Origin of the sequence: Pelagerythrobacter marinus, assembly GCF_034375205.1 — a bacterium.
Taxonomy (GTDB): domain Bacteria; phylum Pseudomonadota; class Alphaproteobacteria; order Sphingomonadales; family Sphingomonadaceae; genus Pelagerythrobacter; species Pelagerythrobacter marinus.
The window spans coordinates 1,179,096-1,234,712 of the sequence record NZ_CP139719.1 but is presented as its reverse complement, the minus strand read 5'-3'; the positions used below and the strand labels follow the sequence as shown (position 1 = coordinate 1,234,712).

General features: G+C 69.6%; 53 protein-coding genes, 4 tRNA genes and 1 other RNA gene (2 of these 58 running past the window's edge). 26 read left to right on the top strand and 32 right to left on the bottom strand.

Annotated features, from left to right (window positions below; translation table 11 throughout):
* From T8T98_RS05935 to T8T98_RS05910, 6 genes are all read right to left on the bottom strand, one after another.
* On the bottom strand, positions 1–446 hold the beginning of the coding sequence (locus tag T8T98_RS05935; protein WP_251105779.1) for a DNA polymerase III subunit gamma/tau. 1,375 nt of this gene lie to the left of the window's left edge; the window shows 446 of its 1,821 coding nt (coding positions 1–446); its start codon is at positions 444–446; the stop codon falls past the left edge of the window.
* Between the two features lie 46 nt (positions 447–492).
* An RNA gene (gene ffs / locus T8T98_RS05930) (signal recognition particle sRNA small type) lies at positions 493–587 on the bottom strand.
* A gap of 68 nt (positions 588–655) precedes the next feature.
* A complete protein-coding gene (locus T8T98_RS05925) occupies positions 656–934 on the bottom strand; it encodes an NADH dehydrogenase ubiquinone Fe-S protein 4 (protein ID WP_160732724.1) in 279 nt (92 codons plus the stop codon).
* Between the two features lie 17 nt (positions 935–951).
* Positions 952–3,426: an ATP-dependent helicase HrpB gene (gene hrpB / locus T8T98_RS05920; RefSeq protein WP_251105780.1), complete on the bottom strand. Its 2,475-nt coding sequence runs from the start codon at positions 3,424–3,426 to the stop codon at positions 952–954.
* Between the two features lie 104 nt (positions 3,427–3,530).
* Complete coding sequence (locus T8T98_RS05915; protein WP_251105781.1) at positions 3,531–3,773, bottom strand: hypothetical protein; 243 nt, start codon at positions 3,771–3,773, stop codon at positions 3,531–3,533.
* A 143-nt stretch (positions 3,774–3,916) separates the two neighbouring features.
* On the bottom strand, positions 3,917–4,942 hold the full coding sequence (locus tag T8T98_RS05910) for a polyprenyl synthetase family protein (RefSeq protein ID WP_160732721.1): 1,026 nt from the start codon (positions 4,940–4,942) through the stop codon (positions 3,917–3,919).
* A gap of 78 nt (positions 4,943–5,020) precedes the next feature.
* On the opposite strand from T8T98_RS05910, the gene T8T98_RS05905 reads away from it, so the two are divergent.
* Together T8T98_RS05905 and T8T98_RS05900 are read left to right on the top strand one after the other, a co-directional pair.
* Entirely contained in the window at positions 5,021–5,353 is a 333-nt protein-coding gene (locus T8T98_RS05905) for a chorismate mutase (protein ID WP_251105782.1), read from the top strand.
* Positions 5,350–5,883, top strand: a complete 534-nt coding sequence (locus tag T8T98_RS05900; protein ID WP_251105783.1) for a hypothetical protein — start codon at positions 5,350–5,352, stop codon at positions 5,881–5,883. Before T8T98_RS05905 ends, T8T98_RS05900 begins: the two co-directional genes overlap by 4 nt.
* 4 nt (positions 5,884–5,887) lie before the next feature.
* Here the strand turns inward: T8T98_RS05900 and T8T98_RS05895 are convergent, their stop codons facing one another.
* The 4 genes from T8T98_RS05895 to T8T98_RS05880 all read right to left on the bottom strand — a co-directional run bounded on the left by T8T98_RS05895 (position 5,888) and on the right by T8T98_RS05880 (position 9,311).
* Positions 5,888–7,429 carry a sensor histidine kinase gene (locus T8T98_RS05895; RefSeq protein WP_407675100.1) on the bottom strand — a complete coding sequence of 514 codons (1,542 nt, stop codon included), beginning with the start codon at positions 7,427–7,429 and terminating at the stop codon, positions 5,888–5,890.
* Positions 7,380–8,057, bottom strand: coding sequence for a response regulator transcription factor (locus T8T98_RS05890; protein ID WP_160732717.1), 678 nt, complete (start codon positions 8,055–8,057; stop codon positions 7,380–7,382). The genes T8T98_RS05895 and T8T98_RS05890 overlap by 50 nt, the downstream gene beginning before the upstream one ends.
* Positions 8,058–8,177: 120 nt before the next feature.
* On the bottom strand, positions 8,178–8,483 hold the full coding sequence (locus T8T98_RS05885; protein ID WP_160732716.1) for a PepSY domain-containing protein: 306 nt from the start codon (positions 8,481–8,483) through the stop codon (positions 8,178–8,180).
* 102 nt (positions 8,484–8,585) lie between these two features.
* Positions 8,586–9,311, bottom strand: coding sequence for an SIMPL domain-containing protein (locus T8T98_RS05880; protein WP_160732715.1), 726 nt, complete (start codon positions 9,309–9,311; stop codon positions 8,586–8,588).
* Positions 9,312–9,464: 153 nt separating this feature from the next.
* Here T8T98_RS05880 and T8T98_RS05875 point away from each other — a divergent pair, with 153 nt between their 5' ends.
* Both T8T98_RS05875 and T8T98_RS05870 read left to right on the top strand, forming a co-directional pair.
* Positions 9,465–11,060 (top strand): amidohydrolase family protein, encoded by a 1,596-nt coding sequence (locus tag T8T98_RS05875; protein ID WP_251105784.1) that lies wholly within the window; start codon positions 9,465–9,467, stop codon positions 11,058–11,060.
* A 50-nt stretch (positions 11,061–11,110) separates the two neighbouring features.
* Positions 11,111–12,916, top strand: a complete 1,806-nt coding sequence (locus tag T8T98_RS05870; protein ID WP_251105785.1) for an ABC-F family ATP-binding cassette domain-containing protein — start codon at positions 11,111–11,113, stop codon at positions 12,914–12,916.
* Between the two features lie 4 nt (positions 12,917–12,920).
* Here the strand turns inward: T8T98_RS05870 and T8T98_RS05865 are convergent, their stop codons facing one another.
* A complete protein-coding gene (locus tag T8T98_RS05865) occupies positions 12,921–13,397 on the bottom strand; it encodes a DUF6456 domain-containing protein (RefSeq protein ID WP_160732712.1) in 477 nt (158 codons plus the stop codon).
* 103 nt (positions 13,398–13,500) lie between these two features.
* Here T8T98_RS05865 and T8T98_RS05860 point away from each other — a divergent pair, with 103 nt between their 5' ends.
* Both T8T98_RS05860 and T8T98_RS05855 read left to right on the top strand, forming a co-directional pair.
* Positions 13,501–14,073, top strand: coding sequence for a helix-turn-helix domain-containing protein (locus T8T98_RS05860; RefSeq protein WP_160732711.1), 573 nt, complete (start codon positions 13,501–13,503; stop codon positions 14,071–14,073).
* Complete coding sequence (locus T8T98_RS05855) at positions 14,034–15,248, top strand: glycosyltransferase (RefSeq protein WP_407675099.1); 1,215 nt, start codon at positions 14,034–14,036, stop codon at positions 15,246–15,248. Before T8T98_RS05860 ends, T8T98_RS05855 begins: the two co-directional genes overlap by 40 nt.
* Positions 15,249–15,376: 128 nt before the next feature.
* Here T8T98_RS05855 and secF read toward each other — a convergent pair whose 3' ends face one another.
* The 3 genes from secF to yajC are packed head-to-tail and all read right to left on the bottom strand — an operon-like array spanning position 15,377 to position 18,296.
* Positions 15,377–16,354, bottom strand: a complete 978-nt coding sequence (secF, locus tag T8T98_RS05850) for a protein translocase subunit SecF (protein ID WP_160732709.1) — start codon at positions 16,352–16,354, stop codon at positions 15,377–15,379.
* A 12-nt stretch (positions 16,355–16,366) separates the two neighbouring features.
* Positions 16,367–17,962 carry a protein translocase subunit SecD gene (gene secD, locus T8T98_RS05845; RefSeq protein WP_160732708.1) on the bottom strand — a complete coding sequence of 532 codons (1,596 nt, stop codon included), beginning with the start codon at positions 17,960–17,962 and terminating at the stop codon, positions 16,367–16,369.
* A 13-nt stretch (positions 17,963–17,975) separates the two neighbouring features.
* Positions 17,976–18,296 (bottom strand): preprotein translocase subunit YajC, encoded by a 321-nt coding sequence (gene yajC, locus T8T98_RS05840; protein WP_160732707.1) that lies wholly within the window; start codon positions 18,294–18,296, stop codon positions 17,976–17,978.
* Between the two features lie 209 nt (positions 18,297–18,505).
* Between yajC and T8T98_RS05835 the strand changes: the two genes are divergently transcribed.
* From T8T98_RS05835 to accC, 6 genes are all read left to right on the top strand, one after another.
* Positions 18,506–18,582, top strand: a tRNA-Pro gene (locus tag T8T98_RS05835).
* Positions 18,583–18,671: 89 nt separating this feature from the next.
* The gene (locus tag T8T98_RS05830) at positions 18,672–19,565 is read left to right on the top strand and encodes an HpcH/HpaI aldolase/citrate lyase family protein (protein WP_237486785.1); all 894 of its coding nucleotides are present in this window, start codon (positions 18,672–18,674) and stop codon (positions 19,563–19,565) included.
* A 129-nt stretch (positions 19,566–19,694) separates the two neighbouring features.
* The gene (locus T8T98_RS05825) at positions 19,695–20,108 is read left to right on the top strand and encodes a holin family protein (RefSeq protein WP_251105787.1); all 414 of its coding nucleotides are present in this window, start codon (positions 19,695–19,697) and stop codon (positions 20,106–20,108) included.
* Between the two features lie 38 nt (positions 20,109–20,146).
* Complete coding sequence (locus T8T98_RS05820; RefSeq protein WP_251105982.1) at positions 20,147–20,581, top strand: type II 3-dehydroquinate dehydratase; 435 nt, start codon at positions 20,147–20,149, stop codon at positions 20,579–20,581.
* 79 nt (positions 20,582–20,660) lie between these two features.
* The gene (gene accB / locus T8T98_RS05815; RefSeq protein ID WP_251105788.1) at positions 20,661–21,158 is read left to right on the top strand and encodes an acetyl-CoA carboxylase biotin carboxyl carrier protein; all 498 of its coding nucleotides are present in this window, start codon (positions 20,661–20,663) and stop codon (positions 21,156–21,158) included.
* Positions 21,159–21,166: 8 nt separating this feature from the next.
* Positions 21,167–22,528: an acetyl-CoA carboxylase biotin carboxylase subunit gene (accC, locus tag T8T98_RS05810; protein ID WP_160732704.1), complete on the top strand. Its 1,362-nt coding sequence runs from the start codon at positions 21,167–21,169 to the stop codon at positions 22,526–22,528.
* 72 nt (positions 22,529–22,600) lie between these two features.
* Here the strand turns inward: accC and T8T98_RS05805 are convergent, their stop codons facing one another.
* The 3 genes from T8T98_RS05805 to T8T98_RS05795 all read right to left on the bottom strand — a co-directional run bounded on the left by T8T98_RS05805 (position 22,601) and on the right by T8T98_RS05795 (position 24,294).
* Entirely contained in the window at positions 22,601–23,107 is a 507-nt protein-coding gene (locus T8T98_RS05805; RefSeq protein WP_251105789.1) for a hypothetical protein, read from the bottom strand.
* A 92-nt stretch (positions 23,108–23,199) separates the two neighbouring features.
* Complete coding sequence (locus T8T98_RS05800) at positions 23,200–23,700, bottom strand: tetratricopeptide repeat protein (RefSeq protein ID WP_322295867.1); 501 nt, start codon at positions 23,698–23,700, stop codon at positions 23,200–23,202.
* Positions 23,701–23,829: 129 nt separating this feature from the next.
* Positions 23,830–24,294 (bottom strand): Lrp/AsnC family transcriptional regulator, encoded by a 465-nt coding sequence (locus T8T98_RS05795; protein WP_160732701.1) that lies wholly within the window; start codon positions 24,292–24,294, stop codon positions 23,830–23,832.
* 210 nt (positions 24,295–24,504) lie between these two features.
* Here T8T98_RS05795 and T8T98_RS05790 point away from each other — a divergent pair, with 210 nt between their 5' ends.
* The 4 genes from T8T98_RS05790 to T8T98_RS05775 all read left to right on the top strand — a co-directional run bounded on the left by T8T98_RS05790 (position 24,505) and on the right by T8T98_RS05775 (position 27,558).
* Positions 24,505–26,298, top strand: coding sequence for a histidine kinase dimerization/phospho-acceptor domain-containing protein (locus T8T98_RS05790; protein WP_251105791.1), 1,794 nt, complete (start codon positions 24,505–24,507; stop codon positions 26,296–26,298).
* Between the two features lie 32 nt (positions 26,299–26,330).
* Complete coding sequence (locus T8T98_RS05785) at positions 26,331–27,329, top strand: polysaccharide deacetylase family protein (RefSeq protein ID WP_251105792.1); 999 nt, start codon at positions 26,331–26,333, stop codon at positions 27,327–27,329.
* 54 nt (positions 27,330–27,383) lie between these two features.
* Positions 27,384–27,460 (top strand) — tRNA-Ile (locus tag T8T98_RS05780).
* A 21-nt stretch (positions 27,461–27,481) separates the two neighbouring features.
* A tRNA-Pro gene (locus T8T98_RS05775) sits at positions 27,482–27,558 on the top strand.
* A gap of 147 nt (positions 27,559–27,705) precedes the next feature.
* On the opposite strand, the gene T8T98_RS05770 is transcribed toward T8T98_RS05775, so the two are convergent.
* The 4 genes from T8T98_RS05770 to dgcN form a co-directional block, all read right to left on the bottom strand.
* Entirely contained in the window at positions 27,706–30,549 is a 2,844-nt protein-coding gene (locus T8T98_RS05770; protein ID WP_251105793.1) for a TonB-dependent receptor plug domain-containing protein, read from the bottom strand.
* A gap of 144 nt (positions 30,550–30,693) precedes the next feature.
* Complete coding sequence (locus tag T8T98_RS05765) at positions 30,694–32,319, bottom strand: N-acyl-D-amino-acid deacylase family protein (RefSeq protein WP_251105794.1); 1,626 nt, start codon at positions 32,317–32,319, stop codon at positions 30,694–30,696.
* A 94-nt stretch (positions 32,320–32,413) separates the two neighbouring features.
* Positions 32,414–33,403, bottom strand: coding sequence for an N-acetyl-D-Glu racemase DgcA (gene dgcA / locus T8T98_RS05760; protein WP_251105795.1), 990 nt, complete (start codon positions 33,401–33,403; stop codon positions 32,414–32,416).
* Positions 33,361–34,398, bottom strand: coding sequence for an N-acetyltransferase DgcN (dgcN, locus tag T8T98_RS05755; protein WP_251105796.1), 1,038 nt, complete (start codon positions 34,396–34,398; stop codon positions 33,361–33,363). The genes dgcA and dgcN overlap by 43 nt, the downstream gene beginning before the upstream one ends.
* A 182-nt stretch (positions 34,399–34,580) precedes the next feature.
* On the opposite strand from dgcN, the gene T8T98_RS05750 reads away from it, so the two are divergent.
* The 4 genes from T8T98_RS05750 (at position 34,581) to T8T98_RS05735 (ending at position 39,286) form a co-directional block, all read left to right on the top strand.
* The gene (locus T8T98_RS05750) at positions 34,581–35,921 is read left to right on the top strand and encodes an MATE family efflux transporter (RefSeq protein ID WP_251105797.1); all 1,341 of its coding nucleotides are present in this window, start codon (positions 34,581–34,583) and stop codon (positions 35,919–35,921) included.
* 112 nt (positions 35,922–36,033) lie between these two features.
* Positions 36,034–37,713, top strand: coding sequence for an energy-dependent translational throttle protein EttA (gene ettA, locus T8T98_RS05745; protein WP_322295866.1), 1,680 nt, complete (start codon positions 36,034–36,036; stop codon positions 37,711–37,713).
* 77 nt (positions 37,714–37,790) lie between these two features.
* The gene (locus T8T98_RS05740; RefSeq protein WP_160732693.1) at positions 37,791–38,057 is read left to right on the top strand and encodes an acylphosphatase; all 267 of its coding nucleotides are present in this window, start codon (positions 37,791–37,793) and stop codon (positions 38,055–38,057) included.
* 392 nt (positions 38,058–38,449) lie between these two features.
* Positions 38,450–39,286, top strand: a complete 837-nt coding sequence (locus T8T98_RS05735) for an RcnB family protein (RefSeq protein WP_251105798.1) — start codon at positions 38,450–38,452, stop codon at positions 39,284–39,286.
* A gap of 103 nt (positions 39,287–39,389) precedes the next feature.
* Here the strand turns inward: T8T98_RS05735 and T8T98_RS05730 are convergent, their stop codons facing one another.
* The gene (locus T8T98_RS05730) at positions 39,390–39,947 is read right to left on the bottom strand and encodes a cytochrome b (protein ID WP_251105799.1); all 558 of its coding nucleotides are present in this window, start codon (positions 39,945–39,947) and stop codon (positions 39,390–39,392) included.
* A gap of 86 nt (positions 39,948–40,033) precedes the next feature.
* Here T8T98_RS05730 and T8T98_RS05725 point away from each other — a divergent pair, with 86 nt between their 5' ends.
* Positions 40,034–40,702 carry a prolyl hydroxylase family protein gene (locus T8T98_RS05725; protein ID WP_160732691.1) on the top strand — a complete coding sequence of 223 codons (669 nt, stop codon included), beginning with the start codon at positions 40,034–40,036 and terminating at the stop codon, positions 40,700–40,702.
* A 24-nt stretch (positions 40,703–40,726) separates the two neighbouring features.
* Here the strand turns inward: T8T98_RS05725 and T8T98_RS05720 are convergent, their stop codons facing one another.
* Positions 40,727–42,358, bottom strand: coding sequence for a lysine--tRNA ligase (locus T8T98_RS05720; protein ID WP_251105800.1), 1,632 nt, complete (start codon positions 42,356–42,358; stop codon positions 40,727–40,729).
* A 126-nt stretch (positions 42,359–42,484) separates the two neighbouring features.
* Positions 42,485–43,189 carry a hypothetical protein gene (locus T8T98_RS05715; protein ID WP_251105801.1) on the bottom strand — a complete coding sequence of 235 codons (705 nt, stop codon included), beginning with the start codon at positions 43,187–43,189 and terminating at the stop codon, positions 42,485–42,487.
* A gap of 198 nt (positions 43,190–43,387) precedes the next feature.
* On the opposite strand from T8T98_RS05715, the gene T8T98_RS05710 reads away from it, so the two are divergent.
* Positions 43,388–46,138 (top strand): ATP-dependent DNA helicase, encoded by a 2,751-nt coding sequence (locus tag T8T98_RS05710; RefSeq protein ID WP_251105802.1) that lies wholly within the window; start codon positions 43,388–43,390, stop codon positions 46,136–46,138.
* On the top strand, positions 46,135–46,662 hold the full coding sequence (locus T8T98_RS05705; RefSeq protein WP_251105803.1) for a SixA phosphatase family protein: 528 nt from the start codon (positions 46,135–46,137) through the stop codon (positions 46,660–46,662). Before T8T98_RS05710 ends, T8T98_RS05705 begins: the two co-directional genes overlap by 4 nt.
* A 9-nt stretch (positions 46,663–46,671) precedes the next feature.
* Here the strand turns inward: T8T98_RS05705 and T8T98_RS05700 are convergent, their stop codons facing one another.
* Positions 46,672–47,634, bottom strand: a complete 963-nt coding sequence (locus T8T98_RS05700; RefSeq protein ID WP_251105804.1) for an AraC family transcriptional regulator — start codon at positions 47,632–47,634, stop codon at positions 46,672–46,674.
* Between the two features lie 84 nt (positions 47,635–47,718).
* Between T8T98_RS05700 and T8T98_RS05695 the strand changes: the two genes are divergently transcribed.
* Positions 47,719–48,693 (top strand): SDR family NAD(P)-dependent oxidoreductase, encoded by a 975-nt coding sequence (locus tag T8T98_RS05695; RefSeq protein WP_251105805.1) that lies wholly within the window; start codon positions 47,719–47,721, stop codon positions 48,691–48,693.
* A gap of 15 nt (positions 48,694–48,708) precedes the next feature.
* On the opposite strand, the gene T8T98_RS05690 is transcribed toward T8T98_RS05695, so the two are convergent.
* The 4 genes from T8T98_RS05690 to grxC all read right to left on the bottom strand — a co-directional run bounded on the left by T8T98_RS05690 (position 48,709) and on the right by grxC (position 50,417).
* Positions 48,709–48,785, bottom strand: a tRNA-Arg gene (locus T8T98_RS05690).
* A gap of 40 nt (positions 48,786–48,825) precedes the next feature.
* Positions 48,826–49,287, bottom strand: a complete 462-nt coding sequence (locus tag T8T98_RS05685) for a DUF1178 family protein (RefSeq protein ID WP_251105806.1) — start codon at positions 49,285–49,287, stop codon at positions 48,826–48,828.
* A 9-nt stretch (positions 49,288–49,296) separates the two neighbouring features.
* A complete protein-coding gene (locus tag T8T98_RS05680) occupies positions 49,297–50,157 on the bottom strand; it encodes a carbon-nitrogen hydrolase family protein (protein WP_251105807.1) in 861 nt (286 codons plus the stop codon).
* Entirely contained in the window at positions 50,154–50,417 is a 264-nt protein-coding gene (grxC, locus tag T8T98_RS05675; protein WP_251105808.1) for a glutaredoxin 3, read from the bottom strand. Before grxC ends, T8T98_RS05680 begins: the two co-directional genes overlap by 4 nt.
* Before the next feature lie 168 nt (positions 50,418–50,585).
* On the opposite strand from grxC, the gene T8T98_RS05670 reads away from it, so the two are divergent.
* Entirely contained in the window at positions 50,586–51,083 is a 498-nt protein-coding gene (locus T8T98_RS05670; protein ID WP_160732681.1) for an Hsp20 family protein, read from the top strand.
* A 477-nt stretch (positions 51,084–51,560) separates the two neighbouring features.
* Here the strand turns inward: T8T98_RS05670 and T8T98_RS05665 are convergent, their stop codons facing one another.
* The gene (locus T8T98_RS05665) at positions 51,561–53,195 is read right to left on the bottom strand and encodes a CTP synthase (protein WP_251105809.1); all 1,635 of its coding nucleotides are present in this window, start codon (positions 53,193–53,195) and stop codon (positions 51,561–51,563) included.
* Between the two features lie 91 nt (positions 53,196–53,286).
* A complete protein-coding gene (gene secG, locus T8T98_RS05660; RefSeq protein WP_251105810.1) occupies positions 53,287–53,664 on the bottom strand; it encodes a preprotein translocase subunit SecG in 378 nt (125 codons plus the stop codon).
* 152 nt (positions 53,665–53,816) lie between these two features.
* Here secG and T8T98_RS05655 point away from each other — a divergent pair, with 152 nt between their 5' ends.
* Positions 53,817–55,241 carry a glutamate ligase domain-containing protein gene (locus tag T8T98_RS05655; protein ID WP_251105811.1) on the top strand — a complete coding sequence of 475 codons (1,425 nt, stop codon included), beginning with the start codon at positions 53,817–53,819 and terminating at the stop codon, positions 55,239–55,241.
* Here T8T98_RS05655 and T8T98_RS05650 read toward each other — a convergent pair.
* Positions 55,238–55,617 carry the end of a DUF808 domain-containing protein gene (locus T8T98_RS05650; protein ID WP_251105812.1) on the bottom strand. The gene runs 565 nt beyond the window's last position, so the window shows 380 of its 945 coding nt (coding positions 566–945); the start codon falls outside the window, past its right edge — the gene reads right to left on this strand; its stop codon occupies positions 55,238–55,240. The two genes, T8T98_RS05655 and T8T98_RS05650, sit on opposite strands and share 4 nt — an antisense overlap.

Genomic DNA, 55,617 nt, shown 5'->3' with positions numbered 1-55,617 from the left:
CACGGGTCGATCGTCGGCCCGCCCTGCCCGTCGGGGCCGATGCAGTTGAGCGCCTTGGCCACCAGCCGCGCGGTCGATGTCTTGCCCACCCCGCGCACGCCGGTCATCAGGAAGGCATGGGCGAGCCGGTCGCGCTCGATCGCGTTGGCGAGCGTGCGCACCATCGGTTCCTGCCCGATCAGCTGGGAAAAGGTCTGCGGGCGATACTTGCGCGCCAGCACGCGATAGGGCTGGTTCGCCGGGGGCGGCGTTTCTTTCGCGGCGGCAGGCTCCGCCGGCTGCGCTGGGGGAGAATCGACGGGCGGATCGGCCGGCGCATCGCCGAACATCGCGCCCTGCCCTTCGGCCTCCAGCTCGGCCGCGCTCGGCTTCGCCGCCGCGTCCTCCCCCGTATCCCAGGGCAGGTCGTGCGCGCCGTTTCCCGCGTCTGTCGGTGAATCACCCATGCTCGCCTAGGTAGGCGCTTGCCGGGGGATTGTCATGCTGGTGTGGAGAAAAGGAGCCGGGCGACCCGCCGCAATTCACCTGGGCTGCTTCCTTCCGGACCTGACCCGGTGAGCGAACGCAAACGTCCACCCGACTCCCGGGCCGCCATATGGCCGGGCCCGCGGCGGATTTCAACCTTGAAGACGGCCGCGCGGCGCGCCCGGCGCGATCAGCGGAAATTGTCGGCGTAAGCCTGGAGCTTGAGATGCCGCGGCGGCGTTTCGTGAACGCGCGCGGGAATGCCGTATTTCGCGGCATAGGCCTGCGCCGCCGCCTTGTCGGGGAACGTCAGCTGGACCTGCGCCTGGGTGTCGCCGCTGCCGATCCAGCCCATCAGCGGATCGGGCAGGCGCGCCTCGGTCTGCTCGAATTCGAGCACCCATTCGTCGATCCGGGCCTTGCCGGACTGCATCGCGTTCTTGGGTCGCTGATAGATACGGGCTGCCATGGGCTCGGTCCTCTAGATCACGAATCGCCGCGTGAAAAGGCGTTCCTCGTCTTCAGGCTCGGCTTTTCGGCCCAGGGTTCCTCGGGCCAGCGGTGCTTGGGATAGCGGCCCTTCATCTCCTTCTTCACCTCGGCCCACGATCCGCGCCAGAAACCGGCGAGGTCGCGGGTGGCCTGGATCGGCCGGCCCGCGGGGCTGGTCAGCTTGAGCAGCAGCGGCGTGTCGCCGATCACCGGGTGCCGTTCCAGCCCGAACAGCGCCTGGACCCGCACTTCCACGCTCGGCGCGTCGTCGCCGGTGTAATCGATCGCGTGGCGGGTGCCCGCGGGCGAGACGAACTCGCGCGGGGCGCCGCGATCGAGCGCCTGGCGGCTGTCCCAGTCGAGCAGCCCGAGCAGGGCCTCCACCACCCGCCCCCGCGGGACCGCGAGATCGCGCCGCCCGGCAAGCAGGGGGCGCAGCCAGAGATCGGCATTCGCCGCCAGTTCCCCGGGCTCGAGCGCGCGGATGCCGGCATGGCGCGCGCGGGCGAGGAGATCGGCGGGGAGCCATGTCCCCAGCCGTTCCACCGCCTTTTCCACAAGGATATCCACAGCGGCCTCGCCATCGGGCGCGGGGTCGGGGCCGCTCGCGAGGACGATGGCGTCAAGCCGCCGCTCCAGCCGCGCCTCGACCCGCTGCTCCCCCTCGTTCCAGCGGACCACCTGCCGCCGCGCGATCCGTTCGGGCAGCCAGCGCTCGATCGCGCTTTCCTCCAGCGGCAGGGCGGCGGTGATCCGCGCGCCTTTCGCCTGCCCCTGGGCATCGCCGATCGCGATCCACTCGCTGCGCGCCAGCGGGCTCGCCGGGTCGAGCACGAACCCGCGCCCCCCGGCCGAGAGCCAGTGTTCGCCCGAGCGATCGCGCCGCCGGGCGATGTTGTCGGGCATTCCGGCGGCGAGCAGGATGCCGGGCGGGACCGCGCCTGCCCCCCGATCCGCCGCCGCCGGCTTGTCCGCCCCCGCCAGCTTGCCCGCCTGCGCGGCCCAGCGCGCGGCCAGCTTGCGGCTCGCCCCGGCGCGGGCGGAGCGGTCGCCGGCCCAGCGCTGGAGGCGTGACGCCAGGTCCTCCCCCCGGCCGCCCAGCCCGCGCTCCTGCAGCAGCAGCGCGATCCGCGCCGCCTCTTCCGCCGCGCCGTGCTCCGCGCCGAACAGGACCATGGCGGCATGGGCCGGCCCCAGCGGCAGCGCGGCCAGCGTTTCGCCGCGCGGCGTGATCCGCCCCGCGCCATCGAGCGCGCCGAGCCGTTCGAGCCGTTCGCGCGCCGAGGCGACGGCGGCTGCCGGCGGCGGGTCGATCCACGGCAGCGAGGCGGGATCGGCCGTGCCCCACCGCGCGAGCGCGAGGACGAGCGGGGCGAGATCGGCGCTGGCGATTTCCGGCAGGTCGAACGCGGGCCGCCCGGGGTGGGCCGCCTCTTCCCACAGGCGATAGGCGACGCCCGGGCCCTGCCGCGCCGCGCGGCCGGCGCGCTGCCCGGCCGCGGCCTGGCTGGCACGGCGGGTGACGAGATGGGTCGTGCCCGCCGCCTTGTCGAACAGCGCGTGGCGGGCGAGGCCGCTGTCCACGACCACCGATACCCCGTCGAGCGTCAGCGAGGTTTCCGCGATCGCGGTCGCGAGCACGATCCGGCGGCGGCCCTGCGGATCGCGGCGGAGCGCGGCGCGCTGGGCCGCGGGATCGACCTGGCCGTGGAGCGGCAGGACCGGGGTGTCGGGCAGCCGTTCGGCGAGCCGTTCCTGCACCCGCGCGATTTCCCCGGCACCGGGCAGGAAGGCGAGCAGGTCGCCGCCCGCCCCCGCGCCATCGCCCGCCGTCTCGCGCCAGGCGGTCATGACGGCGGCGGCCATCGCATCCTCTATCCGCTTGTCAGGGAACGATCCCAGCCACCTGATTTCCAGGGGAAAAGCGCGCCCCTCGCTTTCCACGACCGGGGCATCGTCCCCCAGCAGGGCGGCGAAGCGCGCGCCGTCGATCGTTGCCGACATCACGCAGATGCGCAGGTCCTCGCGCAGGACCGCGCGGCTTTCGAGCGCGAGCGCCAGCCCGAGGTCGCTGTCGAGGTGCCGTTCGTGCGCCTCGTCGAATAGCACGGCGGAAACGCCGGGCAGTTCCGCGTCGGCCACGATCCGGTTTACGAAGATCGCCTCCGTCATCACCAGCACGCGCGTTCGCGCCGATGTGCGGCTGTCGAGACGTGTCATGTAACCGACTGTTTCACCCGGCTTTTCACCGACGAGCGCGGCCATGCGCTCGGCCGCGGCACGGGCCGCAACCCGCCGCGGGCTGAGCACGATCACCTGCCCGCTGCACCAATCCTCGCCCAGCAGGGCCGGGGCGACCACGGTGGTCTTGCCCGCCCCCGGCGGCGCGACCAGCACGGCCGCACCGGGCCCGCGCAAGGCGGCCAGCAGGTCCGGCAGCACGGCATGGACGGGAAGCTCGGCGGGCACGGGCCGTTCCCTATCCCGTCGGGCCGAGCGAAGTCGAGATGGCGTGGCGTCCCCCTGCCCGGCGAGGTTGCGCCGGCAGGCCAGCCGCGCCGCAAGGCCGGCGGTCAGCCCCGGGCCGTCGGGTCGCCCAGCGCGCGGTTGAGGGCCGCCGCCTCGCGCGCCAGCCGCGCGAGCGCCGCAGGATCGATCGCATCGCCTTCGCGCAGCACGAGGTTGCCCAGTTCATATTTTCCGCTCGGCCTGATTCGCGGCTCGATCCCGGTCAGCCGCTTGCCGCGCCAGAAACCGAGCAGGACGCGCTCCGGCTCGGCGCGGATGAGGATGCACGGACGACCAGGTTGCCCCACTTGATCGCCTGTTCGAACGGTGCGGCCGCGGCAATCGTCTCGCGCATGGGAGGCACGACGCGCGCCTGCCAGCCGGACAGGCTTTCGACGAAGACTTCGGGGCTGGCCGCTGCCTTCATCGCCGGTTTCATCGCTGCGGAGGCTCAATAACCGCGCGCGACCGCGAAATGCGCGGCTTCGGCCATGGCCGAGCGCGCCTTGCCGTCGGGGAAGATCGAGATCGCATCGACCGCGCGCGCGGCGAAATGGCGCGCCCGCTCGCGCGTCGCCTCGACCGCGTCGTACTTGTCGATCAGGTGGATCGCCTCGGCCAGGTCGGCGTCCGCCGTGCGATGGCCGGCAATCGCGGCCTGCCAGAACTTGCGTTCTTCCGCCGTGCCGCGGGCATAGGCGAAGATCACCGGCAGGGTCATCTTCCCTTCGCGGAAGTCGTCGCCGCGGTCCTTGCCCATTTCGGCGGCATCCGAATCGTAATCGATCGCGTCGTCCACCAGCTGGAAGGCGACGCCGAGGTTGCGGCCGTAATCGTCCAGCGCCTGTTCCTCGCGCTCGCCGCACTCGGCCACGACCGCGCTGATCCGGCTGGCGGCGGCGAACAGCGCGGCCGTCTTCGCGCCGATGATCTGGAGATAGCGCTCCTCGCTCGTCTCGATCTGGCGCTGCGCGGTCAGCTGCGAGACTTCGCCCTCGGCAATCACCGCGCTGGCGCCCGAAAGGATCTTCAGCACTTTCAGGCTGCCATCCTCGGTCATCAGTTCGAAGGCGCGGCTGAACAGGAAATCGCCGACCAGCACGGTGGCCGGGTTGCCGAAGATGATATTGGCCGCCGCCTTGCCGCGCCGCAGCTCGCTGCCGTCCACGACATCGTCGTGCAGCAGGGTGGCGGTGTGGATGAATTCCACCGCCGCGGCCAGGCGGTGATGGCGCGTGCCCTGGTATCCGACCAGCTCCGCCCCGGCGAGCGTGAGCATCGGGCGCAGGCGCTTGCCCCCGCCGGAGATCAGGTGCCCGGCGAGCCGCGGGATCAGCGGGATTTCGCTCTGCATCCGTTCGAGGATCACCGCGTTGACCGAGTTCATGCCGTTCGCCGTCAGCGCCAGCATGGGTTCGAGCGTGGGCGGCGCATCGGCCGGGTTCCGGCGCGGCAGGGGGACGATATCGGCAGTCATTGCGCGCCCGCATTGCGGCGCATGGCGGGGCTTGGCAAGCTTGGATTTGTTCGCGGGCGCGTGATAAGCCCGCCCGCGATGCCCGATTCCGCGACCCTGGATCCGAACGCCCCGCCCGCCGCCGGCGACGCGCAGCTCGCCGCCTTCCGCCGCAGCATCGACAATATCGATGCCGCGCTGATCCATATCCTGGCGGAGCGGTTTCGCATCACCCAGGCCGTGGGCGAATACAAGGCGGCCAACGCCCTGCCCCCGGCCGACCCTGCGCGCGAGACCGAGCAGATTGCCCGCCTGCGCGCGCTGGCGGAGGACGCGCAGCTCGATCCCGAGTTCTCGGAGAAGTTCCTGCGCTTCATCATCGACGAGGTCATCCGCCACCACGAGCGCGCGCGCGAAGGCGGCCGCGCTTGAGCGAAGGCGGCGCCTCCGCCCCCGGCGGCGAGGCCGACAGGTCGCGCGACGCCGCCGCCACGCTGGGCGGGCTCGAATATCTGCTGCCCTTCGCCGCCGCCGCCGCATCGGGGGTCGCGCGCGAGGAGTGGAAGCATTTCCGGCTGGCTCGGCGCGCGGATTTCGAGGTGCGCGTGATCGACGGCGACTGGGAGGACGAGGGCGCGCGCCGATACCGGTGGACGCTGGAGATCGCGAACAACACCCCCTCGGGCGCGAAGATCGTCGATTGGGATACGACCCACGCCTCGGGCGGCGCGCTCTATCGCGATGCCCCGGGTTCGGAGATGGAGCGCCGTTCGGACGGGCCGAGCCTCCAGCCGCTCGACCCGTTCCTCGCCCGCGAATCGGAGACTGAGCTCTATTTCCGCGCCGCGATCGACGATGCGCCGGGCCGGCCGGCCAAGAAGTTCGTCAAGCTGGTCCTGAGTGTCTTCCCTTTCGATCGCGACGGCCCGCGCGACGTGCCCTGCACGCTCGCCATTCTCTAGCCGGCTAGGCCGCGCGCGGGAGGATCAGCCGGACGAGCAGGCCGCCGAGGTCTTCGCTCTCGTCCAGTTCGACCGCGCCGCCATATATCTCCGCCACGTCGCGCACGATCGCGAGGCCCAGCCCGGTCCCCGGCTTGTCGGTATCGAGCCGCGCGCCGCGATCGAAGATGCGCGTTCGCTCCGCCGGGGGGATGCCGGCGCCGTCGTCCTCGATCCAGGTCACGCAGCGCTCCGCATCGGGCTCCGCATCGATCGTCACGAAGACGCTGCCGCCGCCGTATTTCGCGGCGTTCTCGATCAGGTTGCCGAGGATCTCGTCTAGATCCTGCCGCTCGATCGCGACGCGCGCCTGGCGGTTGCCGTCGATGTCGAACCGCACGTCGGGGTAAAGGCGCTCGACCGCGCGGCGCACGGCCTCCGCGCTTTCGCAGGCCGGGGTCCGCGCGTGGCCGACCGATCGGCGACCCACCGCGCGCGCGCGGGCCAGGTGGTGATCGACGTGGCGGCGCATGGTTCGCGCCTCGCGGATCACGGTCGCGGCAAGGTCTGGCGCCTGCGCGGTGGCGGCGTTGTTGACCACGGTCAGCGGGGTCTTGAGCGCATGGGCGAGGTTGCCGGCATGGGTCCGCGCCTCTTCCGCCTGTCGTTCCGAGTGGGCAAGGAGCATGTTCAGCTCCTCCACCAGTGGCTGCACCTCCAGCGGCAGGGGGTCGGAAACCCGGTTGCTGCCGGTCGTGCGGATTCGCTGGATCGCCGCGCGGATGCGCCGCAGCGGACGCAGCCCGTAATAGCTTTGCAGCACGGCCATCCCGAACAGGCCAAGGCCGAGCGCGACGAAGCTCCACGTCAGGATCGAGCGGATGCGGACGATCTGCGCGTCCAGTTCCTCGCGCGCGGCGGCGACCATGAAGGTCCAGCGCGTCTCGCTGTCGGGCAGGATCACGCTGCGTTCGACCACCCGCAGCGGCTCTTCCGGGAACTCGAGATTGTCGTAGTAGTGCGGCTGGTTGTCGAGGTGCCCGCCGCGCGGGGTCAGCGTGCGGTCCCACAGCGATTGCGAGGGTTCGAGCGAATAGGATTCGAACCCCTCGCGCCCTTCGGCGGTGATCTGCCAGTACATGCCGCTGTTGGGTTCGAGGAAGCGCGGTTCGCCGATCGGGCGGATGAAATAGACCTCGCCGTCGGGCGCGACCTCCGAAATGACGATCATCGTGTTGAGCAGGTAGCCGAGCCGCTCGTCGAAACTGCGTTCGACCTGGCCGGTCAGGGTCCGTTCCAGCGCGATCCCCCCGCCCAGAAGCAGGACGACGATCCAGCCCGCGGCGATGAGCAGCATCCGCCGGGCGAGGCTGCCGGTATGGGGGGAGGCAAGATCGTCCCCGCCCCCGCCCGGGCCGCCGGGGCCCGGATCGCCGGAACCATCGCCCCCACCATCGCCCGCGCCGCCGCCCGCGACCGGTGCCGGCCCGCGGGTGGCGGGCGCGCGCGCCGGGTCGTCAGGCGCGCGGTGCGTCGTCGGGGTCGTCGAGGCTATAGCCGAGGCCACGGATGGTCGTGATCACGTCCGCGCCCAGCTTCTTGCGGATGCGGGTAACGAAGACCTCGATCGTGTTCGAATCGCGGTCGAAATCCTGATCGTAGATGTGTTCGATCAGCTCGGTACGGCTGACCACCTTGCCCTTGTGGTGCATCAGGTAGCTCAGCAGCTTGTATTCCTGCGCGGTCAGCTTGACCGGCTCCCCCTTCAGCGTGACCCGGCCCGAGCGCGTATCCAGCCGCACGTCGCCGGCGATCAGCTCGCTCGAGGTATTGCCCGAAGCGCGGCGGATCAGCGCGCGCAGGCGGGCGATCAGTTCCTCCGTCTGGAAGGGCTTGGCGAGGTAGTCGTCGGCCCCGGCGTCGAGCCCGGCGACCTTGTCCGACCAGCTGTCGCGCGCGGTCAGGACGAGAACGGGGAACGTGCGCCCTTCGCGCCGCCACATGCCGAGCACGGTCAGGCCGTCGATCTCGGGCAGGCCGAGATCGAGGATGACCGCGTCGTAATCCTCGGTCGAGCCGAGGAAATGGCCGTCTTCGCCGTCGGTCGAAAGATCGACCGCGTAGCCGTTCTGTTCGAGCGTGGACTTGAGCTGCTGGCCGAGTGTCGGTTCATCCTCGACGATCAGTATGCGCATCGGTGGTCGTTCCCCCTGGATCAGGCCATCGCTAAGTGGGCGTTCGCGTCCGGGCCGTCAACAAGGCCGCGGCCCTTCCCGCCCCGCGGTGCGGCGCGCGCGGTCACCGGCGCCGGGCCATCAGCGGCTGCGCCGCACGACGCGCCCCGTGCGCGCATCGACGTCGACGAAGATCACCCGGCCATTGCGAATGAACTTCAGCCGATAGATCTTGGCCGTCGAATCGTAGGCCGGGCCGATATACTCTGCGCCCCGCATTGTCGGGACGACGCGGCGTTCGATATCGGCGAGGCGCAGCTGGTTGCCGGCCTGCATCTCGCGCCGCGCGTCGCTCTGGTCGTCGAGCGACTGGGCGTGCGCGGGCGGCACGGCAAAGCCGGCGATCGCGATCGTGGCGGCCAGGCAAGGGACGATGAGCTTTCGCATGACGCCAACTTGCCTAGACCGAAACGATTGAACAAGCTCTGAATATTGCCGGGCGATCCGGTTCAGACAGGTCCGTTCCGCGAAAGGCGCGCGGGCCGCCCCCTATCGCGTCATCTCGAACGTCAGCGTCACCGTGGCGGCCGTGCCGACTTCGCCGGGGGCGATCCGGGTCCCGGCATCGGCGCTTTCCGCGCTCTGGCGCATGGCCATCGGCCGGGGGCCGCCATGCGACTGGAAACTTTCGGAAATTTCCAGCAGTCGCACGTCCGAATATCCGGCCATGCGGGCATATTCGCGCGCCATGTCCTGCCCGCTGGCAAAGGCGCGCGAACGCGCCTCGCGCCGGGCGGCCTCGTCCGCCTCGAGCATGAAGTTGGGGCCGTAGATATTGTTGGCTCCTGCGGCGACGAGCGCGTCGAGCGCTTCGCCCGCGCGGTCGAGATCGCGCAGCTTGACCTGGACCTGGTTGGTGACGTCATAGCCGACGAAAGTGCGCGTGCCCCCTTCGCGGTCGTAATCGTATTGCGGGTTGAGGCTGAAGTTGGCCGTCTGGATGTCGCGCGCGGCAATGCCCAACTCGCGCAGTTGCGCCGTGACCCGGGCCATGGCGCGCGCGTTCTCGCGAACGGCCTCCTGCGCGCTGGCCGCGCGGGTCGTGACCCCCGCCCCGATCTGCGCCACGTCGGGTTCGCCATAGACGGTCTCGCTGACGGTCAGTTCGACGACCGGACCCTGCGCCTGGACCTGGATCTCGGCGGCCTGCGCGGGCACGAGGGCGACCGGGGTGCAGAGCGCGGCCAGGGCGAACAGGGGCATGGAACGGATCATCGGGCGATCTCCTTTGGTCGTGGATCGGGGTCTTGGACCGTGGTGTTTGTCGGGTCGGGGTGATGCGGCCCTTCCGCTTACGCGCCGATGAACCGCCTTGTTCCCCGGACCGATCGCGGCAATAGGGGGCGCAGCAAGAGGGGGGAGGAAGTCTTGACGTCGATCCTGCGGGCCATTGCCACGATCCTGCTGGGCTGGAGCGCGGCGACAGCCGCCCAACCGTCGATGGAGCGGGTGCCCGATCGCCTGCCCGGCGAAGGCGACGGGCCCTATTCGACGCTGGTGATCGAGGGGGCGACCCTGATCGACGGCACCGGCGCCCCGCCGATGGGCCCGGTGGACATCGTGGTCGAGGGGAACCGGATCGCCGCATTGCACCCTGGCGGCGCGCCGCAGGACGTGCTGCGCCGCGCGGCGCGCACGATCGCGGCGCAGGGGATGTATGTCCTGCCCGGCTTCGTCGATACCCACGGGCACAACGGCGACCCGGGCAAGGCGCCGCAGCCCGGCTACGGCTATCGCCTGTGGCTGGCCCACGGGGTGACGACGGTGCGCGGCGTCTCGTTCTATTTCGGCCCCGGCCAGCCGGACCTTTCGGATGCGGAGCGCAGCACGGCCAATACGATCGTGGCCCCGCGCCTCGTCCCCTACGCGGTGTTCGGCGACAAGTGGGACCGCGGCACGCCCGATACGCCGGAGCGGGCCCGCGAATGGGTCCGCTGGGCCCGCGCGGCCGGCTATCACGGGGTCAAGTTCTTCAACGGCCAGCCGCCGGCCGTGCTGGCCGCCGCGCTGGACGAGGCGAAAGCGCAGCAGATGGGCACCGTCGCGCACCTGGCCCAGGTCGGCGTCGCGCAGGTCAACGCGCGCAAGGCGGTGGAAATGGGCCTTGACGGGGTGACCCATTTCTACGGCCATTTCGAAAGTCTGCTGGCCGACGGCGTCGTTCCCGCCTACCCGGCCGGCTACAACTACCTCGACGAGCAGGACCGCTTCGCCTGGGTCGCGCGGCTGGCCGACCAGATCGTCGAGCCCGGCAGCGAGGAATGGGACGCCTATGTCGATTTCCTGGTCGAAAGCGGCGTGACGCTGAGCCCGACGTTCAACATCTATTCCGCCAGCCGCGACGTCATGCGGATGCGGACGGCCGAATGGCACGAGAAATACACGCTGCCCTCGCTGATGAATTTCTACGAGCCGAGCCTGACCAATCACGGCAGCTATTACCACGACTGGTCGAGCGAGGACGAAGTCGCCTGGCGGCGGTTCTATGCGCCGTGGATGCGGCTGACCAACGAGTTCAAGAACAGGGGCGGGCGGGTCACGGCCGGTTCCGATCCCGGCTATATCTACCAGACCTGGGGTTTTGCCTATGTCGGCGAGCTGGAGATGCTGCGCGAGGCGGGGCTGAGCCCGCTCGAGGTGATCCAGGCGGCGACGATCAACGGCGCGCGCGAGATCTACGAGCCGAAAGGCATCGAGCCGCCGATGGGCAGCATCGCGCCCGGCAAGCTGGCCGACCTGGTGATCGTGCCCGAAAACCCGCTCGACAATCTCAAGGTCCTCTACGGCACCGGCCACACGCGGCTCGACCGCGCGACCAACCGGCTGGAAACGGTCGGCGGCGTGCGCTGGACGATCAAGGACGGGATCGTTTACGACGCGCCCGCCCTGCTCCAAAGCGTGGCCGAAATGGTCGCCGCGCAGAAGGCGCGCGATGCGCGGCAGGGGCCCGCCGCCGGGTCGTGACCCCATCGCCGCTTGCGGCAATGCCCGCCCTCGCCTAACCCGCGCGCCCTATGGCGCAACCACCGATCCTTTCCTGGGAAGGCCTCGCCCTGCAGCAGGGCGGCCGCTGGCTGTTCGGCGGCCCGGGGGAAGACGGCATCGACCTGCATATCGGCCCGCGCGACCGGCTGGCGCTGATCGGCCGCAACGGCGCCGGCAAGACCACGCTGTTCCGCCTGATCGACGACCGGATCGAGGCCGACCATGGCCTTCGCAAGGTCAAGCCCGGCACGCGGATCGTCGTGCTGGAGCAGGAACCGGACTTTTCCGGCTGCGACACGCTGATGGATTTCGCGCTGCGCGGCCCCCACGCCCCGGCCGAGCACGAGGTGGAAGCGATCGCCGGCCAGCTGGGGATCGACATGGCCACGCGGGCCGCGGGCGCGAGCGGGGGCGAGAAACGCCGCGCCGCGATCGCCCGGGCCCTGGCGCAGGAGCCCGACCTGCTGCTGATGGACGAGCCGACCAACCACCTCGACCTGGCCGCGATCGACTGGCTGGAAGGCTGGCTCGACCGGTACAAGGGCGCCTTCGTCGTCATCAGCCACGACCGGACCTTCCTGAAGCGGCTGACCCGGGCGACGATCTGGCTCGACCGCGGCCAGCTGCGGCGCAAGGAAGTCGGCTTTGGCGGCTACGAGGCGTGGGAAGAACAGGTCTATGCCGAGGAAGCGCGCGCCGCGGAAAAGCTCGACGCCAAGCTGAAGATAGAGGCGCACTGGCTCGAGCGCGGGGTGACCGCGCGGCGCAAGCGCAACCAGGGCCGGCTGGAGAAGCTGTGGCAGATGCGCGCCCAGCGCGCGGCGATGATCGCGCCGAAAGGCACGGCCAAGCTCGGCCTTGCGACCGAGGAGGAGTTCAAGTCGAAATCGGTCATCGTGGCCGAGGGTGTCTCGAAGTCCTATGGCGAGCGCCGGATCATCCGCGACTTCACGTTGCGCATCCAGCGCGGCGACCGGATCGGCGTGGTCGGCGCGAACGGCGCGGGCAAGACGACCCTGCTGAAGCTGCTGACCGGCGAGATCGCGCCCGACGAAGGAACGGTCGAGATCTCGAAGAAGCTGACCGGCGTGATGATCGACCAGCAGCGCAGCCTGCTCGAAGGCGATCGCACGGTCCGCCAGGTCCTGGCCGAGGGCGGCGACTGGATCGACGTGCGCGGGGCGCGCAAGCACGTCCAGGGCTATCTCAAGGAATTCCTGTTCGATCCCAAGGTCGTCGATACCAAGGTCGGGATCATGTCGGGCGGCGAGCGCAGTCGGCTGCTGCTGGCGCGCGAGTTCGCCCGCAAGTCCAACCTGCTCGTGCTCGACGAGCCGACCAACGACCTCGATCTCGAGACGCTCGACCTGCTGCAGGAAGTGATCGCCGATTACGAGGGGACCGTCCTGATCGTCAGCCACGATCGCGACTTCCTCGACCGCACGGTCACGCTGACGCTGGGTCTCGACGGCAGCGGCTTCGTCGATATCGTCGCCGGCGGGTACGCGGACTGGGAGGCGAAGCGGCGCGAACGATCCGCCCCCGCGCGCGCCGCGCGCGGCAAGGCCCCGCCGCCCCCGCCTGCGCCCCCGCCGCCGCCGCGCGCGAACAAGCTGTCTTACAAGGACCAGCGCGATTACGAGATGCTGCCCGCCCGGATCGAGGAGCTGGAAGGCGCGATCGCCCGGGGCGAGGCGATCCTGGCCGATCCCGACCTCTTCACCCGCGACCCGCAGAAGTTCGCGAACATCACCAAGGGGATCGAGAACGCCCGCGCCGAGAAGGAAGCGGCGGAGGAGCGCTGGCTCGAACTGGCCGAAATGGTCGAGGGATAGCGCGTCAGGCGATGCGGTAGAATTCGGCCACCCGGTCGAGCGCGATCCGCAGCACGACCTTGCCGCTGCGCGCGGGCCAGGCCAGCGCGCGCTCGGCATCGGCCAGGCTTTCGCACCCGCAGACCACGCGCCACAGGATGTCGGACAGGCCCCGGCCGGCCAGCGCCAAGGCCCCGTCGAACCGCTGCTTCGCCGCGACCTGCCGCTCGCCCGGGGCCATGCGCGGCGCGCCGCCGGGCACCTTGATCCGCACCGGGTCCCACCGCATCGTGACGTCGGGCGACAGCTGGGCGCGCTCGAAATCGGCGCGCAGGCATTCGCCGGCGGCGAACAGGCGATCGTCGAGGTGGCCGCGCGCGTGGAGCCACGACAGCGGCGATTCGGCCAGGTTGACCGTGACCGTGCGCCGCCGGCCCCGCGCCGCCCCGGTGCGGCGGGGCCCCTCCCCCGTCAGTTCGCGTTCGACAAGCTTGCGCGGCATCGCGTGCTCCCTTTCCCGGTGTTGCGCCAGTGACGAATCGACCCTTGCCAAATGGCGAGCGCTGTAGGAAAGTGAAAACCGATTTGGTTAGATGGAGAGCGCCGTGATCAATCGCATCCGCGACATCCGCAAGGAAAAGGGCATGACCCTGGCGGACCTGGCAGAGGCCTGCGACCCGCCGACCACCGCGCAGACGATCGGCCGGCTCGAAACCGGGATGCGCAACCTCTCGACCAAGTGGATGGACCGGATCGGCAAGGCGCTGGGCGTATCGCCCGAGGCGCTCGTCCGGGCCGAGGAAAGCCAGCACCCGCAAGTCGTCGCCACCCTCTCGGCCGGGGGCGCGGAGCCGCTGGCCCGCCCGCGCGACGCGATCGCGCCGAGCGAGATCGGAGGCGAATCCCCGCTCGTCGTGCTTTCGGTGGAAGGCGCCACCGGCCCCTATCTCGCCGGCGACCAGGTCTGGCTGCGCCGGATCGCGCCCGAAGAGGCGCCGCGCGCGATCAATCGCGACGTGCTGGTCCCGCGCAAGGGCGGGCGATTCGCCTTCGGGCGGCTGATCGATCGCAAGGGCACGATGGTCGGCGTTCTCCCGCCCGGCGCGGGGGAGAAACAGCAGGTGATCGATGCGCCCGAATGGCTGGCAGTGGCCGAGATGCTGGTGCGGCGGCTGTGACCCGGCGCCTGCTGTCCCTCTCGACGCTCTACCCCAACGCCTCCACCCCGCAGTTCGGCACTTTCGTCGCGCGCTCGCTGGAAGCGCTCGCCGCGCGGGGGGACTGGGACGTAACGGCGATCAACCCGATCGGAATCCCCCCGCTCGCGCTCGGCCGCTATCGCGCGCTCGCCGCAGCGGCGGTCGACGGGGTGGAAAACGGGGTCGATGTCCGCCGGCCCAGCTACCTGCTGGTGCCGCGCATGGGCGGGCGGATCAATCCCAGCATGATCGCGCGCGCCGTCCTCCCCCTCGCGCGCGAACTGCATGAACGCCGGCCGTTCGACCTCGTCGATGCCCAGTTCTTCTATCCCGACGGCCCGGCCGCGGCCTGGATCGCGGGGCAGCTGGGCCTGCCATATGCGATCAAGGCGCGCGGATCGGACATCACGCTGTGGGGCACCAAGGGCTTCGCCCGCGAACAGATGCTGGAGGCCGCCGCCGGGGCGCGCGGCCTGCTGTCGGTTTCGCGCGCGCTGGCGGACGACATGGTCGAGATCGGGATGCCGCGCGGCAAGATCGCGATCCATTACACCGGGCTCGACCGCGATCGCTTTCGCCCGCTGGCCCATGCCGGTCTGCGCGCGCGCCTGGGCGAGAAGCTGGGCCTGCCGCTGAGCGAAGGCGAACGGCTGGTCGCGACCGTCGGCGCGCTGATCGACCGCAAGGGGCAGGACCTCGTGATCGGCGCGATCGCCAGCATTCCCGGCACCCGCCTGCTGCTGGTCGGCAAGGGGGAGGACGAGAAGCACCTGCGCGCCCTCGCCCGCGACCTGGGCGTGGCCGACCGCGTGCATTTCGTCGGCTCGGTCGATCACGACACCCTGCCGGTGATCCTTTCCGCGGCGGACGCGATGGTTCTGCCGTCGAAGAAGGAAGGGCTGGCCAATGCCTGGGTCGAGGCGCTGGCCTGCGGCACGCCGATCGTCATTTCCGAAGCCGGCGGCGCGCGCGAGCTGGTTACCGGGCCCGATGCCGGATACGTGGTCGCCCGCGATATCGACGCGATCGCCGGCGCGCTGCAGAGGCTGTTCGCCGACCCACCCCCGCGCGAACGCGTCGCGGCGACGGTGGAGCGGTTCGGCTGGCCCGCCCACGCCGCCCGCCTGGCGCAGCTCTACGAAAGCTTCGCCTAGCGAGGCGGCGCCCCGCAGCAGGACGTTCGCGGCCCGCACGCCGTTCGCACGGCGCGCGGTCAGGCCCGATTTCTCAGGCCCGATTTCTCAGGCCCGATCTGTCAGGCCCGATCTGTCAGGCCCGACTTTCAGGCCTCGCCCCGAGCGATCTTTTCCTGCTTGTCGGCCTCGGTCTCGGTCGGGACGAAGCTGTTCGAATCGACCCCCAGCCAGATCAGGATCGGCGCGGCCATGTAGACCGAGCTGTAAGTGCCGACGAAGATCCCCAGCGTGATCGCCGCGACCATGCCGAACAGGCTGGCCGGGCCGAACAGCAGCAGCGGGACCAGCGCGATCAGCAGCGTCAGCGAGGTCATCACGGTACGCGCCAGCGTCTCGTTCACCGACAGGTCGAGCAGCTCGGGCGTCTGCATCTTGCGGTATTTCTTCAGGTTCTCGCGGATGCGGTCGTAGACGACGATCGTGTCGTTCAGCGAATAGCCGATGATCGCCAGGATAGCGGCGATGATCTGCAGGCTGAATTCGAGCTGGAACAGCGCGAACATGCCCAGCGTCAGCGAGACGTCGTGGAACAGCGCGAACAGCGCGCCGACCCCGAACTGCCATTCGAACCGGATCCAGATGTAGAGCGCGACCGCCAGCATGGCCGCGATCAGCGCGAAGGCCGCGTCGCTGCGGAATTCGTCGGAGACCTTGCCCGAGACGTTCTCGTTCCCGTCGAGCCGGAAATCGGCGAACCCGCTTTCCAGCTCGGCGACGATGGCGTTGGCGATGTTCTGCGCCGCTTCGGGGTTGCCTTCCGCGCTGTCGGGCAGCGGGACGCGGATCGAGACCTGGTTGTCCTCGCCGAAGCGCTGGACGATCGGCTCGCCATATCCCAGCTCGGCGACCGTCTCGCGAAGCTCGCCCACGGGGGCCTGCTCGCTTTCGGTGAAGGTCGCGGTGATGTTCAGCCCGCCGGCGAAATCGACGCCGTAGTTCAGCCCCTTGGTCAGCACGAGGCCCCAGCTCGCCGCGATCAGCAGCATGCTGACGACGTAGAACGGGATGCGCCAGCGCAGGAAGCGGATGTTGGTATCGTCGGGGACGAGTTTGAGCAGTTTCATCGGTCGTCTCCCTTAAATGTGCAGGTCTTGCGGGCGCGCCTTGCGCAGCCATCCGGCCACCCACATGCGGGTGAGCGCGACCGCGGTGAAGACGCTGGTGAACAGGCCGATCACCAGGACGACCGCGAAGCCGCGGATCGGACCGGTGCCGAACATGAACAGCAGGACGCCGGCGATGAAGTTGGTGATATTGGCGTCGAAGATCGCGCGGCTCGCCTCGCGATAGCCGTTCTCCACCGCGGCGATCACGCGCCGCCCGCGCTTGCGTTCCTCGCGTATTCGCTCGTTGATCAGGACATTGGCGTCCACCGCCGCACCGATCGTCAGGACGAAGCCGGCAATGCCCGGCAGGGTCAGCGTCGTGTTCATCAGCGCCATGATCCCCAGGATCATCAGCACGTTGAAGACCAGCGCGATCGTCGCATAGACGCCGAAGCGGCCGTACGACGCGATCATCAGGGTCACGACCGCGATTGAGCCGACCAGCATGGCAAGGAGGCCGAGACGGATCGATTCGGCGCCGAGGTCGGGGCCGACCGTGCGTTCCTCCACCACCGTCAGGTCGACCGGCAGCGCGCCGGACTGGAGCGAGATCGCCAGCTGCTGCGCGCTCTCGGGCGTGAAGTTGCCCGAAATCTCCGACACGCCGGAAAGGATGCGGTCCTGGATCACCGGCGCCGAGATGACTTCGCCGTCGAGGATGATCGCGAACTGCTTGCCCACGTTCTCCGACGTCAGCTTGGCGAAGCGATTGCCGCCCTGCTGGTCGAACTGGATGACGACGACGTCCTGGTTATCCTGGTTGCGGCTGGCCTGGGCGCGGATCAGCGAACCGCCGTCGATCCCGCCGAGGCGGTAGACGGCCACGTTCTGCCCGGCGAAGCCGCTGTCGGCCGCATAGGGGAAGATCTGCTGCCCCGGCTCGGCAATGCCCTGGGCCAGGTCGGTCTGCAGCGCGTTCTCGTTGACCAGCTTGAATTCCAGCTTGGCCGTGCGCCCGACCAGTTCCTTGACCTGGTCCGGGTCCTGCAGGCCGGGGACCTGCACGACGATGCGGTTGTCGCCCTGGCGGATGATCGTCGGCTCGCGCGTGCCGAGTGCGTTGATGCGCCGGTCGATCACGTCCTGCGAGGAATCCATCGCCGCGTTCAGCGCGGCGTCGAGCCCCGCCTCGGTCGGGGTGAGGATGATGCGGGTTTCATCGACGACCGAGAGATCCCACTCGCGCACCAGCCCTTCGCCGTTGAGCAGCGGTTCGAGCAGGCCGCGCGCGCGATCGACGTCGGCCACGCTCTCGACCATGAAGCTCAGCCGCCCGCCGGCGGTGGAGACGTCGCCGAAGTTCACCCCGGGCTCGGCCCGGCGGAGGGTCGAGCGAACCGATTCCTCCATGTTGCGAAGGCGCTGGCTCGCGACTTCGGCGGGGTCGGCTTCGAGCAGGATGTGGCTGCCGCCGGCAAGGTCGAGCCCGAGGTTGACCTCCGGGTCGGGCAGGGCCGCGGGCCAGCGTGCCCCCGAAAGCGAGAAGATCGAGGGCAGCGCCAGCGCCGTCAGGGCCAGCGTCAGCCCCCAGAACCAGCCACGCTTCCAGAGCGGGAAATCGAGCATTCGCCGGCCTCGCTCAGTCGTTCGCCGCGGCGCCGCCCGGCGGCACGACGTCGCCGATCGTGTTCTTGACCGTCTTGACGCGGACGCCCTGCGCGATCTCGATATCGGCGTAGTGATCGTCCACCTTGACGACCTTGCCCACGATGCCGCCGGCGGTGACGACCTGGTCGCCCTTCTTGATGCCGGCGATCTTTTCGCGGTGCTGCTTCTGCTGGCGCATCTGCGGGCGGATGATCAGGAACCAGAAGATCGCGATCATGCCGACGATCGGAAGCCATTGGATCCACGCAGGCGGCGCCTCTGCGCTGGCCGCGGCGGCAAGGAAATCGAGCATGAAAATGTGCCTATCGAACTTGAGCCAAGAACTGTGCGGGGACGCACCCGGCCCGCGCGTTGCAGGACCTTCCGCCTCCCCGGCGATCAAGTGGGCGCGCCTAGCAGCATTGCAAGATGAGGGCAACGAATCGCGCATCGTGCACGCACCGAAGATCGGCGCTTGCCAGCGCCCGGCCCGCCCCCTATAGGGCCGCCCTCCACTGGATACGGGACGTAGCGCAGCCTGGTAGCGCATCACACTGGGGGTGTGGGGGTCGCTGGTTCGAATCCAGTCGTCCCGACCAGTGGAATTCCTCCGACATCGAAGGCTGTTCGCGGGGCTTGCGCCCCTGCCGCTTCGCCCCTAGCGCGCGCGGCATAGGAGGATCTGCCGATGAGCGCGCCCACACCCGCCCTGCCCCGCATGCGATCGTGGCTGTTCGCCCCGGGCGACAGCGAGCGCAAGATGGCCAAGGCCGCCGATGGCGCGGCCGATATCGTCCTGCTCGACCTGGAAGATTCGGTCGCCCCCGACAGCAAGCCGGCGGCGCGCGCGATGGTGCGCGATTTCCTGGCCGCGCGCGAGGATCGGCGGCGGCTGTGGGTCAGGGTCAATCCCCTGTCGGGGGGCGAGACGCTGGCCGACCTCGAAGCCGTCATGCCTGCCGCGCCGGGTGGGATCATGCTGCCCAAGGCCGAAGGGCGCACCGATGTCGAGGCGCTCGACGCCCATCTTTCCCGGCTGGAAAGCGCGCACGGGATCGCCGCCGGGCAGACCCGCGTGGCCGCGCTGGTGACCGAGACCCCGCGGGCGATGTTCCGCACCGGCGACTACGAGGGCGCGCCGCGGCTGGCCGCGATGAGCTGGGGCGCGGAGGACCTGTCCTCCGCGCTCGGCGCGCGCGTCCAGTTCGGGCCCGACGGACGTTACATGCCGACGTTCGAGCTGGCGCGCAGCCTCTGCCTGCTCGGCGCGGCGGCGGCCGGGGTCGCACCGATCGAGACGATCCAGGCCGATTTCCGCGACCTGGAGGGCTTGCGCGAACGCGCGCGGACCGTGCGCGGCCAGGGCTATCGCGGGATGCTCGCGATCCATCCGGCGCAAGTCGAGGTGATCAACGCGGCCTTCACCCCGGGCGAGGAGGAGATCGCCCATGCGCGCAAGGTGATCGCGGCCTTCGCCGCGAACCCCGGCGCCGGCACGGTCGGGCTGGACGGGGCCATGCTCGACCGGCCGCACCTCGCGCTCGCGCACAACCTGCTGGCGGACGCGGGCCTCGAGGCCTGAGGGAGAAAAAGCACCTGGGGGCGATAATGCACCTGAGGGCGAGAAAGCACCTGGGGGCGAAAAAGCATTTTCCTACACTAACCGATATGGTTATCTGATGGCGCGACTCGCACCCATGGAGATCGCGTCATGCCCCTGCTCGAATCGCTCATCGCCCCGCTTTCGACGATCATCGACAAGGTGATTCCCGACAAGGACGCGCGCGCCCGCGCCAAGCTGGAACTGCTCCGGCTGGAGGGGACGCAGGAACTGCGCCAGATCGAGGCCCGCCTCTCGGCCATCGTGGCCGAGGCGAACGCGCGCGATCCCTGGACCAGCCGCGCCCGGCCCAGCTTCCTCTACGTCATGTATGTCCTGCTGCTGTTCGCCCTGCCGATGGGCGTCCTCTCCGCCTTCGACCCGGCTGCCGCGCGCAATATCGGCAGCGGGATCACCGCCTACCTGCGCGGCCTGCCCGAAGAGCTCTACATGCTCTTCGGCACCGGCTACCTCGGCTATACCGCCGCGCGGCAATGGGGAAAGGCGAAGGGCGTCGACAGCTGAGGGCCCGCCACGCTAAGCGCAGCGGCATGAGCGTTCCGATCACCGATACCGTCTATGTCCTCAACGGGCCCAATCTCAATCTCCTGGGCCTGCGCGAACCGGAGATCTACGGTTCGGACACGCTCGACGACATTGCCGCCATGCTGGAAGACCGCGCCCGCGAACTGGGCCTGGCGATCGACATGCGCCAGACCAACCACGAGGGGATGCTGGTCGACTGGCTGCACGAGGCGCAGGCGGAAGGGGCGCGGGCGGTCCTCCTCAACCCGGCCGCCTATACCCATACCTCGATCGCGCTGCTCGACGCGGTCAGGGCGATCCGCACCCCGGTGATCGAGGTGCACTTGTCCGACCCCGCCACGCGCGAGCCGTTTCGCCACCAGTCCTACGTCGGCATGGCGGCGGCGCGCACGGTCAAGGGGCTGGGCGCGCGATCCTATCTCGTCGCGCTGGATGCCGTCGCACAATTGTAACCTTGCGCCCGCCGCCCCCCTTGCCAGCCGGGGCCGAGCCGCGCATAGGCGGGCGCTCGAAACGAACAAGGGTTGTTTGATGGCCGAGAACAAAGGCAGCGCCGGGCGCAAGTCCGGCATGGACGTCGATACCGCGCTGGTCCGCGAGCTGGCCGAAATGCTTGCGGACACCGGGCTTACCGAAATCGAGGTCGAGGATGGCGACCGCAAGGTCCGCGTGTCGCGCGGCGGCATGGCCGCTGCGCCCGCCGCCTTCGCACCGCCGGCACCGGCCCCCGCCCCGGCTGCACCGGCGGCGGCCCCTGCGGCAGAGGCCGCCCCCGCCCCGGCGGCGGACGATCACGCCGGCGCGCTGAAATCGCCGATGGTGGGCACCGTCTATCTCGCCGCGGAGCCGGGCGCCGATCCCTTCGTCAAGGTCGGCGACAGCGTGAAGCAGGGCGATACCCTGCTGATCGTCGAGGCGATGAAGGTGATGAACCCGATCACCGCCGACAAGGCCGGCACGGTCAAGGCGATCCTGGTGGACAACGCGCAGCCGGTCGAATTCGACCAGCCGCTGGTCGTCATCGGCTGAGGCGAACCGTGGGCATTTCCCGAATCCTGATTGCCAACCGCGGCGAAATCGCGCTTCGCATCCACCGCGCGGCGCACGAGATGGGCATCGAGACCGTTGCCGTCCATTCGACCGCCGATGCCGACGCCATGCACGTGCGCCTGGCCGACCACGCCGTGTGCATCGGCCCGCCGCCCGCCACCGACAGCTATCTCAACGTCGCCAACATCATCTCGGCGGCGGAGATCGCGCAGGCCGACGCGATCCACCCCGGTTACGGCTTCCTGTCGGAAAACGCCAAGTTCGCCGAGATCGTCGAGGCGCACGACATCAAGTGGATCGGGCCCAAGCCCGAACATATCCGCACGATGGGCGACAAGGTGGAGGCGAAGCGCACCGCCGGCGCGCTGGGCCTGCCGCTGGTGCCCGGCAGCGACGGCGCCGTGTCCGATTACGACGAGGCGCGCCGGATCGCGCGCGAGATCGGCTATCCGGTGATCATCAAGGCCGCCAGCGGCGGCGGCGGGCGCGGGATGAAGGTCTGCGAGGGCGAGGACCAGCTCGAAAGCCTGATGAAACAGGCCGGGAGCGAGGCCAAGGCCGCCTTCGGCGATGCGACCGTCTATATCGAGAAGTATCTCGGCAATCCGCGCCACATCGAATTCCAGGTGTTCGGCGACGGGCGCGGCGGCGCGATCCACCTGGGCGAGCGCGACTGCTCGCTCCAGCGGCGCCACCAGAAAGTGCTCGAGGAAGCGCCCTCCCCGGTCATCACGCCGGAGGAGCGCGATCGCATGGGCGGTGTCTGCGCGAAGGCGATGGCCGACATGGGCTATCGCGGCGCCGGGACGATCGAGTTCCTGTGGGAAGACGGCGAGTTCTACTTCATCGAGATGAACACCCGCCTGCAGGTCGAACACCCGGTGACCGAGATGATCACCGGGATCGACCTGGTGCGCGAACAGATCCGCATCGCCGACGGCAAGGACCTGTCGGTCACGCAGGACGAGATCACCTTCACCGGCCACGCGATCGAATGCCGCCTGAACGCGGAAGACCCGTGGACCTTCGCCCCCTCGCCGGGCACGGTGAACTACTATCACGCCGCGGGCGGCATGCACGTGCGCGTCGATAGCGGGCTCTACGCCGGCTATCGCATCCCGCCCTATTACGATTCGATGATCGCCAAGCTGATCGTCTACGGCCGCAATCGCGAACGGTGCATCATGCGCCTGCGGCGCGCGCTGGAGGAAATGGTGGTCGAGGGCGTGAAGACGTCGATCCCGCTCCACCAGGAACTGATCAAGCAGCCCGACGTGCTGAGCGGCGACTATTCGATCAAGTGGCTGGAACAATGGCTGAAGGAACGCAGCGCCGACAGCCAGGCGTAACGGACAAGAATCCGCCCCGTTTTCGCGGCAGGAGGCGCGAGCGGGGAAGATCGCCGCGATCGGTCGGGCTACTCATGGCCGGCTCCCGTGGCGCTGCTCCGCGGCCTTCCTGAGGTCGTCGAGCGTCTGCCCCGGGCCGGGCGTCAGGTATGCGGGGGCTGGCGCCTCGCCTGCCGGGCACAACCCCGGCCGGGCGCCGCCTTCGATCCGCAAGATGTTGTAGGTGCCCTGGGCGTTGCGCCGCAGCCACCACTTCCTTGTTCCAAGATCGTCGCGCCAATAACTGTGCTGGACAGAAAGAGCGGCGATCTCTCCATCGATGATCTGACCTGCAACGACGCGCTCGATCCGCAGGTCTATGAAGTACGGCCAAGACATTACATGGCCGTTGTATTCGGGATCGGGGAAATCGCCCGGAACCTGGCCGACAACTTCGGCGAGCACCAGGGCGTCGAAACAATCCCGCGCGGAACTGCCGGGCCCCGCCCCGGTCAAAGCGGCGCAGCCGGCTGCCGCGAATGCGGCAACTCCAGCAACGATCCTCGCCCGCTTCATCGGCATGTCATTGCCGGGCTTCATCAAGCGATCCGGCAATCGCCGTCATTCCAGCGCCGTCATTCCAGCGTCGTCATTCCAGCGGAACGCCCGGTTCGTGCCTGCCGGCCGGATCGTCAGGCTGCGAGCCGGCGCAGTTCGTCCGCGGCAGCGCCCGCGACATGCCTGTCCCCCGAATCGCGCGCCTTTGCCAGCCAGAAGGCGGCCAGCCCCTGATCGGGATCGACGCCCCATCCCCGGGAAAACGCCACGCCGACGAGCAGCATCGAACGACTGTCCCCGATGATTGCGGCTTCGTAGAACCACCCGAGAGCCCTGGCGGAATGGACCGGCACGCCGTTGCCTTCGGCATAAAGCCAGCCGAGCTCGCGCATTGCCCAACTCTCACCGGCATCGGCCAGTTTCAGCAGCAGGGGTACTGCCTCGGCAAATTCGCGTTGGCGCAGCTTGGCGATCACCACGCCGCGATCGGTATCGCCACCGGAATAACTGATCGTCGCATCGCCCGGACGACTCTCGTTGATAATTCCGGAGAGCGAAGGCTCGGCCTTCGCGGCCACCGGAAGGCTGGCTGCGAGGAGACAGGGAAGACAAGTCAACGAAAGGGAAATGCGCATGGCAGCCTCCATAAGTCGATTAGAGAGTGCCATGTACGATGATCGTGGTCAAATCGGCTATTCGGCGCCCGATTATTGCAAGTCGAGGCGATTCCAGTCGCTCAACTCTCCAACGACTTGGGTAAAGGACTACTCCAGCGGAACACCCGGTTCGTGCTTGCTGGTCCTGATCGTCAGGCTGGTCTTCACGCTGGCCACGTTGGGGGCCGGGGTCAGCTTGCTGGTCAGGAATTCCTGGAAACTCTGCAGGTCGCGGCTGACGATCTTGAGGATGAAGTCGATCTCGCCGTTGAGCATGTGGACTTCGCGCACTTCGGCCAGTTCCTGCATGTGCGTTTCGAACTCGCGCAGCGCATCTTCGGCCTGGCTCTTCAGGCTCACCATCGCGAAGACGGTGATCGCGAAGCCCAGTTTCGATGCATCCAGCTCCGCGTGGTAGCCGCGGATCACGCCTTCTTCTTCCAGCGCGCGGACCCGGCGCAGGCAGGGGGGCGCGGTCAGGCCGACGCGATGCGCCAGTTCCACGTTCGTCACGCGCCCTTCGTTCTGCAACTCGGCCAGCAGGCGCCGATCGATCTCGTCCAGATTCGCCATTGCGGGTGCCCCCACGTCTGCCGCGCAATGCGCGCGACCCCTTCTGCAACTAAACGGCGCGGCTATTGCTCGCTGCCTAATATTATTAGCCTTGCCAGCAATTGTCCCGCTTTGCAACGCAGTCTGCGGCGCCATGCCCGTAGCGGTGGAAACTGCTAGAACGATGCGTTCACGGGGCCCTGGCAAGGGCCTATGCCGTTTCGGAGATCCATGCAGTTCGACGACCGCCTCGCCACAGTGTTGCGCCACCGCGCGGGCAGCGGGCGCGCGGCGCGTACGCAGTTCCGGCAGTTGCTCGACCTGCTGGGTGCGCGGCGCGGCGGTTTCGAGCGCGGGCTGACGTCGGCCGCCTGGCTGCGCCTCGGCGCGCTGGGCGAGGCTATCCCCCCGGGCGAACGGGCGGCGATGATTCGCGATCGCGGCTGGCACTTCCGCAACCCCGAACTGGCGGCCCACCTGGCGGAAGACGAACCCGAAGTGGCCGCCGCCGCGCTGTCGCGGGCCGACCTGGTCGAGGAAGACTGGGAAGCGCTGATCCCGCGCCTGCCGGTGCGCGCGCGCGGGTTCCTGCGGCTGCGGCGCGACCTGCCGCCCGGCGCGGTCGACCTGCTCGAGCGGCTGGGCATCCACGATCGCGGCCTGCCCCTTCCCGGGCCCGCGGAGGCGGACGAGGCGGAGGCGGACGAGGCGGTGGCGGAGGCTCGCGCGCCGCAACCCGCGCCGCCTGCCACGACCGAAGACAATGCACCGGCCGCCGAGCGCGCTTTCGTCGCCGCGCCGGCCAACGACGAGGGCGCGCCCGACGCGGACGAGGAAACCGCGATCGGCGCGCTCGTCCGGCGGATCGAGGCGTTCCAGCGCGCCCGCTCGGAAAAACCCGCTTCCGATCCATCCCCACGCCTGCCTCTGGACGAAGAGGACGAAGGCGACCTGCCGCCGCTGCGCGGTTTCGCCTTCACGACCGATGCCGCCGGGCGGATCGACTGGGCCGAGCCGGGCGTCGCCCCGATGGTCGTCGGCACCCGCCTTTCCGGCGAGGCCGCGCGCCGCGCGCTGCGCACCTGGCAGCGACTGGACGGCGCGCGGATCGCGCTGCGCGGCGCGGCGCCGGTCGCGGGCGAATGGATCGTCGATGCCGCGCCGCGCTTCGCCGCCCCCGGCGGCCATTTCTACGGCCTCGCGGGGAAGTTCCGGCGCCCGGCCCTCCAATGCGCCCCCGGGGCCGCAAGGGGCGGCGGGTCGGGCAACACGGGGGGCAACACGGGGGGCAACATGGGGGGCGAGAGCGACCGCATCCGCCAGTTGCTCCACGAGTTGCGCACGCCGGTCAACGCGATCCAGGGCTTCGCCGAGGTCATCCAGCAGCAGGTCTTCGGCGAGGTGCCGCACGAATACCGGGCGCTGGCCGCGAATATCGCCGGCGATGCCGCGCGGATGCTGGCCGGGTTCGACGAGCTCGACCGCCTGGCGCGGATCGAGACCGGCGCGCTCGAACCGGCAGAGGGGGAATGCGACTTCGCCCGCCTCTGCCGCGGGCTGGCGAAGCAGCTGGAAAGCGTGCTGGCGCCGCGCCTTTCCGGGTTCGAGCTGGACATTCCCGCCGGCCCGGCGATCGTGCCGCTTGCCCTGCGCGAGGGGGAGGCGCTTGCCTGGCGCTTTCTCGCCACGCTCGCCACCGCGCTGGGTGCGGGGGAGACGGTCGCGCTGTCGCTGTCCGGCGAGAGCGGGGTCATGCGGCTCGACGCGGGGCTCCCGGCGAGCCTGGCGGCGGAAGAGGATGTCTTCGCCGCGGTGCCGCAGGCCAGCCAGGGCGCGCTGAGCGCGGGCATGTTCGGCGCCGGGTTCGCGCTCCGCCTGGTCCGTGCCGAGGCGGGTCTCGCCGGCGGGGACCTGCAACGTGTGGACGACACGCTGCGCCTGGTGCTGCCGCTCTTGACCGCGTCGGGCCGCGATTCTAGCGCCATGCCTGAGCGCGAGCAGAAGCGAACCCCCGAAGCGCGCTGATCGCTGCGGATTTCCGCTGGAGAAACAGCGCCTTGAACAAGCCCGTCTATTCCCTCCCCCCCGCCGGCCCCCGCGCCCGCTTCGCGCCCGAATTCGGCCGCAGGGTCCTGCTGACCGTCGATACGGAGGAGGAATTCGACTGGGGCGGCCCCTTCACCCGCGACCGGCACGGGCTGCGCCACGTCCCGCGCCTGCGCAATTTCCAGGAGTTCTGCGAGGCGCAGGGGATCGTGCCGAGTTACCTCGTGGACTGGCCGATCGCCAATTCGACCGTCGCCAAGGACATCCTGGGCGATGCCGTCGCCCGCGGCACGGCCGAAGTCGGGATACAGCTGCACCCCTGGGTCAATCCGCCGTTCGACGAGGACGTGGACGAGCGCAATTCCTATGCCGGCAACCTGCCGCCGGACCTGGAGCGGGCCAAGTTCCTGCAACTGCGCGACGCGATCGCGAAGAATTTCGGCACCAATCCCCAGCTCTACCGCGCCGGGCGCTACGGCTTCGGCTCCGCGACCACGCAGCTCCTGCGCGAGGCCGGGGTCGGGGTGGACACCTCGTTCCGCCCGCTGTTCGATTACCGCGCCGGGCACGGGCCGGACTACGCCGCCTATCCGCTCGAGCCCTTCTGGCTCGACGGGGAGATGTCGGTCCTCGAGCTGCCGCTGACGACGGTCTACTGGGGCATGTTGCGGCGGCAGGGGCGCCTGCTCTACCCCGCCCTCTCGCGAATGCCGCGCATGCGCGGGATCGCCGCGCGGCTGGGTCTGCTCGAACGCATCCCGCTGACCCCGGAAGGGACCACGGTGGACGACGCGATCCGCGGGCTCGACATGGCGATCGACGACGGGCTGCCGCTGATCGTGCTGTCGTTCCACAGCCCCTCGCTCGCGCTCGGCCACACGCCCTATGTCGAGACCGACGACGACCTCGACGCGCTCTACGACTGGTTCCGCGCGGTCTTCGCCTATCTCGCCCGGCACGACATCCGCCCGACCACGGTGGCGGAGATCATGCAGGCGGTCGTCGCCTGACGCTTGCGCGCGGGCGCGCCGCGGGCTAGTCCGCCGGCGCCGAACGGTACCCGGGGGCCTGTAGCTCAGTTGGTTAGAGCTGGCCGCTCATAACGGCTAGGTCGCGGGTTCGAGTCCTGCCGGGCCCACCAGGTACCGCGGCAATCGTCGGTCGGGGAGTGGCGCAGTCCGGTAGCGCGCTTGCTTTGGGAGCAAGATGTCGCAGGTTCGAATCCTGTCTCCCCGACCAGCATTTCCCCCGACCATCATTTTCCCCGGCCTTCCCCGCACCGCACCGGCTCCTGCCGGGAGCGTCCGCAGCGCTGCGCCCGGCGGCGCGCAAAAAGAAGGGGGCGGCCAAGCCGCCCCCCAGGCAGGGATAGTCTTTCCCGGCAGGCTAGAATTCGATCGTCGCGCCGATCCGGAACGCACGGCCCAGCAGGTCGAACAGCGATTGGTTGGTCGCCGGCGTGGCATAGGCGCTGCCGGCCGGGCCGGAGCCGACCACCGGCGGGTCCTTGTCCAGCAGGTTGCTGACCGCGAAGAACAGGCTGAGTTCGGACATGCCGAGGCTGAAGTCGTGATAGACCGAGGCATCGAGGTAGAACGCGCCGTCGATGTGGTTGGTGTTGATCGTGCGCGCCGTGGCCGAGGATTCGGGGCAGCCGGACGTGCATTCGACGAAGCTGTTGTCGTAGGTGCCCGAACTGATGCCGCGGCCGATCAGGTTCAGGCGCAGCGGCCCGTCGGCATAGCTCGCGATCATGCGGTAGACGAACTCCGGATTGCCGTAGGCGGTGTTCTCGCCGACGATATCGACCGCCGGGTCGATCCCGTTGTCCACCGTGTTTTCGAGGTAGAGCGTGGCAATGCCCCGCAGGGTGAGCGCCCCGGCCCCCAGGTCGGTGCGATAGGACGTCTCGAAATCGAGGCCGCGGGCCCGCTGCGATGCGAAGTTGAACGGGCTTTCGAAGATCTGCAGGTTGGTGCCGAAATCGTTCGGCCCGCGCACGATCGCCGCGCAGTATTCGCTGACCCCTTCGTGGCACCGGTCGATGATCGTCTGGGCGTCGAGCGAGTCGATCGCGTCCTTGATCTTGATGTCGTAGTAATCGACCGAGGCGGAAAAGCCGGGGAAGAAGCGCGGCTGGACGACGACCCCCAAGCCCCACTGGTCGGCCTTTTCCGGTTCGAGCCGCGGGTTGCCCGTGCTCGTGCCGGCGAAGGGGGTGGACTGGTTGCCGTTGAACGGATCGAGCACGGTGTTGGTCCGCGTCGAGCCGGCGGTGAACAGCTCCGCCAGGTTGGGCGCGCGGATATCGCGCGAGCGGGTGGCACGGAAACGCAGCCCGTCGATCGGCTCGAACGTCGCCCCCAGCTTCCAGGTGGTGACATAGCCGCTGGTCGAATAGTCGGTCGCGCGGATCGCGCCGTTCACGTCGAACCCGTCGAAGACCGGGGCGAGGACTTCGAGGTACCCCTCGGTCACCGAGTAATCGCCGAAGCTGGGCAGGTAGTTGCCGGTGAACCAGCCCGACTGGTACCGGTCCTCGACATAGCCGGAGACTTCCTCGGTCCGGTGCTCGCCGCCGATCGCGACCGACAGGGGCCCGGCAGGCAGGTCGAAGGCGGTGAACGAGAGGTTGGCGGCGACCACGTTCTGCTCGAACCGCTGCTTGCGGTAGAGATCGCCGAGGATCCAGTCGAGCGCCGCGGGATCGGCCACGCCGACGCCGAAACGGTTGAGCGGAACGCAGCCGTTGTCGGTATCGGTCAGGCTCGAACGGCACACGATCGTGCCCTCGGCCACGCCCAGGGCATTGCCCGCCGGGGCGAAGACCGCGTCGGTCGCCAGCGCGAAGCGCGTGTTGTTGGCAATGCCCAGCGCCTCTTCACGCGTATTGGCGATGCCCTTCTGGTAATAGACGTCCCAGCGAGCGTAATCAGCGAACAGCGGAAATTCGCCATTGGCCCCGACGACGTAGCGCTGGACCCCGCGCGTGGTGCGATTGGTGCGAATGCCCAGATCGGCGTTGGTCGTGCCGAAGCGGAACGAGGTTTCGCCGGCGGCCAGCAGCGCGCTGCGCACTTCCTCGGGCAGGAAGGCATTGTCCGCCTGGATCGTGACATTGCCCTGGTTGCGGTGGATGCCGAGCTGCCCCTGGTTGACCGAGCGGGCATAGCTGCCCTGCGCGAAGACGTTGAGCCAGGGCGCGACTTCGTAGCTGATCCGGCCGAAGATGCTCTTGCGGTTTTCTTCCGGATCCAGCGACTGGGTGTCGTTCACCTGGGTCATGGCCCAGTCCCCGCCGATGATCCACGGATTGGCGACCGTGCCGAAATCGAACTGGCCGATCGCGCCGCCTTGCCCGAAGTAGAGGCCGCGCAGGGGGCCATCGGTGATCAGCCCGCCCGGCGTCGCGAGGCCGAGCCCGACCTGGTCGACGATCAGCCGCTCGGGCTCGCCATTGCCGGGCGCATATGCCGGGTTGGTGATCTGGTACCAGCCCTTGTCGTTCCAGTCGCGCGGCACGCCGTGCAGCCCGTCCTTCACCGCCAGTTCGCCGTTCAGCAGGATATGGCCGCGCCCGTCGGCGAAAGGCGTGCCGAACGTCAGGTCGAGCCGGTAGTTGGGCGCATCGCCATACGTCGTGATGCCCGCTTCCGCCCCGGCCTTGAGGCCGGTGAAATCCTCGTCGAGGATGAAGTTCACCACGCCGGTGACGGCATCGGACCCGTAAGCCGCCGAGGCACCGCCGGTGACCACTTCGACCCCGGAGATCAGGCCCTGGGGAAAGGTGTTCACGTCAACCTGGCCGCCCAGCGCCGAGCCGACCGACCGCTGCCCGTTGAGCAGCACGAGCGTGCGATTGGTGCCGAGGCCGCGCAAGTTGATCGTGTTGAGGCCCGACGTGCCCGCGCTCATCGACAGGTTCGAACTGGCCGGGGTCGCGCTGCCGATGACCGAGGGGATCTGGTTCACGAAATCGGCGATATTGGCCGGGGCCGTCGCCTCGATGTCCTCGGTCTGGAGCACGGTCAGCGGGGTCGGCGCATTGTAGCCGTCGCGCTGGATGCGCGACCCGGTGACGACGATCAGGCCTTCCCCCGTCCCCGTCGCCTGCGTGCCCTCGCCGGGGGCCGCCTCGGCCGGCGGGGCGGCGTCCTGCGCCTGGGCCATCGATGCGCACAGGAGGCTGCCCGCCAGTGCGATGTGCGAAGTGATCAGTTTTCCCGTCATGTTCGTTCCCTTCGATATGGGCCTCGCGCACGGCCTCGGGCGCCAGGCTTTTTCGGCCTTTCCGCTCCGCCTCTTGCCGGGCGGGTTTCGTGCATCCTCCGGTGGATCGCCGCCTTTTCGCGGCGAGGTATTCCCGCCGCTGCCCTACGGCGCCGGGCAGTCGGCGCTGCGCGATCGTCGCGGAAGCGGGCGCCCCGCCGCCTTGCCGGTCGGCGCGCCGTCCTCCAGCGCGACCACGCCGTTGACCACCACCGTCTGCACGCCGGTGGAAAACAGCGTCGGCTCGAGGAAGTCGGCGCGCGGGGCGTAGTTCTCAGGATCGAAGACCACGACGTCGGCGAAGGCGCCTTCGCGCAAGCTGCCGCGCCCTTCGATCGAAAAGGCCCGGGCGGGCACGATCGTGCTCTGGTCGATGAACTGCCTGAGGTCGATCACCTGCCGCTCGCGCACGTAAGTGTCGTACTTGCGCGCATAGCTGGCGTAATAGCGCGGGTGCCCGGCCGACGCGTCGGAACTGGTCATGACCCAGGGCCGCACCATGAAGGCCGCGATGTCCGCCTCGTCCTGGTTGAACGAGGCAACGCCGGCTTCCGAACGGCGCAGGACGTCGATCGCCGCCTGCACCGGGTCGCCGCCGGCCGCGGGGGCGAGGTCTTCCAGCGTCTTGCCCAGCACGTCGGCCGGGCCGCGGGTGATCAGCAGCGAGGCGGGCCCGCCGCGGCGGCGCATGTTCTCCGCCATCTCGGTGCGGATGCGCGCCATCTGCGCCGGGTCGTCGAAGCGGGCGAGCATGGCCTCGCGCCCGCCGTCCTGCGCCCAGCGCGGCATCAGCGCGGCCGAAAGCCCGGTGCCCGAGGCGGGCCAGGGGTACTGGTCGGCATGGACCACCTGCCCTTCGGCGCGGGCGGCCTCGACCGCCTCGATCACCGCGCCCGCCTGGCCGTGAACGTCCACGCCCAGCGCCTTGATATGCGCGATGTGGACCGGGATGTCCGCCTGCTTGCCGATGTCGATCGCCTCGGCCACCGCGCCGGCCAGGCCGATCGTGTAGCTCGATTCGTCGCGGATATGGCTGTCGTAGATCCCGCCGTGGCGCGCGGCGACTTTCGCCAGGGTGACGACTTCGCCTTCCTCGGCATAGCTTTGCGGGGCGTAGAACAGCCCGGTCGAAAGACCCAGCGCGCCCTCGCACATCGCCTGGTGCGTCAGGGCGGCCATTTCGGCCAGCTCGTCTTCGGTCGGGGCGCGGTCGTCGCTGCCGATCACTTCGCCGCGCAAGGCGCCGAGGCCGACGTACGTGGCGAAATTGACGCCGTAATCGCGCCCGCTATCCCTGCCGAACGTGGCCGCGACATCGGGATCGCCGCGACCGTCCACGCCGATGAACGCGGTCGTCACGCCCTGGGTGATAAACGGCAGGACCAGCCGCGCGGCCGGGATGCGCGACATCAGGGCGCTGTCGGCATGGGTGTGCGGATCGATGAAACCCGGGGCGACGATCATGCCGTCGGCCGAAATGGTCCGCTGCGCGGCGTGGGGGTAGCGCGGGCCGGCATAGACGATGCGGTCGCCGGCGATCGCGATGTCGCCGGTGAAGGGATCGGCACCGCCCGGATAGATCGTGCCGCCGGTGATCAGGATGTCGGCCCCGGCCTGCCCTTCACCAGCCTTCACCGCCGCGTCCTGCGCGGCGGCGGGCGCGGCCAGAACCAGCGCGGCGCCCATCAGCCCGGCGATCCTGCCTGCGAACTTCGCTTGCGTAACTCTCATCCCGCCCTCCGTTTGTTACAGCAGTATTGCGAAAGCGGCCTCTCGCGGGAACACCCACGGCGATCATATTCGCAGCGCAGGATATAACCGCAGTCTATATCTCGCCCCAGAATCCGCGTTCGGCGGGCGCCATCACGCCGCCCGTCTCGCTCACCCCGCCCGGCATGTCCTCCGCCAGCCAGGTCGGCCCGTCGAGATCGACGAAGCCGCAATGCTGCGCCACGATCATCGCCGGCATGATCGATAGCGAACTGGAAACCATGCAGCCGATCATCAGCCGGATATCGACCTGCCGCGCCGCCTCCATCATCGCCAGCGCCGTCGTCAGCCCGCCGGTCTTGTCGAGCTTGATGTTCACCACGTCGTAGCGCCGCGCGAGATGGGCGAGATCGCCGGTCACGTGGCCCGATTCGTCGGCCGCCAGCGGCACCCGGCGCGCGAAGCCTTCCAGCGCCTCGTCGCTGTCGGCGGGCAGCGGCTGCTCCAGCAGGTCCACCCGCAGCTCCGCCAGGGCGTCCTGCCAGTCGGCCAGCTGCGCAATCGTCCAACTCTCGTTCGGGTCGACGATCATCCGCGGCCCCGGCGCCGCCTCGCGCACGGCGCGCACGGCATCGACGGGGTTTTCGGCATCGACCTTCACCTTCAGCAGCGGCACCCGGCTGATCGCCGCCGCCGCCCGCGCCATCGCGGCAGGCGTGTCGAGGCTGATCGTCATCGCGGTCGGCACCGGTTTCAGCGCCCCCCAGCCCAGCGTTTCGGTGATCGACCGCCCGGCCACGCGCGCCTCCAGGTCCCACAGCGCGCAGTCCAGCGCGTTGCGCGCGGCGCCCGGCGGCATGATCTCGACCAGGCGATTGCGCCCGGCCCCGCGCTCGATCTCATCGCGCACCGCCTCGACCTGGCGCAGCACGCTCTCGATCGATTCGCCGTAGCGGGCATAGGGCACGCTCTCGCCCCGCCCGACATGCTCGCCCGCGGCGATCTCGACCTGCACCGTATCCGCCGCGGTCTTGACCCCGCGCGAGATACGGAACGGCCGGTTCAGGCGGAACGGGACGTGCCGGGCAGAGAGCTGGCGAAGCATTCGTCGATCCTGTCTACGATGGGGTCCGCGCCATGCGCGTAGGGGTCGGTGCAGGGCAAGCCGGTGGCGTCCGCCGTGCGCGCGCACAAGTCGCGCGCCTCGTCCGCCGGGAGCGAGGAGGTGTTGAGCGCCACGCCCACCGGCACCACCGCCGGGTTGGTCAGGCGCGCGACCTGCAGGTTGGCGGCGATCGCGTCTTCCAGCGCGGGCACGCCGAAGTGCGGCAGGCCGCGCATGTGTTCGCGCAGCGGATCGTGACAGATCACGATCGCATCGGGCTGCGCGCCGTGCAGCAGGCCGGTGGAAACCCCCGCGAACGAAGGGTGGAACAGCGATCCCTGTCCCTCGATCAGGTCCCAGCCGCCATCGTGCCGTTCGGGCGAGAGCTGTTCGATCGCGCCGGAGATGAAATCGGCGATCACCGCGTCGAGCGGCACGCCCGATCCGGCGATCAGGATGCCCGTCTGCCCGGTGGCGCGGAAATCGGCGCGGTAGCCGCGCGCGCGCATCGCCTTTTCGAGGCACAGCGTGGTGACCATCTTGCCGACCGAGCAATCGGTGCCGACCGTCAGCAGGCGCATCCCGGCACGCGGGCGGCCGGTACCGACCGCGAGGTCGAACGCCGGGTCGCGCACGTCGATCAGCGCGCGCCCGTTGCGCTGCGCCGCCTCGACCAGGCGGGGCACGTCGCGCAGGCGGCCGTGGAGGCCGGCGGCGATGTCGAGCCCCGCGTCGAGCGCCGCCTCGGCATCGCGCACCAGCTCTTCGTTGAGCGCGCCGCCCGCGCTCGCCACGCCGAGCACCAGCGTCTTCGCGCCGGCCGCGGCCGCCTCGGCGAAATCCATCCGCGGCAGGCCGAGCGTGAGGTTGCCGGGCGGGCGCGAGAATTCCCCGATGCAGGCTTCGGAACGGAACATGGCGACCCCGCGCGAGGTCTTGATCGACAACGGGTCTGCGGTCGATCCGAGGTAGAGGAAATAAGGTGCGCGTATCATCTTGATTACCGTTGCTGGGTCTCTAGGCACGCACCTTGGCAGCCTTCACCGGACCGGTCCTATCGCTTAAGGCTGCCCGGTTATAACCGTTGGCTATGGTGTCGGGGCCGATCGCGAAAGCGCGCGTTCGGCCTGGCAAGAGGAGAGCAAGGCCCATTTCCGCTGATCCGCCCGCCCCCGCCGTGCCCGGCCGCTTCACGCTCGATTCCCGGGCGATCCGGGCGATCTGGGCCATCGCCCTGCCCGCGATGGTGACCAATGTCGCGACCGCGCTGATCGGCCTGGGCGACATGTGGATCGTCGGCCGGCTCGACGACGCGGCGACGCAGGGCGCGGTCGATGTCGGCGCGCGCCTGTTCGCCATGCTGTTCACGGTGATGAACTTCCTCAAGATGGGCACGACCGGCCTCGTCGCGCAGGCGGGCACGCGCAGCGGCGCGGCGGAACAGGCGGCGATCCTGCTGCGCGGGGGCACGATCGCGCTGGCGATCGCGGGGGCGCTGCTGCTGGCCAAGCCGCTGCTGATGCCGGCCCTGCTCGATGCGCTGGGCGCGCGCGGCGAGGTCCTGGCCGCGGCGCGCACATATGCCGATATCCGTTACTGGTCGGCCCCCGGCGTCATGCTCAACCTCGCGCTGATCGGCTATCTCGTCGGGCAGCGCCGGATGGGCGCGGTCCTCGCGATCGAGGTCCTCTACAACCTGCTCAACGTCGCGCTCGGGCTGTGGTTCGTGCTCGATCTCGACATGGGTATCGCCGGGGTCGGCTGGTCCAGCTTCATCGCCGAATACGCGAAGCTGGCCGTGCTCGGCATCGTTGTTTCGCGCGGCAGCCACGGGGCCGCCCTGTTCGCCGCCGCGCGCGGGAAGGCGGTGCTGCGCTGGGCCAGCCTGCGCCCTTTCCTGACGGTCAACCGCGACCTGTTCCTGCGCACCGTCGTGCTGATGATCGCGCTCGCCGCGCTCACCCGCCTGAGCGCGGAGCGCGGACCGGTCGTGCTGGCGGCCAACGGCATCCTCTACCAGATGTTCGTCTTCACCGCGCTCCTGCTCGACGGGTTCGAGAACGCGGCCCAGGTCCTGAACGGAGAGCGCCGCGGGGCCGACGACCGCGCCGGGTTCACCGCCTATATCCGCGCGATCCTGGTCCGCGGGATGGGCGCGGCGGCGCTGGTCGCGCTCGGTTTCGCGCTGCTGGCGGACCCGGTCCTGGCCAGTTTCGCCGCGACCCCCGCGGTCGCCCGCGCGGCGCAGGAACAGGCGATCTGGCTGGTCCTGATCCCCTTCGCCGGGGTCGCCGGGTTCGTGTTCGACGGGATCTTCGTCGGCGCGAGCTGGACGCGCGCGCTGCTCCTCTCGATGCTGGGGGCGAGCGCGGTCTATGTCCTGGCGCTGTGGCTCGCCTGGCCGCAGGGCAACTGGGGCCTGTGGCTCGCCTTCACGCTGTTCCTCGCCGCGCGCGCCGCGTTCCAGGCCGCCATGCTGCCCGCGCTGATGCGGCGCGGGTTCGCCGGCCCGGCCTAGCGCGTCCCGGCCCGGCGGGGCCGCGTCCACGTGCAGCTTGCCCGCGCGCGCCGCAGGCCCTATCTGGCCGCCAATTCCGAAACACCCGCGATCATTTCCCGAAGGACGACTGATGGCCGCCCAATACGCATTCGTCATGAAGAACATGACCAAGACTTTCCCCGGTGCGTCCAAGCCGGTGCTGTCGAACATCAACCTGCAGTTCTACCAGGGTGCGAAGATCGGCATCGTCGGCCCGAACGGCGTGGGCAAGTCCACCCTGATGAAGATCATGGCCGGGATCGATACCGATTTCAGCGGCGAGGCCTGGCCGGGCGAGAACATCACCGTCGGCTACCTGCCGCAGGAACCGCAGCTCGACGAAAGCAAGACCGTGCTGGAAAACGTGCGCGACGGCGCGCGCGAGGTGGCCGACATGGTCGAACGCTTCAACGCGATCAGCGCCGAGATGGGCGATCCGAAGGACGATACCGATTTCGACGCGCTGATGGAGGAGATGGGCACCCTCCAGGAAAAGATCGACGCGGTCGACGGCTGGACGCTCGACAACCAGCTGGAAATCGCGATGGAGGCGCTGCGCTGCCCGCCGGGCGACTGGCCGGTGACCGATCTTTCTGGCGGCGAGAAGCGCCGCGTCGCGCTGACCCGCCTGCTGATCCAGAAGCCGTCGATCCTGCTGCTGGACGAGCCGACCAACCACCTCGATGCCGAAAGCGTCGAATGGCTGGAAAACCACCTGAAGGAATATGCCGGCGCGGTGCTGATGATCACCCACGACCGCTATTTCCTCGACAACGTCGTGGGCTGGATCCTCGAGCTCGATCGCGGGTCCTACTATCCCTACGAAGGCAATTACTCCACGTACCTGGAGAAGAAGGCCAAGCGGCTCGAACAGGAAAGCCGCGAGGAATCGGGCCGCCAGAAGGCGCTCAGCCGCGAGCTGGAATGGATCAGGCAGACGCCCAGCGCGCGCCAGACCAAGTCCAAGGCGCGTATCCGCAAGTTCGAGCAGCTGCAGGACGCGCAGCAGGACCGCAAGCCGGGCAAGGCGCAGATCGTCATCCAGGTGCCCGAACGGCTCGGCGGCAAGGTGATCGAGGCGAAGAACATCTCGAAGGCCTATGGCGACAAGCTGCTGTTCGAGGATCTCAGCTTCACCCTCCCCCCGGGCGGGATCGTCGGCGTGATCGGCCCCAACGGCGCCGGCAAGTCCACCCTGTTCCGCATCCTCACCGGCCAGGAAACGCCCGACAGTGGCACGATCGAGGTCGGCGACACCGTGCGCCTGGGCTACGTGGACCAGAGCCGCGACGACCTGAACGCGAAGAACAACGTGTGGGAAGAGATTTCCGACGGCCTCGACTACATGAAGGTCAACGGCCACGACATGAGCACGCGGGCCTATGTCGGCGCGTTCAACTTCAAGGGGCAGGACCAGCAGAAGAACGTCGGCAAGCTCTCGGGCGGCGAACGCAACCGCGTGCACATGGCCAAGATGCTCAAGCAGGGCGGCAACGTGCTGCTGCTCGACGAACCGACCAACGACCTCGATGTCGAAACGCTGGGCGCGCTGGAAGAGGCGATCGAGAACTTCGCCGGCTGCGCCGTGGTCATCTCGCACGACCGCTTCTTCCTCGACCGGCTGGCGACCCATATCCTTGCGTTCGAGGGCAACAGCCACGTCGAATGGTTCGAAGGCAACTTCGAAGCTTACGAGGAAGACAAGCGCCGCCGCCTCGGCGATGCGGCGGACCGGCCGACCCGGCTCGCGTACAAGAAGCTGACGCGCTGAGCCGCGCGCCCGCCCGCCCGGCGCATGCCGCGGGGCGGGCGGGGCCGCGAGGCGCGCCGGAAAGGACAGGCCCGCCGATGATCGCCCGCCATCTCGTCGTCCACGGCAAGGTTCAGGGCGTGTTCTACCGCGACTGGACGGTGGCCACGGCCCGCGCGCTGGGCCTGGCGGGCTGGGTCCGCAACCTGGCCGACGGCACGGTCGAGGCGCACCTGCAGGGCCCGGCCGAGGCGGTCGAACGGATGATCGCGCAAATGCACGACGGGCCGCCGCGCGCCCGGGTGGAGCGGATCGCCGCGACCGCGGCGGAGCCGGCGACGATCGAGGGCTTCGAACGCCGCTAGAAAAAAGCGTTTTCCTACAGTGCGCCGGCCGGTCTAGCCTCGCTGGCCATGCCTGCACTGCACTTGCCCCCTTCCCCTTCCCCTTCCCGCTTTCAGCGGCAGCCGTCCGCCCCGCGACGGGCCATCGCGGCCGCCTCGCGCGCCGGCGAGCGGGCGGGCGAGCGGGCGGGCGGGTTTTTATCGCCTGGACAGTGTAACAGGCGGTCCATGTGTTGCTGGCGCGCGACGAACCGAGCGCTGGCGTTCATGCGACGCGGGCCGAACATGAACAGCAGCCTAAACGTCCGGTTCAGTCGGGGGTCATTCGCGGGTGCCTATACCCGGCCCATTGCACATGGAGGGGCCGCGAGTTGGTGGGCGCGGCGTTCTCGACCAAACGGAGAGCCGCAGACATGACATTCGGACAATTCCTGAAGGGAAGCGCCCTGACCGGCCTGGCCGGCGCGCTCGCGCTGACCGCGCTTCCCGCCCAGACCCACGCCGCGGAATCCGCGCAGCAGCGCGCCCAGGAGCGCGAATCGCGCGTGCCGTGGAACCGCGACCGTTCGCGCGCCCGGTCCGAGCGTTCCGAACGCCGGCGCGAAGTGCGCCAGGAACGTTCGCGGGAACGCTCGAGCCCGTCGCGCGCGGTTGCCCCGTGGAACCGCGATCGCTCGCGCGCCGACGACCGGCGCGAGAACCGGCGCGAGCGCAACCAGGAACGGCGCGAGAACCGGCGCGAACGTAACCAGGAGCGGCGCGAGAACCGGCGTGAACGCAATCGCGAGCGGCGCGAGTACCGGCGTGACCGTAACGAGAACCGGCGCGACTATCGCCGCGACCGGCGCGACTATCGCCGCGACCGGTGGGAAGATCGCCGCGACCGGCGCGACTACCGCCGCGACCGGTGGGAAGATCGCCGCGACTATCGCAACCATCGCGCGTGGAACCGCGCCTGGCGCAAGAACAACCGGTACAACTGGCATCGCTATCGCGCGGCCAACCGGCATCTCTATCGCCCCGGCCGCTACTACGCGCCCTATCGCAACTATCGCTACAACCGGGTGAACATCGGCATCCGGCTGGGCAGCATGTTCTACGGCAGCCGCTACTGGATCAACGATCCGTGGCACTATCGCCTGCCGCCGGTCTACGGCCCCTATCGCTGGGTCCGCTACTACGACGACGTGCTGCTGGTGAACGTGCACACCGGCCAGGTCGTGGACGTGATCTACGACTTCTTCTGGTGATCGGGGGCGCCGACGGCGCCCTCCCCCGCCGCCGGGGTCTCTCAGCCCGGCGGCCCTTTGCGGGCCCCCGCCATCGCACTGGCGGGGGCTTTCGCATGGGCGATCAGGCCTTCGGCCGGCCGAACGGCAACATGCGGAACAGGTTGCCGTCGCGATCGACCAGCGTGTGCTTCAGCGTGCCCAGGACGTGGATCGCGGTCACCACCAGCAGCGCGACCCCGGCCGCGGCGTGCAGTTCGAAGATCCGCCCCGCCCCTTCCGGGTCCGACGCGACCGGCAGCGCCGGCAGCGAGACGACGCCGAAGACATCGACCCCGTTGCCGTACTTCGACATCGCGTACCACCCGGCCAGCGGCATCGCGATCAGCAGGACGTAGAACAGCGTGTGCGTCGCCCTGGCCAGCCAGCGTTCCCAGCCGGCGAGATGGCTCGCCAGCGGGGGATTGGGCTGGACCAGCCGCCAAGCCAGCCGCGCGAGCGCGAGCAGCAGGACGACGACGCCGAGCGAGAAATGGTTGCCCATGATCTCGCGCCCGGCCGCCTCCGACGCGGCGTTCTCGCCCGCCACGGCCAACCGCCACTGGGCGAGCACGCCGATCGCCAGGAGCCAGTGCAGCGCCATGGCCACTTTCGGATATCGATGTGCGGGGGTATCGTTCACGACGTCTCTCCTCCCATATCGTGCGCGGGGCCGCCGCCCCGGCTGCCCCCTTGAAGCACACTCCGGCGCTGATAGGAAAGCGTGCGATGACCAAGACCGCCACGATTCCCGACAAGGACGCGCTCAAGCGCGTCGGCGCCTCCGTCCGCAAGCGGCTCGAAGCCGATCCGCAGGCTTACAAGGTGCCGACCGACAAGGCGGAGATCTACGCTTTCGGCCAGTTCCTCAGCCCGGCCGAGTGCCAGCGGCTGATCATGATGATCGATGCCGTCGCCCAGCCCAGCACGCTCTACGACACCGACTACGCGACCGGGTTCCGCACGTCCTATTCGGGCAACCTCGACCCGCGCGACCCCTTCGTCGCCGGGATATCGCGGCGGATCGACGACGCGCTGGGCCTGAAGGCCGAAATCGGCGAGGCGATCCAGGGCCAGCGCTACATGCCGGGCCAGCAGTTCAAGCCGCACAACGACTGGTTCTACACGACCGAGGAATACTGGAAGGCGGAGCGCAAGCGCGGCGGCCAGAGGTCGTGGACCGCGATGGCCTTCCTCAACGCGGTCGAAGCCGGGGGCGAGACGCACTTCACCGAAGTCGGGATCAAGATCCCGCCCAAGCCCGGCGTCCTGCTGACCTGGAACAACGCCCTGCCCGACGGCTCGCCGAACGAGGACACGCTCCACGCCGGCACCCCGGTCGAACGCGGGGTGAAATACGTCATCACCAAGTGGTATCGCACGCGCAAGTGGGGCTGATGCCCCGGCGGATCACGCAGGCGATCAGGCGCGGGCGAGCGCCTCGGCGATCAGCCTGCGCGTGTCGGCAATGCCGTAAAGCGCGATGAAGCTGCCCATCCGCGGCCCCTGGCTTGACCCGAGGAGCGTCTCGTAGAGCGCGCGGAACCAGTCGCGCAGGCTCTCGAACCCGAATTCCTCCTGCTTGCCGATCTCGTAGACGATCGTCTGCAGTTCCTCCGCCGGGGCATCGGCGGCGACCATTTCCAGCGCCATGTCCAGCGTCTTCAGCGCCGCCGCTTCCTCCGCCGTCGGCGCGCGCCGCTCCAGCGTGGGGGCGATGAAATCGCGGTTGTAGGCGAGCGCCGCGTCGACCAGCCGGTCGAGCTCCGGGTGGCGCGCCGGGTCGGGATCGTCGATGTAGTTGCCGAGGTAGGACCAGACCTGCTCGCGCGTCGCCCCGGCGCCGAGCACGCCGACCAGGTTCAGCAGGAGGCCATAAGTGACCGGCAGGCTCTCGCCCGCGCCGGGCGCCTCGGCCCCGTCGAACCCGCCGTTCGCGCGCAGGAGATGCCAGGCCGGGTTGCCGAGCTGCTTGTCGAGCGATTGTTCGGCAATGCGCTGACGGAACTGCCAGTAATCGTCCACCGCGCGCGGGATCACCCCGACGTGCAGCTGCTTGGCGCTCTTCGGATTGGGGAAGATATAGAAGCCGAGGCTCTCCTCGCTGCCGTAGGTCAGCCATTCCTCGATCGTCAGGCCGTTGCCCTTCGACTTGGAGATCTTCTCCCCTTTCTCGTCGAGGAAGAGCTCGTAGATCAGGCCTTCGGGCTTGCGCCCGCCGAGCACCTTGACGATCTTGCCCGACTGGATGCCGCTGTCGGTCAGGTCCTTGCCGTACATCTCGTAATCGACGCCCAGCGCGTACCAGCGCATGGCCCAGTCGACCTTCCACTGCAGCTTGGCCATCCCGCCCAGCGCGGACTGTTCCACGGTCTTGCCGTCTTCGTCCTCGAAGCGGACGATCCCGGCCTCGGCATCGACGACCTCCACCGGCACCTGCAGCACCGCGCCGGTCGAGGGGCTGACCGGAAGCACCGGCGAATAGGTCCGGCGGCGTTCCTCGCGCAGGGTCGGCAGCATGATGTCGAGGATCGCCCGGTTGCAGCGCAGCACCTGGCGCAGCGCGTCGTCGAAAGCGCCGTCGTCGTATCGCTGGCTGGCGGAGACGAACTCGTAATCGAAGCCGAAGCGGTCGAGAAACTCGCGCAACCTGGCGTTGTTATGGTGCGCGAAGCTGGCAAAACCGGCCCCGAACGGGTCGGGAATGCGCGACAGCGGCTTGCCGATATGACCGGCCAGCATCTCGCGGTTGGGGACGTTGTCGGGCACCTTGCGCAGGCCGTCCATGTCATCGCTGAAGGCGACGAGGCGCGTCTTGCCGTCTTCGGGCCGCGCGCCGATCAGCGCCTCGTAGGCGCGGCGGACCAGCGTCGTGCGCAGGACCTCCTGGAACGTGCCTATATGCGGCAGGCCGGAAGGGCCATAACCGGTTTCGAACAGCACCGGCTCGCCGCCCGGCTTGCCGTCGGGATAGCGCTTGAGCAGCTTCTGCGCCTCCTGGAACGGCCAGGCCTTGGACACGCGGGCGGCTTCGATCAGGGTCTGTTCGGTCATGGCGGCAGCCTCTTGCCCAAGCGGCCCCTTGTTGCAAGTGCGAAGGCGGCGCGCGGGCCGATGCGAGAGAAGGGACGCCCCTGTCGGAACGCCCCTTCCCTGCGACCCTCTTGGTCGGAACCCGGGTCAGGCGCGGTGTGGCCCTTCCGGCGTCGTTCCGGCAGCCCGCGACGCGGGGTCGCGCGGCTGCGAGGGGGAGGCGATCGGCCCGGTGCTCGCCAGCGAGGCACCGACGGGGCGCGCACGGCGGCGGAACCAGGCGAAAGCGGCGAGCCCCAGCGCCAGCGGGATCAGCCCGGCGAGACCCAGCGCGACGATCGCGAGCCAGCTCGTGCCGTTCTGCGCGGGCTCCACCGGCGTGGCAGCGGGCGAGGCGGTGGCCGTCGGCGGGGTGCTGTCCGGCGTGGGCAGGATCGCGGTATCGCCCGGCGCCGGGGCAGCGGGCCCCACGGACTGCGCCGCCGCGACCCGGAGGCCGGGTTCGATCGCGGGGCCGGCCGCGGTGCCCGTCCCTTCCGATGCCGCGACACGGGCCCGCGCGCCTTCGCTCGCTTCCGGGAGGTCCGCCGAGGCCCGGGCGTCCGGGTCGATGCCGTGTGCGGGCAATTCGAGCAGGAACGGCGGGTGCTGCGCCTCGGCCGCGTCGAGCGGCAGCGGCGTCGCCGGCACCGGGGCGGAAGCGGCCGGCGGGGCCACCGGCATCTGCAACACGATCGTGTCGGCTTGCGCGGCCGGTGCATCGGGCTGGGCCAGCGCGGGCGAGGCGAAGGCGGCGGCCGTCAGCGCCGCTGCACGCGCGACCTGCGGAAGGTATGGGGCCGGTCTGGTCATCTCGCGGCATAAACGCGCCAGCGAGGCCGGGCGTTCCCGGCCCGATCGGGCGGGCCAGGGCACCGGGCCTTGGTTTTCAAGGGTTTCGCGCCCGGGCCAGCGCCGGGCCGTGCGGTGGCAGCGCCGCCCCGCGCGCCGGCCGCGATCGGGCGCTCCTGCGATGTTTACATTCCGTTCCCCCTGCCGCATCGTCGCGCCATGCCCCCGCAACTGACGCTTCCCGCGCTCCACGCGAGCCACGCCGGCACCTGGCTGCGCGAGCCCGAGGGGCCCACGCGCGGCTGTTCCAAGGGAGAAGCGATCATGGCCGCGGCAGATACGCCGGTGCTGATCGTCAATGCCCCGCTCGTCGCGACGCGGCTGGGCTATCCCGATCTCTCCGGGCTCGACCTGCTGGAGCTGTTCGCATTCGTCCATCCCGCGCGTTTCTGCGTGCCGACGCCCAGGGGCCTGGCCCACGCGCTCGACCTGGAGGTGCCCGAAACTGACGACGACGTGCCCGGCTTGCTACAACGCGCCGCCGGCGTCCTGCTCGCGCGGTGCGGGGCCGACGACTGGGCCGAGCGCGAGGGGGCCTGGTCGTCGCTGCAATCGCTCGTGCGGCTTCGCTGGCCCTGGGCGCAAGTGCTGGCAGCCCACGTCGCGCGTCCCGAACGGGCGGAGAAATGGCTCTTCTCCCGCCTGCCCGAATGGGAGGAGGCGCCCGACCGCCCGGCGCCCGGCCAGGTCCTGATCGAGGAAGCCGAGATCGAAGGTCAGCTGGCGCACCTGACCGGCAGCGGAGCCGAGCGGCGCGAGGGGCAGCACCGCTACGCGCGCGACGTGGGCAAGGTCTTCGCCCCGCGCGCCGGGCGCGGTGCGCCGCATGTCCTGCTGGCGCAGGCCGGCACCGGGATCGGCAAGACGCTGGGTTATCTCGCCCCGGCCTCGCTCTGGGCCGCGGCGGCGGGTGGCACGGTCTGGGTCTCGACTTACACCAAGAACCTCCAGCGCCAGCTGCGCGGTGAGAGCCGACGGGCCTGGCCCGAGCGCCGGGCGGACGGAACGCAACCGGTCGTCGTGCGCAAGGGGCGCGAGAACTATCTCTGCCTGCTCAACCTCGAGGACGCGCTGCAAGGCGGGTTCGCCGGGCGCGCCGCGATCCTGGCCCACCTGGTCGCCCGCTGGGCCGCCTATAGCCGGGACGGCGACATGATCGGCGGCGACCTGCCCGGCTGGCTGGGCACGCTGTTCCGCAAGCGGGGCATCGCCGCGCTCACCGACCAGCGGGGCGAATGCGTCTATGCCGGCTGTCCGCACTACCGGAAATGCTTCATCGAGCGCGCGGCGCGCGCCTCGGCCCGGGCCGACCTGGTGATTGCCAACCATGCCCTGGTGATGATCAACGCCGCGCGCGCCGGGTTCGGCAGCGGGCGCGACCAGGGACAGCGCCCGACGCGGATCGTGTTCGACGAGGGGCACCATGTCTTCGATGCGGCCGACAGCACCTTTGCCGCCGCCCTGACCGGGCAGGAAACGATCGAGCTGCGCCGCTGGATCGTCGGGCCGGAACGCAAGAACCGCGGCCGCCGGCGCGGGCTGGCCGCGCGGCTGGCGGATGTCGCCAGCTACGACGAGGCCGGGGGCGAGGCGATCGAGGCCGCGCTGGAGGCGGCCCGCGCGCTGCCCGCCGACGGCTGGCTGCAACGGCTGCAGGAGGGCGAGCCGCTGGGCGCGCTCGAGCGGCTTCTCGCCGCGGTGCGCGGCTGCGTCTATGCCCGCGACGAAAGCGGCGGGCAGGAAGCCGGCTATGGCATCGAGACCGAGGCCGCCGGGCTGCCGGGCAACGTGATCGAGGCCGCGCAGGATGCGCGCGCCGCCCTCGCCGCGATCCGCCACCCCCTCGCCCGCCTGGGCGCGCGGCTGGAGGCGATCGTCGAGGACGCGCCCGACTGGCTGGACGGCCAGGGCCGCGCCCGGATCGAGGGCGCGCGGCACTCGCTCGCCTGGCGGATCGACCTGGTCCTGGCGTGGGAGGCGCTGCTCGACCGGCTGGGCGGGCCCGCCGATCCCGAGTTCGTGGACTGGCTCGCGGTCGATCGCAGCCCGAACGATGCGGGCGCGCGCGAGTTCGACGTCGGCATCCACCGCCGCTGGCTCGACCCGATGAAGCCTTTCGCCCGCGTCGTGCTGGAGCCTGCGCACGGCGTCATGCTGACCAGCGCGACCTTGCGCGACGGCGAGGACTGGGAAAGCGCGATCGAACGCTCGGGCGCGCGCCATATCGAGATCGAGCCGATGCGCAGCCACGCGGAAAGCCCGTTCGACTATGCCGCGCGCGCCGAAGTCCTGATCGTCACCGACGTGCGGCGCGGGGACATGCCGGGCCTCGCCGGGGCCTATGCCCGGCTGATAGAGGCCGCGGGCGGCGGCGTCCTTGGCCTGTTCACCGCGGTTCGCCGCCTGCGCGCGGTGCACGGGCGAATCGCCGACCGCCTCGCCCGGGCGGGCCTGCCGCTCTATGCCCAGCACGTGGACCCGATCGACACCGGCACGCTGGTGGACATCTTCCGCGACGATCCCGCCACCAGCCTGCTGGGGACCGACGCCCTGCGCGACGGGGTGGACGTGCCCGGGCGTTCTCTGCGCTGCGTGGTGATGGAACAGGTGCCCTGGCCCCGCCCCGACATCCTGCACCGCGCGCGCCGCGCGGCCCACGGCGGCTCCGCCTACGACGACCGGATCATCAGGGCGCGGCTGGCCCAGGCCTTCGGCCGCCTGATTCGCTCGCGCGACGACAGCGGCCACTTCGTCGTCCTCTCGCCCGCCTTCCCCAGCCGGCTGCTCTCCGCCTTCCCCGCGGGAACGCCTGTCATCAGGCTGACGCTGGCGGAAGCTTTACAACGCGTGGCCGCGGGTGTTTCAGGGGCCGGGGCAGACAGCCAAGCAGAGGATCGCCAGCCGTCGTGAAAATCCTGGGATTGTTGCGCCATGCCAAGTCGGACTGGGACGACGTGGGCAAACGCGATTTCGACCGCGGGCTCAACGAACGCGGCCGCAAGGGCGCGCGGCTGATCGGCCGCCATATCGCCGCGCGCTGGCCGGAGTGGGACGCGCTGATCGCCAGCCCGGCGGAACGCGTCCGCCGCACGCTGGAAGCCGCGCTGCCCGCGATCGAGCCTGCATTCGACCAGCGCCTCTACCTCGCCGGCGGCGACACGATCCTCGACGTCGTGCGGGAAAAGGCGGGCGATGCGGACCGGGTCCTCGTCACCGGACACAACCCGGGCCTGCAGGAAATGCTGTTCGCGCTCGTCCCCCCTTCCGCCGAAGACCGCCTGTTCGACGAGGCGGCCGTGAAGTATCCGACGGCCGCCTTCGCCGTGCTCGAACTCGATATCGACGACTGGGCCGACCTGAAGGCCGATTGCGGCCGGCTGGTCCACTTCGTCCGCCCGCGCGATCTCGACCCGGCGCTGGGCCCGGAGGACTGACCCGGCCGCTCAGCCGCAGGACTGCTCCGGCTGCGCGCCGCGGCGATAGGCGCTCGGCGTACAGCCCATCGTGCGGCGGAAGGCCGCGCTGAAGGCCCCTTCGGAAGCATAGCCTGCCGCGTAGCCGATCGTCGCCACGCTATCCCCGCTGCGCCGCAAGCGGTCCGCGGCAAGCTGCATCCGCCAGCGAGCGAGGTAATCGAACGGCGTGCGGCCGACGACGCGGCGGAACCGCTCTGCAAAACTGGTCCGCGACATGCCGGCGGCCGCGGCCAGCTCGGCCAGGGTCCAGCGCCGCGCCGGCTCGCCGTGGATGGCGCGCAGCGCGCGGCCGAGGCGCGGGTCGGCAAGGGCCGCGAGCCAGCCCGATCCCCGCCCCCCGGACAGCCACAAGCGCAAGACCTGGAGCAGCATGATCTGCGCCAGGTGATCGCCCATCAGCCTGCTGCCGGGCGCGCCCTCGGCCAGTTCGGTGGCCAGCTGGGCCAGCGACCAGCGCAGCACGGCCGCCTGGTCGCTCGCCCGGCTGACATGGACGATCGCCGGAAGTTCGCCGAACAGCAGGCCGGCGTGATCGCCGTCGAAAGCGAAGCGCCCGCCGACGAGGAAGAAGTCCTGCCCGCCCTGGAAGGTGGCGATGCCGTCGCTGGCACGGTCGTAGATCCGGGCCGAATCGACCTCGGGCAGCGAGAGGTCCGTCGCCATGCGGAACGGCCTCCCGCGCGTCAGCAGGAAGCAATCCCCGGCCGCGATCCGCCGCGATTCGGCGCCGTCCACCGATACCCAGCAGGCCCCGTGGATCACGGCGTTGAACTTCACCCCTTCATGCCCCGGGAACCGGATCGCCCAGTCCCCGCCCGCGCGCAGGCCGGCGCTGACCGCCGTCCGCGGCCGCAGGAGGGAAAGGATATCCGATAGAGGGTCCAGGGGGTGTTCCGAATGCTCGCGAAAGATTCGCGGACCATAGCGCATGGATCGTCCGTGTGCCGAGCGCCATCTTCGTCACCGCGTGTCGGCCGAGCCGCGGCGGCGCGCCGACTGACCGGAGAATCCCCCATGACAGACAGGCAGCATCCACTGGGCAGCGGCTTCGGCGCCCGTTCGACCGCGGGCGATGTCCTCGCCGGCATCGACCTCGGCGGCCGAAGAGCGGTCGTGACCGGGGGCCATTCCGGCCTGGGGCTGGAGACGACCCGGGCGCTGGCCGAAGCCGGCGCCGACGTGATCGTCGCCGCGCGCGACACGGCCGCCGCGCGGGCCGCGACCCGCGGCCTCGCCAGGGTGACGGTGGCAAGGCTCGATCTGGCCGACCTGGCCAGCGTGCGCCGTTTCGCGAGCCACTATGCCGGGGCAGGCGGGAAGAACGGCGCGGCAATCGACATCCTGGTCAACAATGCCGGCGTGATGGCCTGCCCCGAAACCCGGCTGGGCCCGGGATGGGAAGCGCACTTCGCGATCAACCACCTCGGCCACTTCGCGCTGACGAACCTGGTCTGGCCCCTGCTTGCCGATGGGGCACGGGTGGTCTCGGTGTCTTCGGCCGGCCATCACTACTCACCCGTGCGGTGGGACGACCTGCATTTCGAAGCCGGCTACGACAAGTGGCTGGCCTACGCCCAGTCCAAGACCGCCAATGCCCTGTTCGCGGTTCATCTCGACCGGCTCGGCCGCGAGCGGGGAATCCGCGCCTTCTCGGTCCACCCGGGCAAGATCTTCACCCCGCTCCTGCGCCATGTCGGCCGCGACGAGATGGTCGCGGCGGGCTGGATCGACCGCGACGGCAACCCCGCCGACCCGACGTTCAAGAGCCCCGCGCAGGGGGCGGCAACGCAGGTCTGGGCGGCGACGTCGCCCCTGCTCGCCGGCCTCGGCGGTCTCTATTGCGAGGACTGCGACGTCGCGCGGCGGAACGACACGGCGGAAGCGACCCTGGAGGGGGTGAAGCCTTACGCCACCGACGAAGCGGCCGCCCGGCGCCTGTGGGATCTCTCGGCGGAAATGACCGGGATCGGCCCGGGACAGTCGGGCTGAACGGCAGGATGGCGGTGGTGCGCCCGACAGGATTCGAACCTGTGGCCCCCGGATTAGGAATCCGATGCTCTATCCGACTGAGCTACGGGCGCACGCGGCACGCCGTTTAGGGGACGGGGCGCTGGCTGGCAATCAGTTGAGTTCGTCCGGCTCGGCCACCGGGAACGGCAACGGGGCGACCGAGATCCCCTCGTCGAGCAGTTCCTGCGCTTCCTTCAACGTGGCCTTGCCGTGGATCGCCTCCAGGTCCTTCTCGCCGTAATGCATGGCGCGCGATTGCTCGGCGAAACTGTCGCCCACCCACTTGCTGTTCTCCAGCGCCTTCGCCTGGGCGCGGGCCAGCGCCTTCATCGCCTTGCGGACTTCGGGCGGGATCTCGCCGTTCGTCACCTGCCGGCGGGGCGCGGGCCGCTCTTCGCGCTGGTTGCTCTTGGCCGGAACCGCGGGCGCCATCGGGGCCTTCGCCACCTTGTCCGATCCGCATTGCGGGCAGGCGACGAGGCCGCGTGCCTGCTGATCGGCAAAGTCGTCCGAGGAACCGAACCACCCTTCGAACCGGTGGCCCTCGATGCAGGAAAGGTCGAAAACGATCATCGCGGCGCGCTACTCACGGATTTCGCGGCGGTTGGCAAGGCTGGGCACCTGGCGACGGGCCTCTGCGATCCGCGCCGGATCGATCTCCGCGAAGCCGAGCCCGGCCTCCTCCCCGCCCATGTCGAGCAGGACTTCGCCCCAGGGGTCGACGACCAGGCTGTGGCCATAGGTCCGGCGGCCGTCGGCGTGGCGGCCGACCTGGGCCGCGGCCACGACGAAAGCGCTGGCCTCGATCGCGCGGGCACGCTGGAGCACGTGCCAGTGCGCCCGGCCGGTGGGGACGGTGAAAGCCGCGGGGATCGCGATCGCGTCGCACCCGGCGCGGCCCAGCGCGTCGAACAGCGCGGGAAAGCGCAAGTCGTAACAGACCGCCAGCCCCAGCCGGCCCAGCGGCGTGGTGGCGGTCACCACCCGGTCGCCGGGGCGGTAGGCGTTCGATTCGCGCCAGCTTTCCCCGCTCGCGAGATCGACGTCGAACATGTGAATCTTGTCGTAACGGGCGGCGATGGCGCCGTCGGGACCGACGAGGTAGCTGCGATTGGCCCAGCAGGGCGCCTCGGCGCCACGGACTGCGCCCGCCCCCGCCCCTTCCGCCGCGGGGTCGAGCGCGACAGCGAGCGAGCCGAGCGCGACCCAGATCCCCTGCGCGGCGGCTTCCTCGCGCACGGCGGCCAGCACCCGGTCTTCGTCCTCGCGCGCGATTGCCGCGGCGGCACGCTTGCGATCGCGGTCGAGAAGGCCGGACATCTCGGGCGTGAAGAGCATTTCGGCGCCTTCCCCCCCGGCCTGGCGCACGGCATCCACGATCGCCGCGGCGTTCTGCGCGGGATCGATTCCCGCGGTCATCTGGAACAGCGCGATCCGCGTCATCCGGCGAGCAGGTCGTCGAGCTTGCCTTCGCGTTCGAGCGCATGAAGCTCGTCCGAGCCGCCGACGTGAACCTCGCCGATAAAGATCTGCGGCACGGTGCGGGCGGCCGGGGCGCGACGGGCCATCTCCTCGCGGTCGGGGCCGCCCATCGTGATATCGTACTCGGTATAATCCACGCCCTTGTCGTCGAGCAGGCGCTTGGCACGGTAGCAGTAGCCGCAACCGAACTTGGTATAGATGTCGACTTCGGGCGTAGCCATTGAATATCCTCGATTCTTCCCTGCTGCTAAGGCCCTTGAACGGGTCGCAGCGCATCCTATCTGGCAAGTGGAGGCGCGTGCCGCAATGGACGCGCCCTCCAATCGAACGGGGTGCCGGATAGCCGGGCCCCACACAGTGTCAAATTGCTCCAAGGAGGATTTGTTTCGATGAACCGTTTCGATTTCAGCCCCTATCGCCGCTCGACCGTCGGGTTCGATCGCCTGTTCGACCTGCTCGAACGGCAGGCCCGCAGCAATTCGGGCGACAACTACCCGCCGTTCAACATCGAGCGGCGCGGCGAAGACAATTACCGCATCACGCTCGCCGTCGCGGGTTTCCGCCCCGGCGACCTGGACATCACCGCCCAGCAGAACCTGCTCGTGATCCAGGGCCGGAAGCGTGAAGAGGGCGAAGACGATGCCGAAATGCTCCATCTCGGCATTGCCAATCGCGGCTTCGAACGCCGGTTCGAACTGGCCGATTTCGTCCGGGTTGAAAACGCCCGCCTCGAAGACGGCCTCCTGGCGATCGACCTCGTCCGCGAAGTGCCCGAGGCGATGAAGCCCAAGAAGATCGCCGTGAACGGGCAGAAGACGCTCGAAGTCGTCCGCGACGACAAGGATGGCGACGGCGACGAGCCGGAAAAGGCCGCCGACGCGGCCTGACCGAAGGCGCACCCTGCCCCGGCGGGGTGCGCTCCCCCCTTTTTCGCTTCGATTCCGCAAGGAAGGCGTGCCCGCCCAGGTCATCGGGCCCGTGACGCGGCGCGCGGGCCTCTGTGCGGCGCCTGCCTTCACGGGCGATATACTTGTGCAATGGGCAGCGGGGCGGACCGTTGGGGGCAGGCCCGAAAGCCTGCCCCCGCGACGCAAGCGCCGCCCTGCCCGGTGACTGGATCGTCCGGGTCGCAGAAGACGATCAAGTTCGTGGCAAGCCAGGTCGCACGCGTCCGGCGTGCGAATTGCCGTGCATTCGGGCCCGAGGCCCTGCCCCTGCACCTTGCGCCAATCGCGCCAAAAGTAAAGCGCGCACGCAACCTTTGTTAACCCGCTGTGCCAGTATCGCACGGGATATTGCGCGCCCCACGTGGCCGTGCCGACCGGCTTTACACGCTGGCCGGGGGCGTTCCCCGGTGCTTTCGGTCAGACGAGGCGCGACTGGTCGAGCGCGGCGGCGACGAACCCGGCGAACAGCGGATGGGGATCGAACGGCTTGGATTTCAGCTCCGGGTGGAACTGGACGCCGACGAACCAGGGGTGGTCGGCCCGCTCGACGATCTCGGGCAGCAGCCCGTCGGGCGACATGCCCGAGAAGATCAGCCCGCCCTTCTCCAACGGCTCGCGATAAGCGGAGTTCACCTCGTAGCGGTGGCGATGACGCTCCGAAATATCGGTCGCCCCGCCGTAGATCTGCGAGACGCGGCTGCCCTCTGCCAGGCGCGCCTCGTAAGCACCCAGGCGCATCGTTCCGCCGAGGTCGCCGCCCACTTCGCGCTTCTGCAGGCCCTCCTCGCTCATCCACTCGGTGATGATGCCGACGACCGGCTCGGCCGTTTCGCCGAACTCGGTCGAGGAGGCCGCGTGATGCCCGCCGCTGCGCGCGCCCTCGATGCAGGCCATCTGCATCCCCAGGCAGATCCCGAAGAACGGCACCTTGCGTTCGCGGGCGAAGCGGACGCTGGCGATCTTCCCTTCCGATCCGCGCTCGCCGAACCCGCCGGGCACGAGGATGCCGTGCAGCGGCTCCAGCCGGGCGGCGATCTCTGCGTCGTCCTCTTCGAAGACTTCGGCGTCGATCCAGCGGATATTGACCTTGGCCCGGTTGGCCAGGCCGCCGTGGACGAGCGCCTCGTTCAGCGACTTGTAGGCATCGGGCAGGCCGACGTACTTGCCCACGACGCCGATCGTCACCTCGCCCTCGGGGTTTTCGTAGCGGTCAACGATATCGTGCCAGGCGGCGAGATCGGGCTGCGGCGCGTCGGTAATGCCGAAACCGCGCAGGACCTCGCTGTCCAGCCCCTCGGCATGGTATTGCAGCGGCACCGCGTAGATCGACGACGCGTCGAGCGCGGGGATAACCGATTCCTGCCGCACGTTGCAGAACTGCGCGATCTTGCGCCGCTCGCTGTCGGGCAGCGGGTGCTCGCAGCGGCACAGCAGCACGTCGGGCTTGATCCCCAGGCTGGCGAGTTCGCGGACCGAGTGCTGCGTCGGCTTGGTCTTCAGCTCGCCGGCCGCCGCGATATAGGGAACCAGCGTGACATGGACGCTGAGCGTCTGGTCCGGCTCCAGCTCGTTCCTGAGCTGGCGGATCGCCTCCATGAACGGCAGCGATTCGATGTCGCCGACCGTGCCGCCGATCTCGCACAGGATGAAATCGTGATCGCCCTGGTCGGCCAGCGCGAATTCCTTGATCGCGTCGGTGACGTGGGGGATCACCTGGACCGTCGCTCCCAGGTAGTCGCCGCGCCGTTCGCGCGCGATGATCTGCTGGTAGATCCGGCCCGAGGTGACGTTGTCGCTCTGGCGCGCGGAAACGCCGGTGAAGCGTTCGTAATGCCCCAGGTCGAGGTCGGTCTCCGCCCCGTCGTCGGTGACGTAGACTTCGCCGTGCTGATAGGGGCTCATCGTCCCCGGATCGACGTTCAGATAGGGGTCGAACTTGCGAATGCGGACCTTGTAGCCGCGCGCCTGGAGGAGCGCGCCGAGGCTGGCCGCCATGAGACCTTTGCCGAGCGATGAAACCACGCCGCCGGTGATGAAAATGTACCGCGCCATGGGAGTCGGGCCTTAAGCGTGCGAGTGGAGTCGGGGCAAGCGGAATGCGGCGGGCCATGGCCCGCAATCCACATTTCCTGCGATTGCGGGGTTATTCGCTCGCGCCGGCGAGCGGATCGTCGGTACCGGGCGCCGGATCGGCCGCCGGAGCCGTCGGCTGGGCCGTGCCGCCCGCGGCCTGGCCCAGCGGATCGGCCGGGAGCGAGCGATCCAGGGTCGAGGTAATGCTGTCCTGCCCGCCCGATTCGGCGGCGATCGCCGCCAGCGCGATCGACAGGGCGACGAACAGGATCGCCAGCCACTTGGTCGCGCGCGACAGGAAATCGGCCGCGCCCCTCGCGCTCATCAGCCCGGTCGGGCTGCCGCCGATGCCGAGGCCGCCGCCTTCGGACCGCTGCATCAGGACCACGCCGACCAGGGCGGCGGCGACAATCGCCTGGAGCACGAAGAGGAAAAGGAACAGGGACATCTATCAATCTCGATCGGTTCGCCGGCGCGGGGCGCGCGGCACTGTCTGCGCCCGGCATCTAGGGATTGTGACGCGGCGGGGCAAGCCGCCGATTGGCCCGCGCGGTCGAGCGCGCTTGTATCGGCCCCGACAACTGAATACCAACCCGCGCGATGCATGAAATCCCCACGACCGAAGAGCTTTTCGCCCGCCCGTTCTTTTTCTGCGGGATCGGCGGATCGGGCATGTTGCCGCTGGCCCAGATCGTGAAGGGGCGCGGGGCCGAAGTCGCCGGCAGCGACCGCAGCCGCGACCAGGGGCGCACGCCGGCCAAGTTCGCGGCCCTCGAAAGCCAGGGATTCGCGCTGCACCCGCAGGACGGCAGCGGCATCCTCTCCGACCGGCAAATCCTGGTCGCCTCGGCCGCGGTCGAGGACAGCGTGCCCGAAATCGTCCGGGCCAACGAACTGGGCTGCCTTCGGATGAGCCGCGCGCAGCTCAACTCGATCCTGTTCAACACCGCCGGCGCCGGGCTGGCCGTGGCAGGGACGAGCGGCAAGTCCACCGTGACCGGGATGCTGGGGTGGATCATGCACGCCGTGGGCCGCGATCCCACGGTGATGAACGGCGCGGTGATGAAGAACTTTGCATCCGACGAACGGCCCAATGCGAGCGCGCTCGTCGGCGGGAAGAGCATCTATGTCAGCGAAGTGGACGAGAGCGACGGGTCGATCGCGCTCTATCGCCCGGCGATCGGCGTGCTGCTGAACGTCAGCCTCGACCACAAGGAAATGGACGAGCTGCGCCAGCTGTTCGGCGACTTCCTCGGCCGCAGCCGGATCGCGGTGATCAATGCCGATGACGAGGAGGCCCTGGCCCTCCTGCCGCGCGCGAACGAGGTGATCACGTTCGGGATCGCGCAGGAAAAGGCGCAGATCGGGGTCGTGCCCGGTTCGGTCGCCGAAGGGCCGATCCGCCAGGCCGCGCTGGTCGTCGATCGCCACGACGGCAGCGAACACGCGCTGACGCTGAACATGCCGGGCCGGCACAACCTGTCGAATGCGCTGGCGGCGATTGCCGCCGCCGCGGCCGCCGGCGTGCCGGTGGCCGCCGCGGTCGCCGCGCTGGCGGATTTCCGCGGCCTCGCGCGCCGGTTCGACATGGTCGGCATTTCTGCCAGCGGCATCACCGTGATCGACGACTTCGGGCACAACCCCGAAAAATGCGCCGCCACCCTGCGGACGCTGAAGGCGCACGAAGGGCGGGTGATCGCCTTCTTCCAGCCCCACGGCTATGGCCCCTTGCGCCAGATGGGGGCGGAACTGGCCGAAACTTTCGCGCGCGAGCTTGCCCCCGAAGACCGGACGATCCTGTGCGATCCGGTCTATTTCGGCGGCACGGTCGATCGCAGCCAGGGCAGCGAGCGGATCGTGCGCCTGATCGAGGAAGCCGGGGGAGAGGCCGAATATATCCCCTCGCGCAAGGCCTGCGGCGACCGGATCGTGTCGATCGCGCGCCCGGGCGACCGGGTGGTGATCATGGGCGCGCGCGACGACACGCTGGGAACGTTCGCGCGCGACCTGCTCGCCCGCCTTTAGTGCGCCTCGCCCCCGAGGCCCAGGACCTTGTGCAGAACGAAGGCGATCGCGCCGCCGAGGAGGAGACCGAACAGGGCCGAAAGGGCCGCGTAAGTCGCCCAGCCCAGGATGCCCGAGAGCGCGCCGGTCGCCCCTTCGACCGCGTGCTGCACCGCGTGGGCCCAGTCGGCCGGGGCGTGCAGGCCCAGTTCGTGCAGCCCGTGAAGGATGATCCCGCCCCCGACCCAGAGCATCGCGACCGTCCCGATCAGCGAGAGCGCGACGAGCAGTTTCGGCATCGCGGCCAGGAGGAACCGGCCGACCCGGCGCGAGAGCGTCGATTCGCGACCCGCCAGGTGCAGGCCGACGTCGTCCATCTTCACGATCAGCGCGACCG

Coding starts and splice junctions, on each gene's coding strand:
- T8T98_RS05710 (WP_251105802.1), top strand. CDS start 43,388: ATGCCCCCGCAACTGACGCTTCCCGCGCTCCACGCGAGCCACGCCGGC.
- T8T98_RS05770 (WP_251105793.1), bottom strand. CDS start 30,549: ATGACGGGAAAACTGATCACTTCGCACATCGCACTGGCGGGCAGCCTC.
- ettA (WP_322295866.1), top strand. CDS start 36,034: ATGGCCGCCCAATACGCATTCGTCATGAAGAACATGACCAAGACTTTC.
- T8T98_RS05885 (WP_160732716.1), bottom strand. CDS start 8,483: ATGCGAAAGCTCATCGTCCCTTGCCTGGCCGCCACGATCGCGATCGCC.
- grxC (WP_251105808.1), bottom strand. CDS start 50,417: ATGGCTACGCCCGAAGTCGACATCTATACCAAGTTCGGTTGCGGCTAC.
- T8T98_RS05855 (WP_407675099.1), top strand. CDS start 14,034: ATGGCTGGCAGTGGCCGAGATGCTGGTGCGGCGGCTGTGACCCGGCGC.
- accB (WP_251105788.1), top strand. CDS start 20,661: ATGGCCGAGAACAAAGGCAGCGCCGGGCGCAAGTCCGGCATGGACGTC.
- T8T98_RS05740 (WP_160732693.1), top strand. CDS start 37,791: ATGATCGCCCGCCATCTCGTCGTCCACGGCAAGGTTCAGGGCGTGTTC.
- secG (WP_251105810.1), bottom strand. CDS start 53,664: ATGTCCCTGTTCCTTTTCCTCTTCGTGCTCCAGGCGATTGTCGCCGCC.
- T8T98_RS05715 (WP_251105801.1), bottom strand. CDS start 43,189: ATGACCAGACCGGCCCCATACCTTCCGCAGGTCGCGCGTGCAGCGGCG.
- T8T98_RS05680 (WP_251105807.1), bottom strand. CDS start 50,157: ATGACGCGGATCGCGCTGTTCCAGATGACCGCGGGAATCGATCCCGCG.
- T8T98_RS05880 (WP_160732715.1), bottom strand. CDS start 9,311: ATGATCCGTTCCATGCCCCTGTTCGCCCTGGCCGCGCTCTGCACCCCG.
- T8T98_RS05670 (WP_160732681.1), top strand. CDS start 50,586: ATGAACCGTTTCGATTTCAGCCCCTATCGCCGCTCGACCGTCGGGTTC.
- T8T98_RS05720 (WP_251105800.1), bottom strand. CDS start 42,358: ATGACCGAACAGACCCTGATCGAAGCCGCCCGCGTGTCCAAGGCCTGG.
- T8T98_RS05905 (WP_251105782.1), top strand. CDS start 5,021: ATGCCCGATTCCGCGACCCTGGATCCGAACGCCCCGCCCGCCGCCGGC.
- T8T98_RS05925 (WP_160732724.1), bottom strand. CDS start 934: ATGGCAGCCCGTATCTATCAGCGACCCAAGAACGCGATGCAGTCCGGC.
- dgcN (WP_251105796.1), bottom strand. CDS start 34,398: ATGATACGCGCACCTTATTTCCTCTACCTCGGATCGACCGCAGACCCG.
- T8T98_RS05685 (WP_251105806.1), bottom strand. CDS start 49,287: ATGATCGTTTTCGACCTTTCCTGCATCGAGGGCCACCGGTTCGAAGGG.
- secF (WP_160732709.1), bottom strand. CDS start 16,354: ATGAAACTGCTCAAACTCGTCCCCGACGATACCAACATCCGCTTCCTG.
- T8T98_RS05830 (WP_237486785.1), top strand. CDS start 18,672: ATGAGCGCGCCCACACCCGCCCTGCCCCGCATGCGATCGTGGCTGTTC.
- dgcA (WP_251105795.1), bottom strand. CDS start 33,403: ATGCTTCGCCAGCTCTCTGCCCGGCACGTCCCGTTCCGCCTGAACCGG.
- T8T98_RS05805 (WP_251105789.1), bottom strand. CDS start 23,107: ATGAAGCCCGGCAATGACATGCCGATGAAGCGGGCGAGGATCGTTGCT.
- T8T98_RS05665 (WP_251105809.1), bottom strand. CDS start 53,195: ATGGCGCGGTACATTTTCATCACCGGCGGCGTGGTTTCATCGCTCGGC.
- T8T98_RS05910 (WP_160732721.1), bottom strand. CDS start 4,942: ATGACTGCCGATATCGTCCCCCTGCCGCGCCGGAACCCGGCCGATGCG.
- T8T98_RS05725 (WP_160732691.1), top strand. CDS start 40,034: ATGACCAAGACCGCCACGATTCCCGACAAGGACGCGCTCAAGCGCGTC.
- T8T98_RS05890 (WP_160732717.1), bottom strand. CDS start 8,057: ATGCGCATACTGATCGTCGAGGATGAACCGACACTCGGCCAGCAGCTC.
- T8T98_RS05765 (WP_251105794.1), bottom strand. CDS start 32,319: ATGAGAGTTACGCAAGCGAAGTTCGCAGGCAGGATCGCCGGGCTGATG.
- T8T98_RS05735 (WP_251105798.1), top strand. CDS start 38,450: ATGACATTCGGACAATTCCTGAAGGGAAGCGCCCTGACCGGCCTGGCC.
- secD (WP_160732708.1), bottom strand. CDS start 17,962: ATGCTCGATTTCCCGCTCTGGAAGCGTGGCTGGTTCTGGGGGCTGACG.
- T8T98_RS05655 (WP_251105811.1), top strand. CDS start 53,817: ATGCATGAAATCCCCACGACCGAAGAGCTTTTCGCCCGCCCGTTCTTT.
- T8T98_RS05870 (WP_251105785.1), top strand. CDS start 11,111: ATGGCGCAACCACCGATCCTTTCCTGGGAAGGCCTCGCCCTGCAGCAG.
- T8T98_RS05800 (WP_322295867.1), bottom strand. CDS start 23,700: ATGCGCATTTCCCTTTCGTTGACTTGTCTTCCCTGTCTCCTCGCAGCC.
- T8T98_RS05865 (WP_160732712.1), bottom strand. CDS start 13,397: ATGCCGCGCAAGCTTGTCGAACGCGAACTGACGGGGGAGGGGCCCCGC.
- T8T98_RS05790 (WP_251105791.1), top strand. CDS start 24,505: ATGCAGTTCGACGACCGCCTCGCCACAGTGTTGCGCCACCGCGCGGGC.
- T8T98_RS05695 (WP_251105805.1), top strand. CDS start 47,719: ATGACAGACAGGCAGCATCCACTGGGCAGCGGCTTCGGCGCCCGTTCG.
- yajC (WP_160732707.1), bottom strand. CDS start 18,296: ATGCTCGATTTCCTTGCCGCCGCGGCCAGCGCAGAGGCGCCGCCTGCG.
- T8T98_RS05795 (WP_160732701.1), bottom strand. CDS start 24,294: ATGGCGAATCTGGACGAGATCGATCGGCGCCTGCTGGCCGAGTTGCAG.
- T8T98_RS05700 (WP_251105804.1), bottom strand. CDS start 47,634: ATGCGCTATGGTCCGCGAATCTTTCGCGAGCATTCGGAACACCCCCTG.
- T8T98_RS05825 (WP_251105787.1), top strand. CDS start 19,695: ATGCCCCTGCTCGAATCGCTCATCGCCCCGCTTTCGACGATCATCGAC.